This is a genomic window from Pseudoalteromonas sp. 120-MNA-CIBAN-0494 (genome assembly GCF_040308885.1).
Lineage (GTDB): Bacteria > Pseudomonadota > Gammaproteobacteria > Enterobacterales > Alteromonadaceae > Pseudoalteromonas > Pseudoalteromonas nigrifaciens.
In genome coordinates, this window is sequence record NZ_JBEOOE010000002.1 from 115,343 (window position 1) to 171,861 (window position 56,519).

General features: G+C 40.6%; 64 protein-coding genes and 1 riboswitch (2 of these 65 running past the window's edge). Of the genes, 27 read left to right on the forward strand and 37 right to left on the reverse strand.

Annotated elements, in window-relative coordinates; translation table 11 throughout:
* On the forward strand, positions 1-463 hold the 3' portion of the coding sequence (locus AAEY55_RS02215) for an SIS domain-containing protein (RefSeq protein WP_011329172.1). It extends 131 nt beyond the left edge of the window; the window shows 463 of its 594 coding nt (coding positions 132-594); its start codon lies beyond the left edge, outside the window; its stop codon occupies positions 461-463.
* A complete protein-coding gene (dolP, locus tag AAEY55_RS02220; protein WP_011329173.1) occupies positions 456-1,022 on the forward strand; it encodes a division/outer membrane stress-associated lipid-binding lipoprotein in 567 nt (188 codons plus the stop codon). The genes AAEY55_RS02215 and dolP overlap by 8 nt, the downstream gene beginning before the upstream one ends.
* Positions 1,023-1,287: 265 nt before the next feature.
* Here the strand turns inward: dolP and AAEY55_RS02225 are convergent, their stop codons facing one another.
* From AAEY55_RS02225 to zapE, 8 genes are all read right to left on the reverse strand, one after another.
* Positions 1,288-1,725, reverse strand: coding sequence for a ClpXP protease specificity-enhancing factor (locus AAEY55_RS02225; protein ID WP_011329174.1), 438 nt, complete (start codon positions 1,723-1,725; stop codon positions 1,288-1,290).
* A complete protein-coding gene (gene sspA, locus AAEY55_RS02230) occupies positions 1,725-2,351 on the reverse strand; it encodes a stringent starvation protein SspA (RefSeq protein WP_011329175.1) in 627 nt (208 codons plus the stop codon). The genes AAEY55_RS02225 and sspA overlap by 1 nt, the downstream gene beginning before the upstream one ends.
* A 79-nt stretch (positions 2,352-2,430) precedes the next feature.
* A complete protein-coding gene (locus AAEY55_RS02235; protein WP_011329176.1) occupies positions 2,431-3,174 on the reverse strand; it encodes a cytochrome c1 in 744 nt (247 codons plus the stop codon).
* Positions 3,171-4,436, reverse strand: a complete 1,266-nt coding sequence (locus AAEY55_RS02240) for a cytochrome b N-terminal domain-containing protein (protein ID WP_011329177.1) — start codon at positions 4,434-4,436, stop codon at positions 3,171-3,173. The genes AAEY55_RS02235 and AAEY55_RS02240 overlap by 4 nt, the downstream gene beginning before the upstream one ends.
* A complete protein-coding gene (gene petA, locus AAEY55_RS02245; protein ID WP_011329178.1) occupies positions 4,436-5,026 on the reverse strand; it encodes a ubiquinol-cytochrome c reductase iron-sulfur subunit in 591 nt (196 codons plus the stop codon). Before petA ends, AAEY55_RS02240 begins: the two co-directional genes overlap by 1 nt.
* A 525-nt stretch (positions 5,027-5,551) precedes the next feature.
* Positions 5,552-5,944 carry a 30S ribosomal protein S9 gene (gene rpsI / locus AAEY55_RS02250; protein ID WP_086995409.1) on the reverse strand — a complete coding sequence of 131 codons (393 nt, stop codon included), beginning with the start codon at positions 5,942-5,944 and terminating at the stop codon, positions 5,552-5,554.
* 8 nt (positions 5,945-5,952) lie between these two features.
* Positions 5,953-6,381, reverse strand: coding sequence for a 50S ribosomal protein L13 (gene rplM / locus AAEY55_RS02255; RefSeq protein WP_011329180.1), 429 nt, complete (start codon positions 6,379-6,381; stop codon positions 5,953-5,955).
* A 315-nt stretch (positions 6,382-6,696) separates the two neighbouring features.
* Positions 6,697-7,785 (reverse strand): cell division protein ZapE, encoded by a 1,089-nt coding sequence (zapE, locus tag AAEY55_RS02260; protein ID WP_011329182.1) that lies wholly within the window; start codon positions 7,783-7,785, stop codon positions 6,697-6,699.
* Positions 7,786-7,910: 125 nt separating this feature from the next.
* On the opposite strand from zapE, the gene AAEY55_RS02265 reads away from it, so the two are divergent.
* The 3 genes from AAEY55_RS02265 (at position 7,911) to AAEY55_RS02275 (ending at position 11,274) form a co-directional block, all read left to right on the forward strand.
* Complete coding sequence (locus tag AAEY55_RS02265; RefSeq protein ID WP_350549924.1) at positions 7,911-8,345, forward strand: YhcB family protein; 435 nt, start codon at positions 7,911-7,913, stop codon at positions 8,343-8,345.
* Between the two features lie 394 nt (positions 8,346-8,739).
* A complete protein-coding gene (locus AAEY55_RS02270) occupies positions 8,740-10,092 on the forward strand; it encodes a Do family serine endopeptidase (RefSeq protein WP_086995406.1) in 1,353 nt (450 codons plus the stop codon).
* 99 nt (positions 10,093-10,191) lie between these two features.
* Complete coding sequence (locus tag AAEY55_RS02275) at positions 10,192-11,274, forward strand: trypsin-like peptidase domain-containing protein (protein WP_011329185.1); 1,083 nt, start codon at positions 10,192-10,194, stop codon at positions 11,272-11,274.
* Between the two features lie 67 nt (positions 11,275-11,341).
* Here the strand turns inward: AAEY55_RS02275 and murA are convergent, their stop codons facing one another.
* The 7 genes from murA to AAEY55_RS02310 are packed head-to-tail and all read right to left on the reverse strand — an operon-like array spanning position 11,342 to position 16,006.
* Positions 11,342-12,601, reverse strand: coding sequence for a UDP-N-acetylglucosamine 1-carboxyvinyltransferase (gene murA / locus AAEY55_RS02280; RefSeq protein ID WP_011329186.1), 1,260 nt, complete (start codon positions 12,599-12,601; stop codon positions 11,342-11,344).
* 13 nt (positions 12,602-12,614) lie between these two features.
* Positions 12,615-12,872: a BolA family protein gene (locus tag AAEY55_RS02285; RefSeq protein WP_011329187.1), complete on the reverse strand. Its 258-nt coding sequence runs from the start codon at positions 12,870-12,872 to the stop codon at positions 12,615-12,617.
* A 5-nt stretch (positions 12,873-12,877) separates the two neighbouring features.
* Positions 12,878-13,171, reverse strand: coding sequence for a lipid asymmetry maintenance protein MlaB (locus AAEY55_RS02290; protein WP_011329188.1), 294 nt, complete (start codon positions 13,169-13,171; stop codon positions 12,878-12,880).
* Positions 13,164-13,844, reverse strand: a complete 681-nt coding sequence (locus AAEY55_RS02295) for a phospholipid-binding protein MlaC (RefSeq protein ID WP_011329189.1) — start codon at positions 13,842-13,844, stop codon at positions 13,164-13,166. Before AAEY55_RS02295 ends, AAEY55_RS02290 begins: the two co-directional genes overlap by 8 nt.
* Before the next feature lie 5 nt (positions 13,845-13,849).
* Positions 13,850-14,398 (reverse strand): outer membrane lipid asymmetry maintenance protein MlaD, encoded by a 549-nt coding sequence (gene mlaD, locus AAEY55_RS02300; protein ID WP_011329190.1) that lies wholly within the window; start codon positions 14,396-14,398, stop codon positions 13,850-13,852.
* A 13-nt stretch (positions 14,399-14,411) separates the two neighbouring features.
* Positions 14,412-15,191, reverse strand: a complete 780-nt coding sequence (gene mlaE / locus AAEY55_RS02305; protein ID WP_041454775.1) for a lipid asymmetry maintenance ABC transporter permease subunit MlaE — start codon at positions 15,189-15,191, stop codon at positions 14,412-14,414.
* Positions 15,191-16,006 carry an ATP-binding cassette domain-containing protein gene (locus AAEY55_RS02310; protein WP_182683953.1) on the reverse strand — a complete coding sequence of 272 codons (816 nt, stop codon included), beginning with the start codon at positions 16,004-16,006 and terminating at the stop codon, positions 15,191-15,193. The genes mlaE and AAEY55_RS02310 overlap by 1 nt, the downstream gene beginning before the upstream one ends.
* Positions 16,007-16,272: 266 nt before the next feature.
* Here AAEY55_RS02310 and AAEY55_RS02315 point away from each other — a divergent pair, with 266 nt between their 5' ends.
* The 12 genes from AAEY55_RS02315 to mgtE all read left to right on the forward strand — a co-directional run bounded on the left by AAEY55_RS02315 (position 16,273) and on the right by mgtE (position 25,608).
* Complete coding sequence (locus tag AAEY55_RS02315) at positions 16,273-17,241, forward strand: calcium/sodium antiporter (RefSeq protein WP_041454567.1); 969 nt, start codon at positions 16,273-16,275, stop codon at positions 17,239-17,241.
* 9 nt (positions 17,242-17,250) lie between these two features.
* Positions 17,251-18,222: a KpsF/GutQ family sugar-phosphate isomerase gene (locus tag AAEY55_RS02320; RefSeq protein ID WP_011329194.1), complete on the forward strand. Its 972-nt coding sequence runs from the start codon at positions 17,251-17,253 to the stop codon at positions 18,220-18,222.
* A complete protein-coding gene (gene kdsC, locus AAEY55_RS02325) occupies positions 18,223-18,774 on the forward strand; it encodes a 3-deoxy-manno-octulosonate-8-phosphatase KdsC (protein WP_011329195.1) in 552 nt (183 codons plus the stop codon).
* A complete protein-coding gene (gene lptC / locus AAEY55_RS02330) occupies positions 18,771-19,328 on the forward strand; it encodes an LPS export ABC transporter periplasmic protein LptC (RefSeq protein WP_350549928.1) in 558 nt (185 codons plus the stop codon). The genes kdsC and lptC overlap by 4 nt, the downstream gene beginning before the upstream one ends.
* Positions 19,318-19,863, forward strand: a complete 546-nt coding sequence (gene lptA / locus AAEY55_RS02335) for a lipopolysaccharide transport periplasmic protein LptA (RefSeq protein ID WP_350549931.1) — start codon at positions 19,318-19,320, stop codon at positions 19,861-19,863. The genes lptC and lptA overlap by 11 nt, the downstream gene beginning before the upstream one ends.
* Positions 19,860-20,585, forward strand: coding sequence for an LPS export ABC transporter ATP-binding protein (lptB, locus tag AAEY55_RS02340; RefSeq protein ID WP_011329198.1), 726 nt, complete (start codon positions 19,860-19,862; stop codon positions 20,583-20,585). Before lptA ends, lptB begins: the two co-directional genes overlap by 4 nt.
* A gap of 69 nt (positions 20,586-20,654) precedes the next feature.
* Positions 20,655-22,148 carry an RNA polymerase factor sigma-54 gene (locus AAEY55_RS02345; RefSeq protein WP_041454568.1) on the forward strand — a complete coding sequence of 498 codons (1,494 nt, stop codon included), beginning with the start codon at positions 20,655-20,657 and terminating at the stop codon, positions 22,146-22,148.
* 26 nt (positions 22,149-22,174) lie between these two features.
* A complete protein-coding gene (hpf, locus tag AAEY55_RS02350) occupies positions 22,175-22,462 on the forward strand; it encodes a ribosome hibernation promoting factor (RefSeq protein WP_011329200.1) in 288 nt (95 codons plus the stop codon).
* A 4-nt stretch (positions 22,463-22,466) separates the two neighbouring features.
* Positions 22,467-22,919 carry a PTS IIA-like nitrogen regulatory protein PtsN gene (gene ptsN / locus AAEY55_RS02355; RefSeq protein ID WP_041454569.1) on the forward strand — a complete coding sequence of 151 codons (453 nt, stop codon included), beginning with the start codon at positions 22,467-22,469 and terminating at the stop codon, positions 22,917-22,919.
* Between the two features lie 21 nt (positions 22,920-22,940).
* A complete protein-coding gene (gene rapZ / locus AAEY55_RS02360) occupies positions 22,941-23,786 on the forward strand; it encodes an RNase adapter RapZ (RefSeq protein ID WP_011329202.1) in 846 nt (281 codons plus the stop codon).
* Between the two features lie 43 nt (positions 23,787-23,829).
* Complete coding sequence (locus AAEY55_RS02365; protein ID WP_011329203.1) at positions 23,830-24,102, forward strand: HPr family phosphocarrier protein; 273 nt, start codon at positions 23,830-23,832, stop codon at positions 24,100-24,102.
* Positions 24,103-24,249: 147 nt separating this feature from the next.
* Positions 24,250-25,608 (forward strand): magnesium transporter, encoded by a 1,359-nt coding sequence (gene mgtE / locus AAEY55_RS02370; protein ID WP_011329204.1) that lies wholly within the window; start codon positions 24,250-24,252, stop codon positions 25,606-25,608.
* Positions 25,609-25,695: 87 nt separating this feature from the next.
* On the opposite strand, the gene AAEY55_RS02375 is transcribed toward mgtE, so the two are convergent.
* Together AAEY55_RS02375 and yaaA are read right to left on the reverse strand one after the other, a co-directional pair.
* Positions 25,696-26,652 carry a mechanosensitive ion channel family protein gene (locus tag AAEY55_RS02375; RefSeq protein ID WP_089368741.1) on the reverse strand — a complete coding sequence of 319 codons (957 nt, stop codon included), beginning with the start codon at positions 26,650-26,652 and terminating at the stop codon, positions 25,696-25,698.
* Between the two features lie 132 nt (positions 26,653-26,784).
* Positions 26,785-27,564 carry a peroxide stress protein YaaA gene (gene yaaA, locus AAEY55_RS02380; protein ID WP_089368742.1) on the reverse strand — a complete coding sequence of 260 codons (780 nt, stop codon included), beginning with the start codon at positions 27,562-27,564 and terminating at the stop codon, positions 26,785-26,787.
* A 231-nt stretch (positions 27,565-27,795) separates the two neighbouring features.
* On the opposite strand from yaaA, the gene tal reads away from it, so the two are divergent.
* Complete coding sequence (gene tal / locus AAEY55_RS02385; protein WP_089368743.1) at positions 27,796-28,746, forward strand: transaldolase; 951 nt, start codon at positions 27,796-27,798, stop codon at positions 28,744-28,746.
* Positions 28,747-29,016: 270 nt separating this feature from the next.
* Positions 29,017-29,196, forward strand: coding sequence for a DUF3545 family protein (locus tag AAEY55_RS02390; RefSeq protein WP_011329208.1), 180 nt, complete (start codon positions 29,017-29,019; stop codon positions 29,194-29,196).
* Positions 29,197-29,252: 56 nt separating this feature from the next.
* Here the strand turns inward: AAEY55_RS02390 and ung are convergent, their stop codons facing one another.
* From ung to AAEY55_RS02430, 8 genes are all read right to left on the reverse strand, one after another.
* The gene (gene ung, locus AAEY55_RS02395) at positions 29,253-29,915 is read right to left on the reverse strand and encodes a uracil-DNA glycosylase (RefSeq protein WP_089368744.1); all 663 of its coding nucleotides are present in this window, start codon (positions 29,913-29,915) and stop codon (positions 29,253-29,255) included.
* On the reverse strand, positions 29,912-30,787 hold the full coding sequence (locus AAEY55_RS02400) for a cobalamin-binding protein (protein WP_192531877.1): 876 nt from the start codon (positions 30,785-30,787) through the stop codon (positions 29,912-29,914). Before AAEY55_RS02400 ends, ung begins: the two co-directional genes overlap by 4 nt.
* Positions 30,787-31,386 (reverse strand): cob(I)yrinic acid a,c-diamide adenosyltransferase, encoded by a 600-nt coding sequence (cobO, locus tag AAEY55_RS02405; RefSeq protein WP_182683923.1) that lies wholly within the window; start codon positions 31,384-31,386, stop codon positions 30,787-30,789. The genes AAEY55_RS02400 and cobO overlap by 1 nt, the downstream gene beginning before the upstream one ends.
* Complete coding sequence (locus AAEY55_RS02410) at positions 31,370-32,860, reverse strand: cobyric acid synthase (RefSeq protein ID WP_350549937.1); 1,491 nt, start codon at positions 32,858-32,860, stop codon at positions 31,370-31,372. The genes cobO and AAEY55_RS02410 overlap by 17 nt, the downstream gene beginning before the upstream one ends.
* A gap of 9 nt (positions 32,861-32,869) precedes the next feature.
* Positions 32,870-33,871, reverse strand: a complete 1,002-nt coding sequence (locus tag AAEY55_RS02415) for an iron ABC transporter permease (RefSeq protein ID WP_350549940.1) — start codon at positions 33,869-33,871, stop codon at positions 32,870-32,872.
* 1 nt (position 33,872) lies between these two features.
* The gene (locus tag AAEY55_RS02420) at positions 33,873-34,685 is read right to left on the reverse strand and encodes an ABC transporter ATP-binding protein (protein WP_089368747.1); all 813 of its coding nucleotides are present in this window, start codon (positions 34,683-34,685) and stop codon (positions 33,873-33,875) included.
* A gap of 78 nt (positions 34,686-34,763) precedes the next feature.
* A riboswitch (cobalamin riboswitch) is annotated at positions 34,764-34,905 on the reverse strand.
* A 45-nt stretch (positions 34,906-34,950) separates the two neighbouring features.
* Positions 34,951-35,889, reverse strand: coding sequence for a porin (locus AAEY55_RS02425; RefSeq protein ID WP_350549943.1), 939 nt, complete (start codon positions 35,887-35,889; stop codon positions 34,951-34,953).
* A gap of 162 nt (positions 35,890-36,051) precedes the next feature.
* The gene (locus AAEY55_RS02430; protein WP_011329216.1) at positions 36,052-36,915 is read right to left on the reverse strand and encodes a LysR family transcriptional regulator; all 864 of its coding nucleotides are present in this window, start codon (positions 36,913-36,915) and stop codon (positions 36,052-36,054) included.
* Positions 36,916-37,005: 90 nt separating this feature from the next.
* Here AAEY55_RS02430 and AAEY55_RS02435 point away from each other — a divergent pair, with 90 nt between their 5' ends.
* Complete coding sequence (locus AAEY55_RS02435; protein WP_011329217.1) at positions 37,006-37,380, forward strand: DUF413 domain-containing protein; 375 nt, start codon at positions 37,006-37,008, stop codon at positions 37,378-37,380.
* 106 nt (positions 37,381-37,486) lie between these two features.
* Here AAEY55_RS02435 and rarD read toward each other — a convergent pair whose 3' ends face one another.
* Positions 37,487-38,407: an EamA family transporter RarD gene (gene rarD, locus AAEY55_RS02440; RefSeq protein ID WP_011329218.1), complete on the reverse strand. Its 921-nt coding sequence runs from the start codon at positions 38,405-38,407 to the stop codon at positions 37,487-37,489.
* 52 nt (positions 38,408-38,459) lie between these two features.
* The gene (locus AAEY55_RS02445) at positions 38,460-38,915 is read right to left on the reverse strand and encodes a thioesterase family protein (protein ID WP_172459223.1); all 456 of its coding nucleotides are present in this window, start codon (positions 38,913-38,915) and stop codon (positions 38,460-38,462) included.
* Between the two features lie 201 nt (positions 38,916-39,116).
* Between AAEY55_RS02445 and recQ the strand changes: the two genes are divergently transcribed.
* From recQ to AAEY55_RS02465, 4 genes are all read left to right on the forward strand, one after another.
* Positions 39,117-40,940, forward strand: coding sequence for a DNA helicase RecQ (recQ, locus tag AAEY55_RS02450; protein ID WP_011329220.1), 1,824 nt, complete (start codon positions 39,117-39,119; stop codon positions 40,938-40,940).
* Positions 40,941-40,947: 7 nt separating this feature from the next.
* The gene (locus AAEY55_RS02455; protein ID WP_011329221.1) at positions 40,948-41,232 is read left to right on the forward strand and encodes a DUF3630 family protein; all 285 of its coding nucleotides are present in this window, start codon (positions 40,948-40,950) and stop codon (positions 41,230-41,232) included.
* A gap of 107 nt (positions 41,233-41,339) precedes the next feature.
* Positions 41,340-43,049 (forward strand): ShlB/FhaC/HecB family hemolysin secretion/activation protein, encoded by a 1,710-nt coding sequence (locus tag AAEY55_RS02460; protein WP_089368749.1) that lies wholly within the window; start codon positions 41,340-41,342, stop codon positions 43,047-43,049.
* Positions 43,050-43,114: 65 nt separating this feature from the next.
* The gene (locus AAEY55_RS02465) at positions 43,115-43,684 is read left to right on the forward strand and encodes a mechanosensitive ion channel domain-containing protein (protein ID WP_011329223.1); all 570 of its coding nucleotides are present in this window, start codon (positions 43,115-43,117) and stop codon (positions 43,682-43,684) included.
* Positions 43,685-43,774: 90 nt separating this feature from the next.
* Here AAEY55_RS02465 and AAEY55_RS02470 read toward each other — a convergent pair whose 3' ends face one another.
* The 3 genes from AAEY55_RS02470 to AAEY55_RS02480 all read right to left on the reverse strand — a co-directional run bounded on the left by AAEY55_RS02470 (position 43,775) and on the right by AAEY55_RS02480 (position 46,212).
* Entirely contained in the window at positions 43,775-44,833 is a 1,059-nt protein-coding gene (locus AAEY55_RS02470) for a succinylglutamate desuccinylase/aspartoacylase family protein (protein ID WP_011329224.1), read from the reverse strand.
* Positions 44,820-45,725 (reverse strand): 30S ribosomal protein S6--L-glutamate ligase, encoded by a 906-nt coding sequence (gene rimK, locus AAEY55_RS02475; protein WP_011329225.1) that lies wholly within the window; start codon positions 45,723-45,725, stop codon positions 44,820-44,822. The genes AAEY55_RS02470 and rimK overlap by 14 nt, the downstream gene beginning before the upstream one ends.
* A 64-nt stretch (positions 45,726-45,789) precedes the next feature.
* Entirely contained in the window at positions 45,790-46,212 is a 423-nt protein-coding gene (locus AAEY55_RS02480; protein ID WP_086995212.1) for an ATP-dependent zinc protease, read from the reverse strand.
* Between the two features lie 278 nt (positions 46,213-46,490).
* Between AAEY55_RS02480 and AAEY55_RS02485 the strand changes: the two genes are divergently transcribed.
* From AAEY55_RS02485 to AAEY55_RS02495, 3 genes are all read left to right on the forward strand, one after another.
* The gene (locus tag AAEY55_RS02485) at positions 46,491-47,462 is read left to right on the forward strand and encodes a zinc transporter ZntB (protein WP_089368750.1); all 972 of its coding nucleotides are present in this window, start codon (positions 46,491-46,493) and stop codon (positions 47,460-47,462) included.
* 348 nt (positions 47,463-47,810) lie between these two features.
* A complete protein-coding gene (locus tag AAEY55_RS02490) occupies positions 47,811-48,209 on the forward strand; it encodes a hypothetical protein (protein WP_089368751.1) in 399 nt (132 codons plus the stop codon).
* Positions 48,210-48,280: 71 nt separating this feature from the next.
* Positions 48,281-48,751, forward strand: coding sequence for a hypothetical protein (locus tag AAEY55_RS02495; RefSeq protein ID WP_089368752.1), 471 nt, complete (start codon positions 48,281-48,283; stop codon positions 48,749-48,751).
* Positions 48,752-48,845: 94 nt separating this feature from the next.
* On the opposite strand, the gene rraB is transcribed toward AAEY55_RS02495, so the two are convergent.
* The 7 genes from rraB to AAEY55_RS02530 all read right to left on the reverse strand — a co-directional run.
* The gene (gene rraB / locus AAEY55_RS02500; protein ID WP_011329231.1) at positions 48,846-49,181 is read right to left on the reverse strand and encodes a ribonuclease E inhibitor RraB; all 336 of its coding nucleotides are present in this window, start codon (positions 49,179-49,181) and stop codon (positions 48,846-48,848) included.
* The gene (locus AAEY55_RS02505) at positions 49,181-49,894 is read right to left on the reverse strand and encodes a 1-acylglycerol-3-phosphate O-acyltransferase (protein ID WP_011329232.1); all 714 of its coding nucleotides are present in this window, start codon (positions 49,892-49,894) and stop codon (positions 49,181-49,183) included. Before AAEY55_RS02505 ends, rraB begins: the two co-directional genes overlap by 1 nt.
* 175 nt (positions 49,895-50,069) lie before the next feature.
* Entirely contained in the window at positions 50,070-52,364 is a 2,295-nt protein-coding gene (gene parC / locus AAEY55_RS02510) for a DNA topoisomerase IV subunit A (RefSeq protein ID WP_011329233.1), read from the reverse strand.
* Between the two features lie 10 nt (positions 52,365-52,374).
* Entirely contained in the window at positions 52,375-53,469 is a 1,095-nt protein-coding gene (locus AAEY55_RS02515; protein WP_011329234.1) for a sorbosone dehydrogenase family protein, read from the reverse strand.
* 33 nt (positions 53,470-53,502) lie between these two features.
* Positions 53,503-55,392: a DNA topoisomerase IV subunit B gene (parE, locus tag AAEY55_RS02520; RefSeq protein ID WP_011329235.1), complete on the reverse strand. Its 1,890-nt coding sequence runs from the start codon at positions 55,390-55,392 to the stop codon at positions 53,503-53,505.
* Between the two features lie 20 nt (positions 55,393-55,412).
* The gene (locus tag AAEY55_RS02525) at positions 55,413-55,982 is read right to left on the reverse strand and encodes a YqiA/YcfP family alpha/beta fold hydrolase (protein WP_011329236.1); all 570 of its coding nucleotides are present in this window, start codon (positions 55,980-55,982) and stop codon (positions 55,413-55,415) included.
* On the reverse strand, positions 55,967-56,519 hold the 3' portion of the coding sequence (locus tag AAEY55_RS02530; RefSeq protein WP_086995201.1) for a metallophosphoesterase. 269 nt of this gene lie beyond the right edge of the window; the window shows 553 of its 822 coding nt (coding positions 270-822); its start codon lies off the right edge, out of view; it ends in the stop codon at positions 55,967-55,969. Before AAEY55_RS02530 ends, AAEY55_RS02525 begins: the two co-directional genes overlap by 16 nt.

Genomic DNA, 56,519 nt, shown 5'->3' on the forward strand with positions numbered 1-56,519 from the left:
TATTTGTTGCGGTACAGCTAACTGCCATATGCTTGCTCAACACATGGCAGGTGTTTTAGTTAATCATTATGAAACCGAGCGCCCTTGCCTGCCTGCTATTGCGTTATCGCAAGAGAGTATTAACTTAGGGCAAAGTACTCAGGTTGACGATTACGACACGTTTGCTCGTCAAGTACGTGCCTTTGCTCAACAAGGTGACTTACTGCTGGCACTGGCTATTAATGGTAATGAAAAACAAATTATTTCAGCGGTAGAGGCGGCACTAACTAAGGATATGAAGGTCATAGTTATGGTTGGTGATGACGGCGGTGAGCTAGTTGGTTTACTTGGCCCTAATGATGTTGAGATTAGAACGCCTTCTAAACGCCCAAGCCGTATTATCGAGTCGCATTTAGTTAACTTACATTGTTTAAGTGAACTGGTTGATTTAACGCTTTTCCCGCAGGATGAAAATTATGTTTAAACGCTCCCTTATTATTTTAGGCACGGTTGTATTACTGCAAGGGTGTGCAGCCGCAGTGGTTGCTGGTACTGCTAGTGCAATAACAGCTGCAAACGATCGTCGTACAATTGGCTCTCAGATCGATGACAGCAATATTGAAATAAAAGCTAGCATTGCAATTAGTGAAGTAGATCGCTTGCATAAATTTGCTCATATTAGCGCTGTAAGCGTTAATGGCATTGTTTTATTAGTTGGCCAAGTTGCCAATGAAGAAATGAAAAACGAAGCTAATAGAGCCATTGAGAGTGTTGCTGGCATTCGAAAAATACATAACCAAATTCGTATTGGTTCAAATATTGGGGTGACTACCCAAACTCATGACTCTTGGTTAACCTCAAAAGTAAAAGCACAGCTATTAACCGCTAAAAATATTAGCAGTAATAATATTAAAGTAGTGACTGAAAATGCCGAAGTATTTTTGATGGGTTTAGTTTCTGACGCAGAAGCAGAGCAAGCAGTAAATATTGCGCGTAATGTATCGGGTGTTGAGCGCGTAATTAAAGTATTTGAATATTTGTAAAGATAGCTGGTTCAAGGAATATAAAAGCCTTGTAGTTAACACTGCAAGGTTTTTTATACCGGTGGGAAAACCCGCCGTTACAACAATCAACCTTAACCCACGTCTCGCAGCCCACTCCCGCAAACTTTAAGGCATAAAGCCTTAAGCGAAACTTTGTGCTTGGCTTAATCTCTACCTAATACCTAAAACCTTTTACTTTTATACAGACATAAAAAAACCGCTTATTAGCGGTTTTTCTTTTATCATTAACAGATTATAAAATGTATTATTTTATAACACGTAAATGCGAACCTTTTTTCTTTTCAGGCTTTTCTGGTGGTGTTTCGTCAACATAATTTGCTGATGAATCAACACTTTCAAAATCTGGAGCAAAATCGTCTTCGTCCTCTAAAAACTCATCTGCTGTAAAGACCGTACCCTCGCCATTTTCACGCGCGTATATTGCAAGTACAGCCCTTAAAGGCACATACACTTGCATTGGCTGACCACCAAACCGCGCGCTAAAGCTAAGCTGCTCATTATCTAACGAAAACTGCGTTACCGCTGAAGGACTTATGTTTAATACAATTTGTCCATCTTGCACAAACTGTGTTGGCACTTGTACTGCAGGGTAATCAGCGTCAACCACTAAATGTGGCGTGCATTCGTTATCAACAATCCAATCAAAAAAAGCGCGTAATAAATAAGGACGATTAGGCGTCATTATAAACGGATCTCACGCTCAGTTTCAGTTAAAGAAGCTTGGAATGATTCACGCTCAAATAAGCGGATCATATACTCTTTAAGCTCTTTAGAACCTGCACCGTTAAGCTCAATACCAAATTCAGGTAAACGCCATAATAGTGGAGCAAGGTAACAATCTACTAAGCTAAACTCTTCACTCATAAAGTAAGGTGCTTCGCTAAAGATTGCTGCAACCGCAAGCAATGCTTCTGTTAGCTCTTTACGAGCTTGAGCAGCATCTGGTGCGTTGTTAGTGATTTTGTCAGCTAGGCTGTACCAATCAGTATCAATACGGTGCATCATTAAACGGCTACGGCCACGCATTACCGGGTAAACAGGCATTAGTGGAGGATGAGGGAAACGTTCATCAAGGTATTCCATGATGATATTTGCCTGATATAAACCAAGCTCACGGTCAATCAGTGTTGGCACTGTACCGTAAGGGTTAATTTCGTGAAGTGCCTCTGGCAGGTTATCTTTTTCAGCCAAATGAATATCTACACTTACACCTTTTTCAGCAAGTACAATGCGTACTTGGTGGCTATACATACAGTTAGCACCAGAAAAAAGGGTCATTACAGGGCGCTTATTGGCAGCTACGGCCATGCCTACCTCCATTAAATAACTAAAACAGCAATAGGGGCTTAAGCCCCTATTGCAAAATTACCTTTAAACATGTTCAAACTTAATGAACATCTCTCCAGTATTCTTTCTTAAGCATAAATGCCAAGATAAATAGGATGAATAAAAATCCAATTACCTTAATACCTATTGCTTCTGACTCAAGACGTGAAGGTTCACCCACGTACTCAAGGAAGTTGGTTAAATCGCGAGCAGCTTGGTCGTATTCATCTACACTTAATTCACCTGAGCCATCAGTTTCAGTAGCAATAATTCTGGTCACAGTATGACCATTCACTTCTACTTCTTCTGTAATAGCTGTTGGTAAGCCTTGTAGTTCTTGCAGAACATGCGGCATACCTACAGATGGAAACAATGTATTGTTTACGCCAAATGGACGTGACTCATCTTTGTAGAACGATTTTAAATACGTATATATCCAATCAGAACCACGAACACGTGCAACGTTAGTTAAATCTGGTGGCGCAGCACCAAACCACTTTTCAGCATCTTCTTTCGCCATCGCATTGGTAATATGGCTACCTACTTTTGAACCGTCAAAAATTAACTGTTCTGCGCCAATTTCCGTTGGAATACCGATATCACGAAAAGTACGTTCATAACGCTGGTATTGCATTTGATGACAAGCAACACAATAGTTCATGAACAATTTAGCACCGCGTTGCAACGAAGGCTGATCTGTTAGGTCATTACCAGCATCTAATAATGCCACTGAAGGACCTGCAGCCATTGCCGGCAACACATTAATTGATAAAGCAAATAAACCAATAAGTAGCTTTTTCATCATTTCAGTAACCTCTCAGGCAATGGCTTAGTTTTTTCATTCTTACTGTATACAAATAACAGTACGAAGAACATAAAGTAAGTCACAGTACATATCTGCGAAACAATTGTTTTCATGTCAGTTTGTGGTGTTGCACCAACCCAACCTAAAAGAACAAAAGTAACAACAAAGCCTGCAATGTTCCATTTGTGGAAACCACAACGGTAACGAACTGAGCGAACTGAACCACGATCTATCCAAGGTAATAACGCAAGCACTACAATAGATGCACCCATTGCTGCAACACCCATTAACTTATCAGGGATCGCACGTAAGATTGCATAAAATGGCGTAAAGTACCAAACTGGAAAAATATGCTCTGGTGTTTTCAGCGGGTTAGCCGCTTCAAAGTTTGGCGCTTCTAAAAAGAAACCACCCATGGCTGGCATAAAGAACACCACCCAACAGAACAATATTAAGAAACCAACCACACCCACAATATCTTTTACTGTGTAATAAGGGTGGAACGGGATCGCATCAAGAATATCTTTTTTATCAGTATAATATTCATGGAACTTAAACTTAGGTTTATCTTCTTCAGCTACCGTACCTTTTTTACGCTTGTTATCTACGCCTTCAGGGTTATTTGACCCTACTTCATGTAGTGCAACTATGTGTAAAAATACTAAAATCACGATAACTAATGGTAAAGCAATAACATGCAATGCAAAGAAGCGGTTAAGCGTTGCACCCGATATTACGTAATCACCACGGATCCAAAGTGTTAAATCATCACCTATAACCGGAATTGCTCCAAATAGTGAAATGATTACCTGTGCACCCCAAAATGACATTTGCCCCCATGGTAATAAGTACCCCATGAATGCTTCGGCCATTAGCGCTAAGAAAATAAACATACCAAATACCCACAGTAATTCCCGTGGTTTTTGATAAGAGCCGTAGATCATGCCACGGAACATATGTAAATATACAACGATGAAAAACGCTGATGCACCGGTTGAGTGTAAATAACGTAATAACCAGCCATAATCAACATCACGCATGATGTATTCAACTGATGCAAACGCCCCCTCAGCAGAAGGTACATAGTTCATAGTTAACCAAATTCCTGTAAGAATTTGGTTAACTAGTACTAACATAGCTAGTGAGCCAAAGAAGTACCAAAAGTTAAAGTTTTTAGGTGCTGGGTACTGTGCAATATGCATGTTCCAGACACGTGTCAATGGTATACGGTCGTCTAGCCAACCAATAATCTTACCAAACATTAGGCCACTCCTTGTTCTTCGCCCACTAATATAGTGGTTTCATCAAGAAAAGTGTATGGTGGTATTTCTAGGTTTAATGGTGCAGGTACCGATTGGAATACACGGCCAGCCATATCAAACTTAGAACCATGACATGGACAGTAAAAACCGTCGTCAGTCCCTTCCACTTTTTCACCAAAGCCACCTTGTAAAAAGCTAGGTGAACATCCTAAATGAGTACAAATACCTACAGCCAAAAATATTTCTGGACGCAATGAACGGTAATCATTTGTTGATGATTCTAATTGTTGTGGCTCTTGCGAATGCGGGTCACGAAGTTGATCTTCATGTCCTTTCATTTGCTCAAGCATTTTTGGGGTCCGTGATACAACCCATACAGGTTTACCACGCCACTCGACACGTATTAATTGTCCTGGCTCAAGTTTGCTTATGTCTACTTCTACAGGCGCACCCGCAGATTTAGCTCGCTCACTTGGATTCCAAGACGCAATAAAAGGAACAGCAGCCCCAGCCGCACCAACACCACCAACAACAGAGGTAGCTATGGTTAAAAAGCGACGTCGGCCATTGTCTACAGGCGCATTGCTCATCCACTTATCTCCACTATGATTCTCAACACTTGCTATATTGAGAACATCAGTTACAGCAGGTTAATTTTTTTGAATTATAAAATAGAAACGATCATATTTAAATCCTTGTTTAAAACAAGGTTACTCACAGCCCCATGCTCGAATAATCCTGACTTGCTCAAAAAATAGATTAAGTTAGCTCGAGTATGAAGCCGAATGACTATCATATCGCTTCTGTAAAAATAATATACTGACTCAGGTCAACCTCACCAAAACAAGCAGTAACAACTGCATTTGCTAGGGCTAAACCTGCTCACATTATTTGCCAGCCAATTGTAGCAAAAAAATTCACCAATTAACTGATGGATTTAAACTAATTACGATAATTATTTAACTTTTTTAGTATTCACTGAGTGTTTTTTTACTTTTGCTCATTAAACACGCTGAGTTTATCAATTACCTATCGTCAAAGTTACCATTTATTATGTCGCGAAAAACAAAAAACCCAGCATAAGCTGGGTTTTTGAATTCTTGATAACGTAAATATTAACGTTTTGAGAACTGTGGACGCTTACGCGCTTTCTTAAGACCCACTTTCTTACGTTCAACTTTACGTGCATCACGAGTTACGAAACCTGCTTTACGAAGTTGTGGACGTAGTGACTCGTCAAACTCCATAAGTGCACGAGTAATACCGTGACGGATTGCACCAGCTTGACCAGTTGTACCACCACCAGAAACGGTGATGTGAAGATCAAACTTTTCAGTCATATCAACAAGCTCTAGAGCTTGATGAACAACCATACGTGCTGTTTCGCGACCAAAGTACTCTTCTAAAGAGCGCTTGTTGATTACGATGTTACCAGTACCTGGGCGTAAGAACACGCGAGCACTAGAACTTTTACGACGACCTGTACCGTAGTATTGATTTGCCATGATGGTGCTCCTTAAATGTCTAGAACCTGAGGCTGTTGTGCAGCATGGTTATGCTCAGTACCTGTGTAAACTTTAAGTTTACGGTACATAGCGCGGCCTAAAGGACCACGTGGCAACATGCCTTTAACAGCTTTTTCGATGATCATTTCAGGCTTTGCAGCTTGAAGTTTATCAAAAGTAGTAGACTTAAGACCACCTGGAAAACCAGAGTGTGAATAGTACACTTTGTTTTTGAATTTGTTACCAGTTACAGTAACTTTTTCAGCGTTGATAACGATGATATAATCACCAGTATCTACGTGCGGTGTATATTCAACTTTATGCTTACCGCGTAGGCGGAGAGCGATTTCAGTAGCGATGCGACCTAAAGTTTTACCTTCAGCGTCAACTACGTACCAGTCACGTTTTACTGTTTCTGGTTTAGCAACAAACGTTTTCATTTATAAAAATCCAATGTTTTTCAATTAAAACCACAAGTAGTTAATATTAACTACTGCTCTAAGTTTGCTATAACCCCTTCGAGTTTTAGACTTTTGCGCCGCTCACAAGTGGCTAGACTATATGAAGGCATAGAACGCAACGTGGCAGGAGCGGGAGTATATCAGCACTTTTATTGCATTACTACCGGCGGGTTGTTTTTTCCACAAATTTTTTAACTGCTAGGCACTTTATATTAAAAAGACCTTCGCTGTGTATTGGGTTCTAGCATTGAGCCCCTTCCTCAAAAGAATAAATTAGCCCTAAGGCGCTAACTTTTATGCTAAATGCTCTTTCGCTAAATACTCTAGCGACTGCATTTCTTGTAAGCGACTTATGCAGCGTTTAAACTCAAAGCTTAAATTACCTTGAGTATAGAGCTCTGTAATGGGTTTTTCTGCCGAAATTATTAAAGTCACGTGGCGTTCGTAAAATTCATCTACTAATGCAATAAAGCGTCTTGCTGCGTCGTCATTCACTTGCCCAAATTGTTTTACGTTAGACAAAATAACTGTGTTATATAAACGGCTAATTTCCATGTAATCTACTTGGCTACGCGCGGTTTCACATAATTCGCTAAACTCAAACATTACAACACAATCAGATACTTTACGGGTTTTAATCATGCGCCCTTCAATTTCAATGGCGGTATTAGATTTACCCTGTTCGTGTGATAACTTATCAAAGTATTCAAATAGATTTTTATCGGCTTGCTCATCGAGTGGGCTGTGAAATATCTCTGCCTGCTCTAAAGTTCTTAATCTGTAATCTATGCCCGAATCGACATTTACTATTTCTGTATTTGCATTAACAAGCGCAATCGCGGGCAAAAAGCGCGCGCGCTGTAAGCCATTTCGATACAACTCATCGGGAATAATATTCGACGTAGCAACTAACACTATGCCACGAGCAAACAGTGCTTCCATTAAGCCACCGAGTAACATAGCATCGGTAATGTCTTGAACGTAAAATTCATCAAAACAAATTATATCGGTTTCGGCTTTAAAAATATCAGCTACTATTTCTAGTGGGTTTTCTTTTTTATTTAATTTTTTAAGCTCGTCATGTACTCGGTGCATAAAGCGGTGAAAATGCACGCGCATTTTACGCTGCCCCGGTAGTGCTTCATAAAAGGTATCAACTAAATACGTTTTACCACGCCCTACTCCGCCCCAAAAATACAAACCTTTTATAGGTGCAGGCTCTGTTTTATTAAATAGCTTTGCAAAAAAACCGGTAGGTTGCGGTTTTGCTTGAGTTAAATCATCATATAAGCGCTGTAAATGACGTACAGCATTTTCTTGTGCTGCGTCGTATACAAAGTCATCACGCTTGAGGTCTTGCTGGTATGTTTGCCAAGGAGTCATATCTATTTACAGTTAAAACGCAGTTTAATTTACAAAGCATATTAACACGCATCATTAGTCAGGGTATATTAGACTTAGTTTGATTTAAGATATTCGTTAGTTATTTTCCCAAAGAGGTGATATTTATGGGTACATTTACATGGGTCGGTTTAGTTATTATTGTTGCTATAGCCGCATTTTTCATCGGTGCATTTGTCACTAAAAAACAGTTCAAGCATGATGAATTAGAAGAGCAGGTTGAACAAGCAAAAAATACGCTAGAGCAATATCGACAAGATGTAGCTGATCACTTAGCAAATACTGGTAAGTTAGTAACTAAAATGAAAGACAATTACGATCAGTTACTTAGCCATGTTGAAGAAACTAATCAGTTTTTACTAGAGGACAGAAATAAAGCACCTGCTGAACCTTTTTTCTCTAAAGAGATGACTGAGCAGTTACAAGCTTCACTTAAAGAGCGCCGCTCAGATCGCTCTAACGCCGATGCACAGCCGGCTGATTACGTATCGGGTGAGTCTGGTTTGTTTGCTGGCGAAGCAAAATCTTCAACAGCATCTTGATGAACTTTTTTTCAACCCCATAGTCTTTAGATATAACAGCTTTGTTGTTTTAAAGGGCCTGTTTTTCTTTCGAGGTTGAATTTGCAGCAGTATGTTTGATTTTTAGGCAAGGCAGAGCCTGTGCCATGTGGTTATTTCACATAAACAGGCGATAACGCAGCATAAATAACAAACATGCGCTGCCCTTGGGTTCGTCCTAGGGGGAATTTACTCATTGTTGCTCGGTTTTTACTTAGCCCACTAGGTTACAAATCTCGCGCCGCGATTAAACCCCCTCTAGATAGAACAAATTACAATCCTGCAAAGGTCAACAGGCCCTAAATAAACCGAAAAGGGCTGCTTTTAAAGTAGCCCTTTTTGTTTTCGCTTATCCTAAGTGGAGTAAACCCTGACTATGAAAATGAAATTATCACTTATCAGCGCAGCTATTTTGTCTACTAGCCTATTATTGAGCCCGGTTACGTCTTACGCAAAAATGCCGATTGCAGTAAATGGCCAACAATTACCAACACTTGCGCCTATGTTAGAGCAAATAACCCCTGGTGTTGTCAGTATCCAGGTTTCGGGCTCAAAAGAAATACGTCGCCGCGCCGATCCGCTGGAGTTCTTTTTTGGTAACCCACAACCTCGCAGTCAAAAACGTCAATTTAGCGGGTTAGGCTCAGGGGTTATTATTGATGCTAAGAAAGGTTATGTGGTCACTAACAACCATGTGATCCAAGACGCCGAAAAAATGATAGTCACCCTTGAAGACGGCCGAGAGTTTGAGGCAACCAAAATTGGCACTGATAAAGAGTCTGATATCGCCTTATTACAAATAGATGCAGATGATTTAACCGCAGTAAAGCTAGCTAACTCTGATAATTTACGGGTGGGCGACTTTGCTGTTGCCATTGGTAACCCATTTGGTTTAAGCCATACGGTTACATCTGGCATAGTAAGCGCACTTGGTCGCAGTGGCTTAAATATTGAAGGTTACGAAGATTTCATTCAAACCGATGCCGCTATTAACCAAGGTAACTCTGGTGGTGCATTAGTTAATTTAAATGGCGAGCTAATTGGAATTAACACCGCAATTTTAGGCGCATCTGGCGGTAACGTAGGTATTGGCTTTGCTATTCCTTCTAATATGATGAAAAACTTAGTTGATCAAATTATTGAACACGGTGAAGTTCGCCGTGGCTCGCTAGGAATATCAGGTCGCCCTCTCGATGCTGGGCTTGCCAAAGCACAGCAGCTTGACGTAAAACAGGGCGCGTATGTTATGCAAGTAATGGATAACACTGCAGCCAGCAAAGCGGGCATACAAGCAGGCGATGTTATTATTAGCATTAATGGTAGTGATATTAGCGGCTTTCATGAATTACGCAGTAAAATAGCAACCTTAGGCGAAGGCCGAGACGTTAAATTAGGTATTTACCGCGATGGTAAGATAAAAACCGTTAAAGTAACCCTAGATGGCGCATCTGGTATTACCGCAACTGGCGAAGAATTACACCCTGCATTTCAAGGTGCCACATTAGAAAACGTTAAGAAAAATAACGCTAAGGGTATTGAAGTTAGTACGGTAGATCCGCGCTCTCCTGCAGCGCGTGTTGGTCTTGAAGAAGGTGATATTATTGTGCAAGTAAATCGCCAGCGCGTAGAAAGCATAAATGATATGAACCAGATCATTGAAAACATCAAAGGCAACATTGTATTAGGGGTAAAACGCGGTCGTGAGTCTATATTTGTACTCATTCAATAATTTATAACCGTTAAAATGCAATAAAAGTAACAGCGGCACTTGCCGCTGTTATTTTTTTTGGCCATCATAAAGAGATTGCTCACTAACAATAAGAATCTTGTGCTAAAAATCTTAAAATTTATACTCCCTCCTCTATTTGCAGGCCTAGGTATTGCTTTTTTAGTGGTTTTTTTTAGTCCTAATATGCGCACTGCATTGCTGCCTAATGTGCCACTGCCCAGTGCTATGAGTAGCAACCATTTAAGCTTTTCAGATGCGGTTAAGCGTGCGGCTCCTTCGGTAGTCACCGTTTTTTCAGAAAGTATTTCTAAAGAACCACGCTATAAACGACAAAACACCGTACAAGAACTAGGTTCGGGCGTGATCATGTCGCAAGATGGCTATATTCTTACCAATTATCATGTGATTAATAATGCCGACCAAATACTGGTTATATTAACCGATGGCCGACGCTTTTTTGATGTACAGCTTATTGGTTTTGATACTATTACTGACCTTGCGCTCTTAAAAATTAATGCCGATCACTTACCTGTTATTCCTGTTAACGATGACTACTCATCAAGTGTTGGCGACATTGTACTGGCCATTGGTAACCCTTTAAATTTAGGGCAAACCATTACCCAAGGCATTATTAGCGCCACCGGCAAACAAAAAATCACCGACAGTCCTTATAATAATTTATTGCAAATGGACGCAGCCATTAATGTAGGCAATTCGGGCGGTGCATTAGTTAATTCCAATGGTGATTTAGTCGGTATTACTTCTGCGCAATTTAAAACTCGCGAAAACTTAAACATACAGGGAATATTTTTTGCGGTTCCTTACTCTTTAGTAAAAGAGGTTATGGCAAAACTAATTCGCCATGGCCGAGTGGTTCGTGGCTACTTAGGCTTTGAGGGGACAGCTGTAGATAGCACAGGCAAAGAAGTAAACGACAGCCTAACGCCCGTGGCAGGTATGCGTATTACTAACTTAGACCCACTAGGCCCAGCTTGGCAGGCCGGTATTGAAGAGCAAGATATTGTAATTGAAATAGCAGGACTTTCGGTAGCAAACCCACAAAAAGTGTTAGAAAAAATAGGCAATACCGAACCCGGTAAAGAAATAGAATTTGAGCTGTACCGCAATGGTAAAATAGAAAAAATAATGGTGACGGTTGCAGAGCTTGAAACTAAGCTTTAATAAAAAGGCCGGATAGCAAATTAGCTTATCCGGCCTTTAAAAATACCTTAACTAACTAAATAGTTATTTAACTACTTCTACGTTTAATATTAGCACCTAACGCGCTGAGCTTATCTTCAATGCGCTCATAACCTCTATCAACATGATAAATACGATCAACTATCGTTTCACCTTGCGCCACTATACCGGTTAAAATTAAACTGGCTGATGCACGTAGGTCGGTTGCCATAACTTGGGCACCGCTAAGAGTTTTTGTATCACCACAAATAGCTGTGTTGCCTTCTAAGCGAATATTTGCGCCCATACGTTGTAGCTCAGGTACATGCATAAAGCGGTTTTCAAAAATAGTTTCGGTAATGGTGGCACTACCATTAGCCACTACATTTAATGCGGTAAACTGCGCCTGCATATCGGTAGGAAAACCAGGATGCGGAGCTGTTTTAATATTAACGGCTTTTAATTCTCTGCCGCGCATATCTAAATAAATGCTGTTGTCATGTACTTCTAACAATGCATTGGTTGCACGTAGCTTTTCAATTACCGGCTCAAGTGAATGAAAATCGGTCATCTTACACAGCACTTCGCCACCGGCCATAGCAGCAGCAACTAAAAAAGTACCTGTTTCAATACGATCTGGTAAAATACGGTGCTCACAACCCGCTAAACGCTCAACGCCTTCAATTTCAATACGGTTTGTACCCGCACCCGTAATTTTAGCGCCCATAGCAATTAAGCAATTAGCCAAGTCTGTTATTTCTGGCTCACAAGCTGCATTTTCAAGCACAGTTTTGCCATCGGCTAAGGTCGCGGCCATCAATAGGTTTTCAGTAGCGCCAACGCTAACCATCTCCATAAAGATTTCAGCGCCTTTTAAGCGACCATTTACTTTGGCATTAATATAGCCGTTTTCTACGTTGATTTGTGCGCCCATGCGCTCTAAACCTTGAATATGAATATCCACAGGTCGAGCCCCAATAGCGCAGCCACCAGGGAGTGACACTTGTGCTTCACCAAAACGCGCCACTAAAGGCCCGAGTGTCAGTACCGATGCACGCATTTGCTTAACTAGGTCATACGGAGCAAGTGTTTTATCCACTGTTGCGCCGTCAATCACAAGCGTGTCGCCTTGCCAATTAACACTCGCACCTAAGGTTTTTAATAACGCTTCGGTGGTAACTATGTCACGCAAGCGCGGTACATTAGTAAACGTACTTTTACCATCGGCTAATAATGCGGCAAATAAAATAGGAAGTGCCGCATTTTTAGCGCCAGAGATAGTAACTTCACCCGCAAGCGAAGTGCCACCTTGAATTACAAATTGATCCATGTAGGGGCCTTTTTTATTGCGGTAAAATAAATTTTTGTTCGCGTTTCCACTCTACAGGAGTAAAAGCGCGAATTGATACTGCGTGAATGGTGCCATCTGAAATAGTATTCATTAATGGTCCATAAACTAGCTGTTGCTTTTTCACTCGGCTTAAACCGTCAAAGCATTCGCCAACAGCTATTACTTCATAATGGCTACCATTGGCTTTAACATGTACTTCTGCTAATTGAAGTTCATCGCGTAATAATATTTCGACTTGGCTAGTTTCCATAACTCTCACTCAAATAGGGTTGTAACTTGACCCAATTGCATTAAATTTTGCAATTGTTCAGGTGGATTTTGCAACTCAAGGCGAATGCCTTGTTGCTTGTACTGCGCAAAAGTGTGAATTAACCAAGCTAAGCCTGCTGTGTCAACCCTAGATACGTCACTAAGGTCAAAGTAGCAGATTTTATGCTTGGTTATTGCCTGACTGCCCAGGCCTTTTTCATCGCCAATTGAACTTCGAGTAAGCTCACCACTGACTCGAAAATGTTGCTCATCAACTTGGCTTATCACCAACTTAGTCATTGGTGTCGCTGCCTCTAAACTGTACTGGCAGTTGGCTCTTTTGCTCTAAAAGGTTACTTACGTGGTCAATACCTTGTTGGCGTAACATGCCTTGTAGCTCACTTTGCTTTGCATCTAGTAAGCTAATACCTTCTGCAATCATATCGTAAGCACGCCATTCACCACTTCTATCTTCACGTACTTTAAAGTCAATTTTAATATCGGGTTTACCCGCTTCAATGATCTTGGTTTTTACTACCACCACATCTTTACCTTTAAAAGGTTGTGGTGCGCCAAACTCGACTTGTTGGTTGGTGTATTGGGTAAAAACACCTGCATACGTTGCTACTAGGTACTCTCTAAATACCACAATAAAGCGCTGAATATCTTTAATTGCGCGCGCTTTTTCAGCTTCATCGGTTATTGCACGCACTTTTGATACTTCGCTGCCTAACACTCGCAGTGCCGCATATTTGTAGTCAATGTAGGGCATTAATTCTTCTTCAACAATGACACGTAAATGCTCATTATTTTTAATAATTAATGGCTGATCTTTTGTGATCCGCTCAAAGGTATTATCTGCCACTTGACGTACCATTTTGTTAGGATCTGTTAGCTTAACATCGGCAGCTTTAACTACCTGTGCAAACGTTAGGGTACTAAGCGCTGCAATAACTAAAAACTTTTTCAACATAATAATTACTCACTACCTTGGTTGAATAAAAACTGCCCAATTAACTCTTCTAGCACTAAGGCAGACTTAGTATCGGTAATAGATCCACCGTCACCTAGCGCTTTACTTTCTACGCCAAATAAATCATCAATTGCTTGATCTTGTTCGTTATGTACCACAGTTAAACCTAAACAACGCTGCTCTGCAGATTCTGGTGCAATAACAGGGTTAATCCCTAAGTACTGCTCACCTAAAATGCCTGACGTTAAAATAGAGATTGAGCTAGTGTCTGAAAAACGACATAAATACTGTGCATCAATGGTCATATTAACAACTGGTAAAAATTCTTGCGGATGAACATAAATAGATTCTACCCGGCCAATAACCACACCGCCCACTTTAATGGGTGCACGGGGCTTTAATGAGCCTATGTTTTCAAATTTAGCATTAAGTGTGTATGTGTCACCTGAGCCACTAATACCAGTGTTGGCCACTTTAAGCGCAAGCATAGCAAATGCTAAAATGCCTAATGCGACAAAAAAACCAACTAAAATCTCTAATTTCCGTGAATTCATTATCTATACCCTACTAGTTGGTAAACATTACCGCTGTCAAAAGAAAGTCAAACCCTAACACTGCTAAAGATGAGTGCACCACGGTTTCTGTGGTTGCTTTACTGATCCCCTCAGAAGTTGGTACACAATCATATCCTTTATAAAGGGCGATCCAGGTCACTACAATAGCAAATACAACGCTTTTAATTATGCCATTGAGTATGTCTTGCTGAAACGAAACTTGTGATTGCATAATTGACCAAAAGCTTCCGGTATCAACGCCTAGCCAATCAACGCCGACTAAATGGGCACCAATAATAGCCACTGCCGAAAATATTAATGCTAACAACGGCATACTTATTAAACCAGCCCAAAAACGCGGTGCAATTATACGTTTCAATGGATCAATGGCCATCATTTCGAGTGATGACAATTGCTCGGTTGCTTTCATTAAGCCAATTTCAGCGGTGAGCGCACTGCCCGCCCGCCCAGCAAATAGCAATGCAGTAACCACAGGACCTAATTCTCTGAGCAAACTCAGCGCAACTAAAGGGCCTAAGCTATCCTCTGCACCATAACCAACCAGCACTGTATAGCCTTGCAGCGCTAATACCATGCCAATAAACAACCCCGACACCACAATAATGAGCAACGATTGTGAGCCCACCATATAAAGCTGGCGAATGAGTAAGGGGGTGCCTTTTTTAAAGTTAGGTATGTGCACAAGTGCACCAAATAACATGTTCGCTGAGCGCCCTAGCGCTGCAAAACGACCTAGTGTTTTATGCCCTATTTTTTGCAGAAAATTCAACATCATTTATTCTCTCCAAGCAACTCATCTGCATATGTTTGTGCCGGGAAATGAAATGGCACAGGACCATCCGATAAGCCTTTTAAAAACTGCTGTACCAAAGGAGATTCGTGTTGACGCATTTGTTCTGGCGATCCACTGCCAATAACACCTTGATCGGCAATTATTATAACGTGATCGGCAATGCTCATGACTTCGTTCACATCATGGGTCACAATTAAAGACGATAAACCAAGCACTTCATTAAGTGATTTTATAAGCTTTACCAGTACTCCCATAGAAATAGGGTCTTGGCCTGCAAATGGTTCGTCATACATAATTAATTCAGGGTCAAGTGCTATAGAGCGGGCTAAAGCTGCACGGCGAGCCATACCACCTGACAACTCCGACGGCATTAAATCTTTAGCGCCTCGTAAACCCACAGCTTGTAACTTCATTAATACCACTAAACGAATAAGGTCTTCACTTAGCTTAGTGTGCTCTCGAATCGGAAAAGCTATATTATCGAATACCGACATGTCAGTAAATAATGCACCACTTTGAAAAAGCATACTCATTTTGGTACGCGCTTCATATAGGGCTTTACGTGACATTTTTGGAATGCTACTGCCTTCAAATAAAATATCACCAGAGTCAGGCTTTAGCTGACCGCCAATTAAACGCAACATGGTAGTTTTACCAATGCCGCTTGGCCCCATAATGGCAGTGATTTTACCTTTAGGAACACTAAAACTCATATTTTTATATATGATTCTATCGCCCCTTGAAAAGCAAACATCCTTGACTTCTACTATTGATTGCGACAAGTCGCTCTCCATAACAATATTCACTCGTATTCCTATTTTAAGGCTTTTTCGACCAAGATGGAAAAAACAATTCGTAAGATTTTGTAATGTAATTGCCAAAACAGTTATAAGGCTCGCTCAAACCACCTTAACCTTGGCTTAAACCTTTGCATAGCATACCCTAAATATTTATAAAATAAGTGATTAACCGCTCTCTTCGCCACTGTTTTATTTATACTTTCAGATTGGCTTTTGTTACTATTCGCGCAATATGTATTTTCAATAACTGGTTCAATACAATGGTTACCTCATTTGTTATTTTAATTTTTGGTCTTGCTGGCCTAGTTTGGAGCGCTGACAAGTTCGTTTATGGCGCCGCAGCACTGGCGAAAAACTTTGGTGTGCCTACTTTAATTGTAGGGTTAACTGTTGTTGCAATGGGTTCATCAGCGCCTGAAATGATGGTTTCGGCTTCTGCCGCTTTAGCCGGTAAAACCGATACTGCCATAGGCAATGCCGTTGGCTCAAACATAACCAATATTTTATTAGTACTGGGTATTACCGCTTTATTGCGCCCGTTGTCTGTTTCATCAAGCACCTTAAAACGTGAAATACCTTTGGTATTAATTATTTCGTTAGCTACTTGGTATATTTTTTCAGATAACTATTTTTCATACCCAGAAGCAATTGCCCTACTTATTGGTTTTGTTGTATTTATTTTTGGACTTATTATTATCTCCCTAAGAGCTAAAAATAATAACGATCCATTTGTAAACGAAGCCTGCGATGAAGTACCCGATAACGTTCCCACTAAAAAGGCAGTTTTTTGGCTCATTGTAGGCTTGATATTACTTCCTGTTAGTTCTCACTTTTTAGTTGGCTCAGCTGTCGACATTGCAAAATTCTTTGGCTTAAGTGACTTGGTAATTGGCTTAACTATTATTGCTATTGGCACCAGTTTACCAGAACTGGCAGCGTCTGTTGCAGGTGTGCTTAAAAATGAAGATGACCTAGCACTGGGTAATATTGTGGGCTCAAATATTTTTAATATTTTAGCCGTGTTACCACTTGCCGGTATTATCAATCCATCGATAATCGACCCTTCTATTGCTAATCGTGATGTACTGATTATGATTGCAGCAACCTTGGCACTTATTGTTATGTCATTGAACTTTAGAGGCGCACAGCGTATCAATAGAGTAGAAGGTGGTTTACTGCTAAGCGCATTTTTGATTTACCAAGGTTACATCTTTAGTCAAATAGGGTAAGAGTTGTCTATGACCAAGCTAAGTTTTATCGAGCAAGGGCTACGTGTTCTTGATATCGAGCGCCAAGCACTTTTTGATATAAAACAATATGTAGATGATAATTTTCATCAGGCATGTCAGCTTATGTATGACTGCAGCGGCCGTATTATAATTATTGGTATGGGTAAGTCGGGGCATATTGGCCATAAAATTGCGGCAACTTTAGCAAGCACTGGTAGCCCTGCTTTTTTTGTGCACCCAGGCGAAGCCAGCCACGGCGATTTGGGCATGATCACTAAAAACGATGTCGTTATGCTTATTTCTAACTCAGGCGAAACCAGTGAAGTACTTAATATTATTCCAGTGTTAAAACGCCTTGGTGCAAAAATTATTTCCATGACAGGAAATACACAATCAACCATGGCCACACTTGCTAACGTGCATGTATGCATTAAAGTAGAAAAAGAAGCCTGCTCATTAGGCTTAGCACCAACAGCCAGTACCACGGCAACACTCGCTATGGGCGATGCAATGGCGGTAGCACTGTTAGAAGCACGCGGATTTACTGCCGATGACTTTGCACTATCGCATCCCGGTGGCAGTTTAGGGAAGCGATTACTGCTCACCTTAAAAGATGTTATGCACAGCGGTGTAAATACGCCTATTATAACTACTTCGCAAACTATTAAAGATGCACTGATTGAGATGACAGCTAAAGGCTTAGGTATGACCGCCATAGTTGACGATAACCAGCAACTCGCCGGGTTATTTACCGATGGTGATTTACGCCGTATTTTAGAGCAACGCGTTGATATTCATACCACGTCAATAGATGCAGTAATGACTAAATCGTGTACCACGGCAACCCAAGATATGCTTGCTGCGCAAGCGCTTAATATTATGGAACATAAACGCATTAATGGCTTAATTATTATTAATGAGCATAATCAGCCTATTGGGGCACTCAATATGCAAGACCTACTTAAAGCAGGAGTATTATAAATGCAATTTGAAGAACTCTATCAAGCGCTAAGTGATGACGCTAAAGCGCGCGCAAAAAAAGTAAAACTACTTATATGCGACATTGATGGCGTATTTTCTGATGGCCGAATTTATCTTGGCAACCAAGGTGAAGAGCTAAAAGCATTTAATACAAAAGATGGCTTTGGTATTAAAGCACTTATTAACAGCGGCTTTGAAGTAGCGGTTATTACCGGCAGGCACTCGCAAATAGTACAACAACGTATGACCAGCTTAACCGTGCAGCATATTTATCAAGGTCAAGAAAACAAGCTTATTGCCTACCAAGAACTTAAAAACAAGCTTAATTTGAGCGATGAGCAAATTGCTTATATTGGTGATGATGGCCCTGATATGCCTGTTATGGAGTTAGTTGGCTTTGCAGTCGCAGTAAACGACGCGCACCCACTAATTAAACGCTTAGCACATTACACTACGCAAATGCCGGGTGGTTTTGGTGCAGTAAGAGAGCTAACCGACTTACTTATGCTTGAAAACAATAAACCATTAACTAGCCAAGGCACCAGTTCATGAATATAGCGCGCATAGTCTTAAGCGTTTTATTCATCACCTGTATGGTTTGGCTTTGGTACCCTTATTTTACTCAGGTAAATACGGTTGCTAAAGCCGACTCAGAAGTAATAGCTAAACCCGATTACACCGCCATTGAGCTAAAACAAACAGCTTTTGACGAAAACGGTGAAATTAGCCATAAAGTAACTGCGGTTAAAACGGAGCTTTACGAGCAGCTAGGATTTACCTTATTCGAAAAACCTACTTTCATATTGTACGACGATAGACAAAAAACGTGGCGTATCAATGCTGATGAAGCAACACTTTACGATGAAAGACAATTAATTTTAGAGGGTAATGTAACTGCCCAAAACTTAATTGATGGCGCAATGATAGACAAAATTATCGCCGACAATATTCAAGTAGATATAATGCTACTCACTATGCGCAGCGAACAGCCCGTTATTATAACTGGACCGAATTTAAAGATCACCGGTAAAGGCCTTGAAGCCAATTTAACAACCGAGGTGATAAAACTAATTAACCATACGCGAACACTATATTATGACCAATAACCTTGCAAAAATACTTATTATTCCATCGCTTATACTTGTATTTAATAGTAATGCGGCAGAGCAAAGTACTTCCCCATTAGCTAATCAAATTTCTATTAGTGCTGACCGACAAGAAGGTCAACTAAAAGAAAACGTTGGTATTTTTGATAAAAATGTCGAGATAATTCACGGCAATCGTCGTATAACCGCCGATCGTTTAGAAGTACATAAGCGCGACGAACTTGGCGATAATAAACAACTATTAATTGCCACGGGCAGCCCTGCATATTTTGAAGAAAAGCAAGCAGATGGTACTGTCATGAGCGCCAGCGCTAACGAAGTACGTTACGATGTAGCGAAACGTTTTTTAACCCTGGTAGGAGATGCAAACATTTCTCAAGCTGGGCAAAAAATTACGGCTAAAAGCATCACCTACGATATAGAGCAACAGCTTATAAGTGCTGAAAAAGATGAAAACTCAACTGATCGGGTACACACTATTTTAGTGCCTATAGACGTAAAAAAAGAACAAAAACTCAATAAAGGTCAGCCATGAGTACATTAAAAGCAGAGCTATTAGCAAAAAGCTATAAAGGCCGTGAAGTTGTTAAAAATGTAGGACTTGAAGTAAAAGCTGGCAGCATTGTTGGTTTACTTGGCCCAAATGGCGCAGGTAAAACCACTACCTTTTACATGATTGTAGGCTTAGTTCCTAGCGACAAAGGTAAAATATTAATTGATGATAACGATATTACCTTACTTCCTATGCACAGCCGTGCTCGTTTAGGTATTGGTTATTTACCACAAGAATCTTCTATTTTTAGAAAGCTCACTGTGTATCAAAATTTAATGGCTATTTTAGAAACGCGTAAGCAACTAAATAAACAAGCCAGGGAAGAAACCCTAAATAGTTTGTTGGACGAATTTAGCCTGCAACATATTCGCGACAGCTTAGGTATGGCGCTATCTGGTGGTGAACGTCGCCGCGTAGAAATAGCACGTGCTTTAGCTGCAGATCCTAAATTTATATTGCTTGATGAGCCCTTTGCTGGCGTGGATCCTATTTCAGTGCTCGATATTAAAAAAATTATAGAACACCTTAAAAATCGTGGTATTGGCGTACTAATTACCGACCACAATGTAAGGGAAACCCTTGATGTTTGTGAAAAAGCCTACATTGTTTCTCATGGGGAGCTAATTGCATCTGGTACTCCTGAATTTGTATTAAACGATAAAACAGTACGTGATGTTTATTTAGGCGAGCAGTTCAAACTGTAATATTTATGTTATTACTATAAGCATCTGCTAAGATTAATCATATCAATTTATAAGGATTGTTAGAGATAAATGAGGCAATCATTACAGCTGCGCATGGGCCAGCAACTTACAATGACTCCGCAACTGCAACAGGCTATTCGCTTATTGCAGCTTAGTACCTTGGATCTCCAGCAAGAAATACAAGAAGCACTTGATAGCAACCCATTACTTGAAGTTGATGAACAAGATTACACGGAAGAATCAGCAGGTAAAAACGAGCAAAAAGCAGATGACATTACTGTTAGCGCCTCTGCTGACGACACCCCAAGCGAGTATGAGCAAGATAGCGGTGAAGCACTAAATAAAGACACCATAAGCGACGACATGGCCATGGATGTATCATGGGATGAATATATGAGCGCAGCGCCTGCCTCTTCATCAGGGCCAATGCCTGAAGATGAATCTATTTATCAAGGTGCATCAACCGAAACCCTGCATGAATACTTAATGTGGCAATTACAGCTCACCCCTTTTAGCCCTACCGACGAAGCTATTGCCATAGCTATCGTTGAAGCCGTAGATGACTCTGGTATTTTAACCCTCAGTTGCGAAGACCTTTTAGCAAGCTTTAACCAAGAAACTGACGACGAACACGAAGTAGAACTAGATGAAATAGAAGCAGTGCTAAAGCGCATTCAATTATTTGATCCTGTTGGTATTGCAGCTCGCAGCTTGCAAGAATGCTTATGCATTCAATTAAATCAATTTGATAAAGACACCCCTTATATTAACGAAACAAAAATGGTGTTAACTGATCATATCGATTTACTCGCTGCTCGCGACTATCGTACGTTAATGAAAAAAACTAAGCTCAAAGAAGAAGAGCTTAAAGAAATAATGACACTTATTCATACGCTTAATCCTAAGCCTGCGGATACTATTGTCAGAGAAGAGTCTGAATACGTTATACCTGACGTGTCTGTTAAAAAAATAAAAGGCCGCTGGGTGGTAGAGCTAAACCCAGATAGCATGCCAAAAATACGTGTTAACAGCCAATATGCGGCTATGTCTCGTACAGTAAAATCCAGCGGTGACAGCCAATTTATTCGCTCGCACTTACAAGAAGCTAAATGGTTTATTAAAAGCCTAGAAAGTAGAAACGAAACGCTCCTGAAAGTAACTAATTGTATTGTTAAGCAGCAACAAGCGTTTTTTGAACATGGCCCAGAAGCCATGAAACCTATGGTATTAAACGATGTTGCCGAAATAGTTGAAATGCACGAGTCGACTATTTCACGGGTCACTACGCAAAAATATATGCACACTCCACGTGGCATTTTTGAGCTTAAGTACTTTTTTTCAAGCCATGTAAGCACCGAAAATGGTGGCGAATGTTCATCAACTGCCATACGTGCCCTGATTAAAAAGTTGATAGCTGCAGAAAACTTAGCCAAACCATTGAGTGATAGCAAGATTGCAGATATATTGGCTGAGCAAGGAATTAAAGTAGCTAGACGGACAATTGCAAAATATCGCGAATCTCTGGCTATTCCCCCGTCGAATCAACGTAAAAGCTTGATTTAAGACGTACAACAAAGAGGAAAATGCTGATGCAACTAAACTTAACTGGTCGTCATGTAGACATTACAGACTCATTAAGAGACTATGTAAATAATAAATTTGCAAAGCTGCAAAGACACTCAGATCACATAACTAATGTGCATGTTATTCTCGATGTAGAAAAATTAAGTCAAAAAGCTGAAGCAACAATTTTTGTAAGTGGCGCTGAGCTATTTGCATCGACCGAACACCAAGATATGTACGCTGCCATTGACTCGTTGATTGACAAACTCGATCGTCAAGTAATTAAACACAAAGAGAAGTTTGCTCGACACTAACACTATGAAATTAAGCTCACTTATATGCCAGGACTGCAGCAAAGCTGTGGTCCTTTTTAATAGTAAAAAAAGAATTTTAGAATTCATCAGTGAACTCGCGCATAAAAAAATGCCGTATTTACCTCAGCAAGATATTCTCACTGCTTTATTGGCAAGAGAAAAGCTAGGTAGTACCGGTATTGGCCGAGGAATAGCAATTCCACATGGCCGTATGAGCGGGGCACAAGAGCCTCTTGCCTTAATTTTAATAAGCGAAACCGCTATTAATTTTGATGCAATTGATAATCGTCCAGTTGATATTTTTGTTGCGCTTATAGTGCCCGATGGCGATAACCAGCAGCACTTGAAAACACTAGCCACAATAGCTGATAAACTAAACGATAAAGAGTTTTGTAAGCAATTGCGTGCGGCAAAGTCTGATGAAGCGTTATACCAAGTTATTTTGGATCAATCCTAGTTACTAATAAAGGGGTGGTAAATGGAATTAATTATTATAAGTGGCCGATCAGGTTCTGGTAAGTCAGTTGCTTTACGTGTTGTAGAAGATTTAGGTTACTATTGTGTAGATAATATTCCGGTAAATTTGCTGCCTTCATTAGTGCGCAGTGTCTCTGATAACTACGATAAAATAGCCGTTAGTATAGACGTGCGTAACCTGCCTAAAGACCAGCAGCAGTTTAACGATATTCTTGAGTACTTGCCCGACTTTGCTAAACCAACGTTATTTTATTTAGATAGCGACGATCAAACGTTAATCCGCCGTTATTCAGAAACACGTCGCTTGCACCCGCTTTCGATTGATTCGCTACCGCTAGATTTAGCAATAAAAAAGGAAAAAGAATTACTCGATGTACTCGTAACGCGGGCTGATCATGTCATTGATACAACCGATTTAAGTGTGCATCAACTTGCTGAATCTATGCGTGAAACCATACTCGGTAAAAAAGACAAACAGCTTATCATTACCTTTGAGTCGTTTGGCTTTAAGCATGGTATTCCCAAAGGTGCTGATTATGTTTTTGATGCGCGTTTTTTACCAAACCCACACTGGGAACCGGAGCTCAAGCCTTTAACTGGATTAGATCAACCAGTAAAAGATTATTTAGCTAGTCATAGTATTGTGCAAAAATTCACTTGGCAAATTCAAACCTTTGTACAAACGTGGTTACCACACCTAGAGCGTAATAATCGCAGTTATTTAACCATTGCTATTGGTTGTACTGGTGGTCAGCACCGCTCAGTTTATTTAGCGCAAACAATTGGTGAAAGCTTTGCTATGTCTCACCCTAATGTAAAAATTCGCCATCGCGAGCAAGAAAAATAATTCAATTTAAATAATCATCTGTTCAGCTTAAGTAGAGTATCTTATGCGCTTAGAAAATACATTTTTAATAAAAAACAAGCTAGGCCTGCATGCTAGAGCTGCTACCGTATTAGCACAATTAGCGGTACAATTTGACGCATCTATTACCTTATTTCAAGATGAAAAAGAAGCCGCTGGCGATAGCGTACTGGCTTTAATGTTACTAGAAAGCAGCCAAGGTAAAGAAGTAAAAGTAGTGTGCGAAGGACCCGATGCAGAGCATGCTTTACATGCCGTTGGCCAATTAATAGCGCAGCGCTTTAACGAACAAGAATAGTAGGCACTTTATTTAAACCAAGTAAACGAGCTAAAATATAGGGTTAGTGAAACCTTAAGCTAGTTTGGCTAAAAAAAGTAAGATAAACTGAACGAAGTTAATGACTAACTTCTTCCCTAACGTTATAAAAATAAATTAAGGACGCCAATGCCCGAAACTTTCGAACAAGACTACCCACTACAACAATTACAACAAGTGACCAAGTCACTCAATAGTGGTCAGTTTGTTCAAGTTAGGCGCATGCTGGCAAAAACAGCTCCTTGTGATACCGCACTTTTACTAGAATCATCACCGCATAAAGTTCGTCGCCTGCTCTGGCAATTAGTTGATCCAGATGTACAAGGTGATGTTCTTGAAGAACTCTCTGAAGATGTACGTTTAGGCATTATTGCCCAAATGGAACCTAAGCACATTGCTGCTGCCACTGAAGACATGGGCCACGATGACTTAGGTGAAGTACTGCGAAGCCTGCCTGACACGGTTTATAAAGACGTGGTTAGCGCCATGGACATTCAAGATAGAGAACGTGCTACGCAAGCACTCTCCTATCAGGAACGCTCTGCTGGCGCGCTGATGAACACAGATACAGTAACCATTCGCCCTGATGTAACCCTAGATGTGGTACTGCGTTACATTCGTCTGCGCGGCGAACTCCCTGAGGGTACCGACGACCTTTACGTTGTCGATAAGCATAACTGTTTTTTAGGCGCTTTATCGTTAAGTACCTTACTAACCAATTCGCCCGAAAAAATTGTTCACGACCTAATGGATGAAGACTGTGAGTCTATTCCTATTTCGATGGATGAAAGCGAAGTGGCGCAGTTATTTGAACGTCATAACTGGATATCAGCCCCAGTAGTTGACGACAACGCCCAGCTACTTGGCCGTGTTACTATCGATGACATTGTTGATGTAATTCGTGAAGACGCAGAGCATCACTTATTAGGTTTAGCGGGTCTTGATGATGAAGAAGATACCTTTGCACCGGTTTTAAAAAGCTCAAAAAAACGCTCTGTTTGGCTAGGTGTTAACTTATTAACGGCTCTGGCAGCTGCTTTTGTTGCCAGCTTTTTTGAAGGCACTTTAGCAATACTGCCTATTTTAGCCGTGCTTAACGGCATTGTCCCCTCAATGGGTGGGGTGGCCGGTAGCCAGTCATTAACCTTGGTTATTCGTGGTATAGCAGTGGGCCATATTAACCAAACTAACCAACGTTTTGTAATGATAAAAGAGCTCGCCATTGGTGCATTAAACGGTATTTTATGGGCTGTTTTAATTGCCAGTGTTATAGCCCTATGGCAATGGGACTTAATGCTTGGCGCGGTACTGGCGTTTGCAATGTTTATGAACTTAGTTGTTGCGGGTGTGGCGGGTGCGTGTATTCCTATAATACTTAAACGTATGAAAATAGACCCTGCACTTGCTGGCAGTGTAATACTCACTACAGTAACCGATATAGTAGGTATATTTGCCTTTTTAGGCACCGCAACTTGGTTGCTGGTTTAATAAGTAAACCAGCGCATATTACTGTGTAAATACGCGCTGGTTAAAAGTAACTTTTACGCAATATAATTTAACCAGCGTTCAAGCTATTTAACCTTCTTTATTGGCTGTAGAGCCATCGGCTCCTTCTTGATCAGCCGATGGTGTATTTACTTTATTACTTATTATTGCATCGAGGTTTTCGCCGCCTTTAACCCCAAAATCTAAACTGCGTATTGGGAATGGGATAAGAATATCAGCCTCATTTAGTGCTTGCTGTACTGCCACAACACCTTTGTGGCGTACTGTCATAAAGTCTGGCTCACCAGGGTATTTAATCCAAAACCACAATAATAAATTAATACTACTGTCGCCAAAACTCTCTGCGTATACGGCCGTTTCATCTTGGCGTATTACAAACTCAAATTGATTAATTTTATCCACAATAACGTTTGCGGCTTTTTCTATGTCTTCTGTTAATGAAATTCTTACCGGCACTTCTATGCGTCTAACGCCTAGCGTGCTGTAGTTTCGCAATACATTTCTAAATAGTATTTTATTAGGCACTAGTATTTGCTGCCCATAAAAGCTCTCTATTAGTGTATTACGCAGGTTTATTGAATGCACAGAGCCAAACACATCATCAGTTTTTATTACATCACCTGGTTTAAATGGCTTACGAATACCCATAGCAATACCTGCTATTAAGTTTTCGGTCATATCTTGAAATGCAAAACCAATCGCTAAACCAACAATACCGGCACCAGCTAGTAATGACGTTACCGTGCCTTTTAAGCCCATAAAATCCAGTGCTATAAACACTCCTACACTTAATATCAGCACTTTAAATATAGAAGCCATTAAATCAGCTATCTGTTTTGAATCGAGGGAGCGGCGTAATAAATTTTTCATTAAGTTACCGGCAAAGCGAGCCAGCATAGAAAATAGAATGACAATAATAACTGCCACAATAAAATTAGGAATATGGCTTATAACGACATCAAACCACCCTCCGAGCTTTTCTTCGATAAGTTTTTCGGCGTCGCTAATTGAGGGAATACTAAACATGTAACTTGCACCTATTGATTTATAATGTGATTAGAATCAATCTTGAATTCGCATATCAATTGCAAGTATAGCGCCAGTATTAAAAAAGCCATGCTGTGCATGGCTTTTATAGATTAGGTAAAGGTTTAAGTTTTAGCTTTGTTCATCGCGTAAAAATACTGGCTCAAGCTCTTTCACACTTGCTTCAGCGCTAAAATAATAACCCGCTACTGTAAACTCTTTAAGCTGGCTTAGCTGAGTTACTTTATTTTCGATGAGGTAACGCGCCATCATGCCTCGTGCTTTTTTAGCGTAAAAACTAATTACTTTATATTGACCATTTTTACAGTCTTTAAAGTGTGGAGTAATTATTTGTGCATTAAGGGCTTTTTTATCAACCGCTTTAAAGTACTCGTTTGAAGCAAGGTTAACTAAGTATTGGGCGTCCTCGGCTTTTAATACCTCGTTAAGTTTATTGGCAATTACACAGCCCCAAAACTCATACAGGTTTTTACCACGGCTGTTTTCAAGCTTGGTGCCCATTTCAAGGCGATACGCTTGCATTAAATCAAGCGGCTTTAAAAGCCCATATAAGCCCGATAATATGCGTAGGTGGCTTTGTGCGTAATCAAGCTGATTAGCCGTTAGCGTGCTAGCATCTAAACCACCATATACATCGCCATTAAAGGCTAGTACCGCTTGTTTAGCGTTTTCTGTGGTAAATGGCTGTGCCCACTCACTAAAGCGAGCAGCGTTAAGCCCTGAGAGCTTATCGCTAATTTTCATCAGGCTGCCAATTTGCGCAGGGGTTAGTTCACGGCATACTTGCATCAGTGCTTCGCTGTGCTCAAGTAATTCCGGTTGAGTGAACTTATCGGTTGCAGGTGGCGTGGTGTAATCAAGATTTTTTGCAGGTGAAATAACAGTGATCATAGTTAGCTATTGACTTGTAATTTATTTAATGTCAATTTCAACATTAAATGAAACGAAAAGCACGTTTTGTTTAATATTAAACAGACTGATCCTACCTTAATAATTCATACATAACCGTTTTTATATTGATAAGGACATAAGACCTATCAAGCATTACTTCGCTGTTGCAGTATGGTGTAATATTAAAGTAGTTTAGATTTTCTTTTAACTTGCTTGGAATGAGGAAAGCAAATGACTAACGCGCTACAAAGGCTAAAACAACATTCATCAATCGTGGCCGACACGGGTGATATTGAAGCAATTAAAAAGCATCAACCAGAAGACGCAACGACCAATCCGTCATTGCTATTAAAAGCGAGCGAGATTGAAGCCTATAAGCCTTATTTAAATAAAGCATGGAGCTACGCCAAAGAAACCGAGCAAGATCCAGCGAAGCAACTAGCGCTAGCATGCGACTACTTTGCGGTATTATTAGGTAAAGAAATTAGCGCTATTGTACCTGGTTATATTTCTACTGAGGTAGATGCACGTCTTTCGTTTGATACCCAAGCAACTATTGATAAAGCGCACACGCTACTTAGTCTTTACGAAAAAGAAGGCGTAAGCAAAGATAAAATCTTAATTAAAGTAGCCTCTACTTGGGAAGGCATTAAAGCCGCTGAACAACTAGAAAAAGAAGGTACTAAATGTAACCTTACTTTATTGTTTAGTGATGCCCAAGCACGTGCTTGCGCCGATGCTAACGTATTTTTAATCTCGCCATTTGTTGGTCGTATTTTAGATTGGCACGTTGCTAACGGTATGGAAAAACCGACCGACCCACTGCAAGATCCTGGGGTACAATCGGTACGCAGCATTTTTGAATTTTATAAACGCCACGACTACAAAACGGTAGTTATGGGTGCAAGTTTTCGTAATACCGGCGAAATTATTGCCCTTACTGGTTGCGATAAGCTAACTATTAGCCCCAATCTTTTAGAAGAGTTGGGTAACCTTGAAGATGCACCAGAATACTTACTAGCAAAAGATGTTGCGCAGCAGCCAAAACCGGCACCGCTTAGCGAAGCTCAATTTCGTTGGTTGCATAACCAAGATGCTATGGCGACTGAAAAGTTAGCTGAAGGTATTCGCTCTTTTGCTGATGCTCAAGAGCAATTAGAAGCACGCTTTAAAGCCATGTAATTGGCTCAAACGCTTGTATAAAAACGTCGCAGTTGCGACGTTTTTTTATGCCTGTAATTTATATGCAAAAAACTTATAAACCCATCATAAAGTAAAACTTCATCAACAAATCACACTTTAGTAACATAAATGTCACTTTTATATTCTATTTTAGCTAGGCCTATGGTATAGGTATTCGCGAAGTTAATACCTATTGCGTTAAATTAGTGAGCCGTTATAGCTTATGTTTTTAATAAGACTGGTATCAAATGCAGTCTAAAGGAGATATTCATGGATAGCCTAAGCAATATAATAGAAGGTCCTGAAACAAAAAAGGAAGCTTCTCAAAAAAATAAAAAAAGAAGATGGCGCGAAATCGAAGCAATACAAGAAAAGTATCGTTTACGCAAAGAACTACAGGAGTTGGACTACTTTACAGACAGTATAGCCGTTAATGAGCTCGACTTTTAAACGACTAACTAAAAGGCCCGCATTACTGTGCGGGCCTTTGGTTTTAAAAGTTAAAATTATACTTGCCAATTAATCGGCGTTTTACCTTGAGATTGCAATAACGCATTCGTGGCTGAAAAATGCCTACAACCAAAAAAACCTCGATGAGCAGACAGTGGCGATGGGTGCGGCCCTGCTAAAATATGCTGGCGTGCGCTATCAATTCCCTTACCTTTTTTTTGTGCATGAGCACCCCACAAAATAAATATTACGCCTTCACAATGGGTGTTTATATGCGCAATAACCTTATCGGTAAATTGCTCCCATCCTAAGTGTTTATGCGAATGGGCTTGGCCTTGCTCTACCGTAAGTACTGTATTGAGTAAAAACACTCCCTGCTCTGCCCAGCTTTGCAAGTAACCATGGGTAGGAATAACAAAATCGTTTATATCGCTAGCCAGCTCTTTATAAATATTTTTAAGCGAAGGTGGCAGCTTTTTAACCTCAGGTAATACTGAAAAACACAAACCATGCGCTTGGCCTTCACCGTGGTAAGGATCTTGCCCTAAAATAACAACGCGTATATCACTAAGCGGTGTTGCAGCAAATGCGCTAAACACTTGCTCTTTTGGAGGATAAACAGCAACACCTTCACTGCGGCGCTTAGCAACGTAGCCGAGTGTTTGCTGCATATATGCTTGCTGTAATTCTTGCTTTAAAAATGCAGTCCAATCGCTCATTGTATGCTCTTTATTTGTTGACGTGATACGTCTATTTTATCACACATATCGGCCAGCCCATCTAGCATACGTGCTGAAAAACGATGTAGTAAGTCGGCATTTACAGATAAAAACTGCTTGTTTTTTACTGCGGGTATTTCTGGCCATTGCTGCCAATTAATAGTGGGTTGCGGTGTTGCTGATTTTTCATCCGGAATAATTATAATTTGCGGTTTAGCCACAATCACATTTTCTATGCTTATTTGTGGATAGTCGGTGCGGCTATTTGCAAATACATTGGTTACTTGGCAAGTGGCTATTAACTCACTTATTCCGGTATTTTTCGACACAGTCATCATCGGCTCAGACCAGAGTTGATAAAAGCCAGTGAGTTTACTTTTACCCTGTTGCTTGGCTTTAATGGCTGCAAGTTTAGCATTAAATGCTTTTACCACTTGCTCGCTTTGTTTAATGTTACCGGTAAGTTTTCCTAGCATAAGCAACTCATCGGCAATACCTGTAATTGTCGTTGGATCAGTTAAATAAAGCTTAATACCTAAGCGCTCTATTTGTGCTAAATCATCGCTTTGATTACCACTTTTCCAAGCAATTACTATATCTGGCTTAAGGACTAAAAGCTTTTCGATTGAAATACCATAGTAACCGCCAATACGGGTAATACCTTTTGCCGCTGCAGGGTAGTCGGCGTAATCAACTGTGCCAACAATATTATCTCCCGCGCCTATTGCATACAGGTTTTCTACGATGTGCGGGGCCAGTGCCACAATACGCAGTGTTTTAGCTGACTGTATTTTATCAATTTGTACCTTGTTGGCCTGCGCATGCTGGGATAAACAGAGTAACAATAGGCCAACAACAAGCTGTTTAAACATTAGTAATCAAAACCTTGCAGAGCTTTAACACCTGCATCAAATGCATGTTTTACATTACGCACTTCGCTTACTGTGTCAGCCAGTTCTATTAATTTACGATGTGCTGCACGGCCGGTAATAATAACCGACTGCATTGGCGGTCTGTTGCCAATCGCCTCTAGCACTTCATCTACATCAATATACCCATAGGTTACCATGTAGGTTAGCTCATCGAGCAGCACTACATCTAAGCTTGCGTCACTAAGCAGTCGCTTTGACTCTTGCCAAGCAGCTTGCGCGGCTGCGGTATCGCTCTCTTTGTCTTGGGTATTCCATGTAAAGCCTGTGCCCATTACCACAAACTCCACACCCGCACCCTGTAACAAGTTACGCTCTCCGCATTCCCAAGTGCCTTTTATGTACTGACACACAGCGGCTTTTTTTCCATGGCCAACACAACGTGCTACCACACCAAATCCTGAGGTCGACTTACCTTTGCCATTACCAGTTATAACTTGAAAAATACCTTTTTCTTGTTGCGCTGCAGCTATTCGTGCATCAACTTGATCTTTTAATTTTTGTTGGCGTTGCTGATGTTTATCTTTACTTTGTTCGCTCATGATTATGCCCTTCATAAATTTTAATAATGTGTGCAATATTTAAATGCGTTTCACACATGGCAGCTAAACGCTCTAGTTGCTGCTCACGGTGCTGGTTAATATTAACCGGATTAATAACTGTATCGGCTTTGAGCCACTTTAATATTTGCAATGTGGCACTCGCTTGATCAAATAAGCCATGTAAATAAGTACCCGCTATGGCGTTATCATCACTAATAAACCCATCGGCTGTAAAGCCATTTGGGTGTTCATTAAAGCTTAAAAATGGTTTATTAAGTGCTTCACCTTGGCTAATGCCTGCATGAATTTCGTAGCCACTACAAAGTGTTTGCTGGTTATTTAATTGCATAGTCGCGGTTACATTACTCAATATTTTTTGTGCTGTAAGTGTGCTGGTAAAATCACTTAACGCTAGCCCCGGCATCTGCTGTAATGATGACTCAACACCTAGGGGATCATTAATACTATTGCCAAGCATTTGCATACCACCACAAATACCGAGCACTTTACCACCATAACGTAAATGGCGTTTTATTTGTGTATCCCAGCCTTCATTTTTTAAAAAGGCTAAATCACTTAATACGTTTTTACTCCCCGGTAAAATGATCAAATCAACATCGGGGATCGCTTGTGTATGCGCTACATAATTAATATTTATATTGGGATGTAAGCGCAGTGCATCAAAGTCAGTATGGTTGCTAATGTGCGGCACAAGCAGCACGGCAATATTAACGCTGGCATTAGTTAGCGTATTATCAATAGCAATTGCATCCTCAGCATCTAATGCAAGGTCGTGTAAATACGGCAATACGCCTAACACCGGTTTACCTGTGTACTGTTCCAGCCAATCAAGTCCACTTTGTAATAAGCTTATATCGCCTCTAAAACGATTTATTACAAAGCCTTTTACCCGCGCTTGCTCCGACTCACTCAATAATGCCAAAGTACCCACTAAATGAGCAAACACACCGCCTTTATCTATATCGGCAATTATAATTACGGGGCAGTCAACGGCTTCGGCGTAGCCCATATTAGCAATGTCGTTGGCTCTGAGGTTTATTTCGGCTGGGCTGCCCGCCCCTTCCACCAGCAATAAATCAAAACGTTTTGCTAAACGGTTATGCGACGTGAGTACTGCATCCATAGCTACTTTTTTATAATCGTGATACGCCCCAGCTTCCATATTACTTATGGCTTTACCATGAATAATAACCTGCGCGCCAGTATCGCTATTTGGCTTAAGTAATATGGGATTAAAGTCAGTTTCAGGGGCTACCTTTGCCGCTATAGCTTGCAGTGCTTGAGCACGACCTATTTCACCACCATCATCTGTAACTGCACTATTTAATGCCATATTTTGTGGCTTAAATGGCGCTACATTTAGCCCTCTATTAGCAAATACTCTACACAGCGCCGCAACCAGTGTACTTTTACCCGCATCGGATGTGGTGCCTTGCACCATTAACGTTTTCATTTTATAGCCCTACATCTGGCGCTTACGAAAATACAATAAGCTTAAAAAGAACACGCTACCAATAGCTGCAGTAATAACCCCAACCGGTAACTCTTGATTCGTTAATAACGTGCGCGCTAGCACATCAACCCAAACCATAAAAGTACCGCCCACCAAACTCGTTACCAGTAAGCCAGATAAGCTACCTTGGGAGATAAAAAAGCGCACTATATGCGGCACCATTAATCCTACAAAGCCAATTCCGCCACACATAGCCACTAACACTGCCGTTATCAGCGAACTTAAAACTAGCATCAATATTCTAAAGCGATGTACCCGCACACCCAGTGTTATAGCACTTTCATCGCCGAGCAGCATGGCATTAAGTTGGCGCCTAAAACTAAGCATTGTAAATGTACACAATACAATAACCACAAAAGGTAACCACAGCGTTGCCCACTGCGCTCGTGCAAAACTGCCGAGCGTCCAAAATAAAATAGCCGCAACTGCCTGAGGATCGCTCCAGTAAAGTAATAAACTGGTAAATGCGCTAAATAAAAATGACAAGGCCACACCTGCCAGCAGCATAGATTCTACTTGCCCACTTTGCTGCCGCCCTGCAATCAATATAAGTAAACTCATAGCCACTAAACTGCCAGCCAATGCCGCTGCCGATAATGCAAAGCCCGCACTAATGCCCACAAACGCCATGAGTATAACTACCCCCAAAGACGCCCCAGACGATATCCCAAATAAATAAGGATCTGCTAACGGATTACGCGTCACGGTTTGCAAAATAAGCCCGGCAATGGCTAAACCACTGCCAGCTAAAAATGCCAGTAATGTGCGTGGCATTCTTAATTCAACAATAATTCGAGTGTTAAAGGAGCCCTCTGTTGAGGTGAAAATACTTTTAAATACATCAGTTAATGATGTGTCGGCAGCGCCATAACTCAGCGCCGTAAATAACGTAAATAATGCAGCTAGTACTGTGACTAAAAGTGCTATTGAATGATTGTTAAGCATGCGCATATTATTCATACCCATAAAAGTAAGTAATATGTGGAATAACACCACCTAATTTAGACATTTGCGGGTGGTGGCTTACTTGTGCACATACACCAAATACATCATTGAGCATGTCCTCGCTAAGCACATCGATGGGAGAGCCTGTATTAACAATTTCGCCGTGATTTATAACCACCAGCTCATCGCACATAGCAGCGGCTAAATTTAAATCATGAAACGATGCAAACACAGTAACGCCAAGCGATTTAGCCAACTCCATTACCTGAATTTGATACTTCACATCTAAGTGGCTGGTTGGCTCATCCATAATTAATAGTTGCGGTTGCTGCACCATAGCCCGAGCAATTAATGCACGTTGTTTTTCTCCTCCCGAAAGCGACTCAAAACGTTGGCTTGCATGATCCTGCAAGCCAACTCGCGCTATAGCTTGGTTTATTTTTTGTGTGTCGGCTGTTGTGGTGGTGCTAAATAATGCTTTATGCGGGGTTAACCCAAGTGCAACCACATCTAATAAAGTTAAATTAAATTGTGATGGGGTTTCTTGTAAAACAACCGCAACCTGCTTTGCGTATTCATGGCTTTTTAACTGCCAAATATCGGTATTATTAAATTTAATTTGCCCTGCAGTGGGCTGATTAAAGCGATACAAACACCGCAGTAAACTAGATTTACCTGCGCCATTGGGGCCAATTAAGCCAACGAACTTACCTTGCTTTATTTGCAAATTAACATTGTTGAGGATAGTTTTACTGCCAATATTCCACGACACGTGATTAACGCTTAACAATGGTGTATTTAATGGCGTTTGAGTTTGCAATAGTTAGCCCTAGGCAGGAATGCGCTCACTAACAATGCAACTAACTATGGCTAGTACATAATTTGAAGATGAGTAAACCCGCTCGTTAAAATAGTTTATTTGTATCTGACTTAAAGCGTTATGCTAATTACAGTTGCGGGAACAGTTGAGGAGTTGCACCTCATTCCAAATGAATACTCTATTATGGGCGGCTAAGTAAATAATTTAAAGCAAAAAAAACCGCACTTAACAAAGTACGGCTAAAAAAGGCAGTGCTAAGCGCTGCTTAAAATTTATATTCTATACCTACACCTAAGTAGTCTTGGTCAACGTTGTTGTCCATATCGAAATTAGAATAAAAACCAAATAATTTAGTGTTTTTATTTAACTGATGATCAACACCTGCCGAAATAGCCGTTTTGTCATCACTGTCTTTAAAATCCATTGCCTGGTACTGCAATTTAAAGGTATTGCTAGCCATAGTGTAAGCCGCACTTAATAAATAACCGTCGGCCTCACTACTGCCATCAACTTTTTCTTGCGTTTGATACATAGCGCCTAATTTAAAATCGGCTACTTTACCTTGTACTGATGCGCGCACTACATCGTAGCCGTTCACTTCACTATCGGCAGCAATAGCGGCATATATTGCGCTCTTTTTAAGGGCTGCGTCACCATAAGTTACTGCCATTGAATAGCCATTTTTAGCACCTGCTGCATCGCTATCCTCTGCAACAAACGTAGCCAAAAGCTTAAAACCTTGGTAAGAATTAGAGGCATAAGAAACACTACTGCCCATTCTATTTTCACCTTTAAAGGCATTTTTAATGTCGCCTTCAAGGTCGCTAAATAAATCAACTTTACCTTGTGACTGCTTAAGCGCGGTATCGTTACGGCCAATAACAACTTGGCCAAACGCGCCTTTTAAACCTATATACTGATTACGAGCAGAGATATTGTCGTCATTATCACCTTTTGAGTCGGCGTCAGAAACATCAACTTGAAATTCAAACTTATAAACAGCTTCTAAGCCATCAGATATTTTTTCAGACCCTTTTAAGCCCAAACGTGATGAGTTACTTTTAATTTCGGTAAAAGACCCCTCACCATCATCCGACGACTGTAGTGTTACGTTCGCTTTACCGTAAAAATCCACTTCAGCAAGCGCATTAAAAGACAAACCACCTAATAAAGCTACACATAAGCTCGACTTTACAAATTTCATGTTATTTCCTCGATAATCACAACAGACTCGTTTTTAATGCAACAGGAGTTTGGCACTGTTAAATGACAAAAATATTACAGCCGTCATATTTTTACACTTTTAAATTCATAAAAACACATAATAGTTGCAATCAAACGTACATATACAGCAAATCCATTGGCCTTACTCTACGGGTAACTTAGGGGTCATTTGGGTTAATAAATTTACTAATGTTTCTATTAACTCTTTTTGCTCATTGTCTCTGTGATAGGCAACAAATATATCGCGCGAGGTGGTTTCTACGTCTTTCACATGAAATAACTCGCCTTTTTCTAAATGCGCTGCAACAAGTACTTGAGGAATGAATGCACTCCCTCCGCATTGCAATATTAAATCAAGTGCTATACGCCCAGTACTTGTTCTAAAGTAGGGTGGGGTTTTGCCAGTAAACTGGCGAGCATGCCACAGTGAGAATGTCGTGCCCCAGTCAACATATACGTACTGGTTATCAAAAAAGTTATCGTAACTGGCAGTATCAAACGCGCTTACCGGTATAATGGGTAGTTCACAAATTCGCTCAACCACCAGCTCATCAACTTTTGGTGGATCAAATAAAATAGCTAAATCTAAGGTGCGCTCTAATAACAGGCGGGTACTTTCTTGTTGTGCTTTTACCTCAGCCACCAAAGACACACCGGGCATTGCCGATACAATATTAGTAATACCAAACTGTAAAAATGCATCCCAAATGTTTGGTGTACCCGCTAGGCAAATTTGTTTATGCATATTATCGGCAAGTGCCACATCTACTTTTGCTCTTTGCATGCCAGTAATGATCATTTGTGCATGGGGTAATAAACGCTCACCTGGCGCTGTTAGTTGAATATTATTGCGCTGGCGAATAAACAAATTAACACCAAGCCCTTGCTCTAATTGACGAATTCTAAAGCTTACTGCAGACTGCGTGATATAAAGGTTTTCAGCCGCTTTGCCAAAGTGACGAGTGCGTACTACCTCAACAAATGTTTTTAATAAATCGATATCCAATCTTTTATCCTCACGATAAAAATAACTTGTTTAAAATATTTGCAAACTTGCCGCATACTCCAACAATTACCAAGGTATGAGGGTACAACAATGAGCAATGATATTTCACTACTTCGCCAAGCATTTGTTAGTCAACGTCAGTTTTTTGATGATCAAAATTTCCCACGCGGATTTGGTCGCAGCGGAAACTTTACCTTATTAGAAGCCAGTATATTAGAGCAACACGGTGTTGTTTTAAAAGGCTTACATAATAAAGCCCTAGAGCCACAAAATGAACATCAGCAACAATTTGTCGCTGTTATTAGTGGTGCTTTAGAGCCAACCAATGCAATTGAGCGCGCTTGGGTTAAATACTTAAAGTTAACAACCAGCAAAGCAAAGTTCCATACATTATTTGGCCGCTCAAAAATAGCGACCCCAGCACCAATAAGCCAAGACTATTACGCCGAGTCAGACAGTATGTAATTGCTTTAACTATTTAATTTTTACATTTTAAATAGTTAAACATACACCAAGCCTAGCGCGAGTACAAAATACATCGCGCTACGTGCTTACTTAAGTTAACTAACTTTTAAACCACGCCTGAGGCCACAATAGCGGCTTTTTTACGTTTACGAGATTGCCTAAAAGAGTCCCAACTAAAAATAGCCAATGCACTCCAAATACAAACAAATGTAACTACTCGCTCGGCATCAAACACTTCACCGTAAAGCATCACAGCTAATATAAACATCAAACTTGGCCCTATGTACTGAAAAAAGCCTAAAGTGGTGTATTGCAAACGCTTAGCAGCGCCGGTAAAGCACAGTAGTGGTAAGGTGGTAATGATCCCGGCACTAATGAGTAACACATTGGTATGCCAGTCATTAGCAGGCAAGCTTGACGTTGCTGTAGGCACCATTAAATACCAATAAATAAGCGCTACGGGCAAGAGTATAAATGCTTCTATTGAAATACCGGACAATGCTTCCACTGGCAGTTTCTTACGCAGTAAACCATATATTGCAAATGATATAGCTAACGAAAAAGCAACCACAGGAAATGAGCCAAAACTTATTAATTGCAGCAGTACACCGGTAAATGCTAAAGCAACAGCAACCATTTGAAACTTACGTAAACGTTCGCCTAAAAATAACACTCCCAGTAATACATTTAGTAACGGATTAATGTAATAACCTAAACTGGCATCAAGCATATGATTATTATTAACTGCCCATATAAACAAGCCCCAGTTAAACCCCAGTATCGACGAGGTTAAAACCAGCATTAACAATAGTTTAGGCTGTACTATAATGCGTTTAATTCTATCCCACTGGCCTAAAATACTCACAATAATAATTAAAAACATCACCGACCACACAACACGATGCGTTAAAATTTCAAATGCAGTAACATGCTGGAGTTGCTTAAAGTATATAGGTGCTAAACCCCATATAGTAAAAGCGATGCAAGCCAAAATGGCGCCCTTGCGCTTCTCGGTATCAATCGGCATAAATAAACACTTAGTTATTCAAAAGGTCGCCAGTTTACTCCGCAAACTTTTATTAGCCAACTAAATACGTGCCCGTACCAAATGCTATTTGTACTGCTTGCTCATTATGCAATTCCATCCTACAAACACATACTTTATTGCCCGAGCGAATTAAAGTGGCACTGGCTATAAATTTCTCGCCTTTGCCTGGGCGTAGGTAATCGGTGCGCATATCTATAGTGCCCAAGGTGGCTAGTTTTTGCTGCACAGATAAAATATCAACATCGTTTAGCTTATCTATTACACTTGCTGCGGCTAACATACCACCTACGTTATCGAGCACTGCCGAAATAACGCCGCCATGGAGTATTTTTTGTGCCGGATTACCTATGAGTATATCCTGCCAAGGAAACGATATTTTTGCTTGTTCTGGGCTAAGTGATTCTACCGATATTTTTAAAAACTGATTAAACGGCATATTATTTACAAACAGCGAGCCTACATGCTCTATTAACATTTCTTTATTCATTATTATTCTCTATGTTATATCTGGTAAGAGGAGTAAAGCATAACTAGGATAAAACTAGCAACACAGTTAAATTTATTAGCCGCTTAAAGTCAGCTAATATCACCCCCCTGAGCGAGTAAATTCACACGTTATAAATTTATTCAAAAAACATTCAACACTCGCTAAAGACATCCTGTACAAAAAACACTAAAATACCCCGCAATGAATACATTAACACCACCCTCTAGCTCACTTGTGCGCACCCCTGAAGCTGTACTCAAACAAGTGTTTGGTTATAGTGAATTTCGCGACGGCCAAAAAACGGTTATTGATGCAGCCATTAACGGCCAAGATTCGTTGGTATTGCTGCCAACCGGTGGCGGTAAATCTGTGTGCTATCAAATACCCGCTTTAGTGCTTGAAGGGGTAACTATTGTTATTTCTCCGCTAATATCGCTAATGCAAGATCAGGTAACTCAACTACAAGCGCTGGGCGTTAAAGCCGCATATATAAATAATAGCTTAGCCCGCGAAGAGCAGCAGCAGGTATACCAACAACTCCATCAGGGATTAATTAAACTACTGTATGTTGCCCCTGAAAAAGTGCTGCAGCGCGAGTTTTTAGAGCGCTTATCGCATTTAAAAATCAGCTTATTTGCTATTGACGAAGCGCATTGTGTATCGCATTGGGGGCACGATTTTAGACCCCATTACTTTCGTTTAAGCGAATTAAAACAACGCTTTGCTCATGTACCTATGATGGCCCTTACTGCAACTGCCGATAAAGCCACTCGTTTTGATATTGTTGAGCAATTAAAGTTACAACAACCCTATATTCATACCGGCAGCTTTGATCGCCCTAATATTCGCTACACCATAGAAGAAAAATTTAAACCTATGGTGCAACTGCTGCGCTATTTAAAAGAACAAAAAAGCCAAAGCGGCATAATTTATTGCACCAGCCGTAAGCGCGTAGACGACATAGCCGAAAAGTTAGCCGACGCGGGACTTAACGCCGCCGCCTATCATGCAGGTATGAGTAACGAGCAGCGCCAATTTGTGCAAACCGGCTTTGCCCGCGACGATATACAAATAGTGGTTGCTACAGTGGCCTTTGGTATGGGTATAAATAAACCCAATGTGCGCTTTGTATTGCATTACGATATTCCCAAAAGCATAGAGTCGTACTATCAAGAAACTGGCCGCGCTGGGCGAGATGGACTTGCCGCTGAGGCTATAATGTATTTTGATCCGGCAGATATAGGCCGCGTAAGACGCTTTTTTGAAGATATTGACGACGAGCAACGTCGCCGCGTCGAAGAGCAGCGCTTTAATGCCATGGCCAGTTTTGCCGAAGCACAAACCTGCCGTCGACAAATCCTGCTTAACTATTTTAGTGAGTATCAACGTGAGCCATGCGGTAACTGCGATATTTGCTTAAATCCGCCCAAAAGCTTTGATGGCACTTTAGTAGCGCAGCAGGCACTATCGTGTGTATACAGAGCAGAGCAACGCTTTGGCCTTGGATATATTGTTGAGTTACTACGCGGTGCAAACACCAGTCGTATTCGCGATAATAACCATCATCAACTCAGCACCTACGGCATTGGCAAAGACAAAAGCAGTGAATTTTGGCTAAGTATTTTACGCCAACTTATTCATCAAGGCTTATTAAGCCAAGATATAACCCAAGGTGCATCACTGCGTTTAACCGAAGCCGCGCGCGCTATTTTAAAAAGCGAATATGCGTTGCAACTCGCAGAGCCTCGCCTGCAAGCTAAGCATGTTTATCAAGATAAATTAGCCCAGTTTAATTACGACAAAAAGCTATTTGCTCGCTTAAGGGCGCTGCGAAAAGAGTTAGCCGATGCCGACGATGTACCGCCGTACGTGGTATTTAACGACAAAACGCTTGCAGAAATGGCGCAGCTAATGCCGACCAACGACAGCGAATTTTTAAAGGTGTCGGGTGTTGGCTTTACTAAATTAAATAAGTATGGCGGTGAGTTTTTAACTGCAATTCGCAACTACCTTGCTACTAACTAAGAGCATTATGACCATAATAGAATATCACCACACGCATCAATGCATTATTATTACGCCGGTAGAGCCGCCCCACGACGAAGACTTTGAACTGTGGAGTCGCTTGTTTTTACACCACGATGAAATAACCATTAATGAGTACTCTGCTGGTGCCGATCGCCATCAACTGCGCTTCACTTATCAGCAGCAAACATTTAATTTAAATTTTGAACACTACAGCCAAAGTATTTGGATTAACGGCGAAGGCCATGACGCTGAACATTTATTAGCCGCACTTACTTTTTACCTAAGTTAATAGCAATTAAATAACTTCAAGCTCTCTACTTTTAACTTACATTTTAGTAACAATGATGTAAGCTGATATTACGGTAGTAATTTGCTACGTAGCAGTAAAGGGTTTGAATGATTACTAAAAAATGGATTTCATCTTGTTGTTTTAGCCTCTGTATTCCAAGCTTTTTTATGTTCAGTTTAGCTGCGCAAGAAACCCCTCATGCGCAAAATGATTGCGCAAGCGAGCAACCAACGCCATCAAGTAGTAATAATTTACGCCGTCAACTAGATCAACCAACGCCACTGTTAAAGCAAAGTAGTAATGCAAAAATTGCCAATATTACTTTGCAGCAACTTAACGTATTTAATACTGAACTCGAAGCCGAAAATAACGCCCTATTTCGCTTTGCTAACCGCGCGCATATTCAAACCGAGCCTGAGGTTATTAAAAGTATTTTATTGTTTGAGAGCGGTGATAATTTTGATCCTAAAAAGCTCGCCGAATCAGAACGCTTACTGCGTAAACAAAACTATTTATACGATGCTCAAGTCATTGCCACCGAAAACTGCGAAGGGAACGTTAATGTTACCGTCGTTACGCGTGACTTATGGACACTACTACCAGAAATAAGCTTTAGCCGCAGTGGCGGAGAAAACAAGTCGAGTATTGGTTTTCGCGAATCTAACTTATTTGGCTGGGGTAAGCGTTTGTCGTTGTCGCGCACTACAGATAGCGATCGTAATGGTTATTTATTTGTATACGACGATCCTAATATTTTATCAACCCGCTATCGTGGGCGTTTAGAGTACGCCGATAATAACGATGGTAAACGCCATCTGCTAGAACTTACCTATCCGTTTTTTGCTATAGACACCCCTTTTAGCTACGGTATTTTAAGCTATTCAGAGCAACGCGAAGAAGCGCTATATCAGCGCGGTGAAAAGTTTAGCGAGTTTGATCAAACGACCGACTACAACAGTTTTTTTGTTGGTCACTCCAAAGCATTAAGCCGTAACTGGACCCAGCGCCTCAGCCTGGGCTACGTTGATGAGCAACATACTTTTGCTGCAATAGACTCTACCTTTGCACCCTTAGCCGTCGATCGCAGCTTAAGCTATCCTTATGTAAGCGGACACTGGTTTGAAGATAACTTTATAAAAGTACGCAATTTCGACAGTATTTATCGTACTGAGGACTTAAACTTAGGTTGGAACATAAAAGCCTTACTAGGCTACTCCGATGAATCTGTTAGTAACGATGATAGCCGCGCGGTTTACTCTTTTAATTTTAAAAAAGCTCACTTTAGTGGCGATAATACCTTATGGCGCTTTAGTGCAGGCATTGATGGTTACTGGAATAAAGAGCAGGACAAATTTGAAAACCTGATCTCCACCAGCCAAATACAATATTATTTAAATACCAGCATTGATCAGTCTTGGTATGTAAAAGCTCAGGTGCAGTACGCTAAAAACCTCACTAACGATAAACAACTTACACTCGGCGGCGAAACCGGCCTACGTGGCTATCCTATGGATTATCAGCATGGAGATCGCAGCTTTTTAGTGAGTTTAGAAAAGCGTTACTATTGGGAATATGATTTGCTGCAATTATTTAAAGTAGGCGGCGCGGCTTTTCTTGATGTTGGCCGAGCATGGTCTAACACCCCAAACAATGTTGAAGATAGCCGCGTTCTTAAAAATGTAGGTATAGGCCTGCGCTTAGCACCAAGCCGTGCAAATGCCGGCACCATGATCCATATAGATATAGCTGCACCGCTAGATAGTGCCGATGGCGTAGATTCGGTACAGTGGCTGGTAAATGTTAAAAATTCTTTTTAAATGGCTATTTCGTCGCACCCTAAAGCGTTAAACTGGGCATATATAATTATTGTGAGACTATAACTTTGGAATTGTTAGCTCTGCTTGGCACCCAATATAAACTGGTCGTTACCCTTATTGCGTTATTACTTTTTCCGATACTGTTAAAAGGTACTAAAAAGCTTCTCGAAAAAGCTATTAAAGGAAAAATAGACCTACACCGAAAATATCGTGCTGAGCTATTACTTAAAATTATCCTCGCATTTGTGATGTTATGTTTAGTGCTGGTATTTTGGGGTATCGAGCTACGTGGACTCCTAGTACTAGGTTCGTCGCTATTTGCTATGCTAGGTGTTGCACTGTTTGCCGCTTGGTCATTACTTAGTAATCTCACCGCTTTTTTACTGATGTTTATTCAAAATGACTGCCGCGTTGGCTATTGGGTACGTATTGTTGATGGCGCAAATAGTATTGAAGGGCGCATTATAGAAATGGGCTTAATGAATGTAGTGCTTGAGCACATTGACGGGCATAGAGTTATATACCCTAATAACTTATTTGTAACTCGTCCGGTACTGGTTTTAAACAAAGAACCTAAGCCAACAAAAGCACCGGTAATTAGGCGTATTATTGGCCCCAAAAAGCCAAATAAATAGTAATAAAAAAGCCGTTTTGTTATCCCAACTGGGTTAACTAAAACGGCTTTACAATTTATTCTATCTATATTTAGTAGCTTACTATTATAACTAGTTATTTAACTCAGCTGTTTTAAGCTCATCATCTAAATCATTTATTTCATCAATAAAAGTGCCAAGCTGTTGCTCAACCAAGCTATTTGCATGAGCAAAATACGCAATATGAAACACCGCATCACCCTCATTTACTAATGGCATAGTTTGCTGGCCAATAATAATTCCACTGCGTGGTGCTGGTAGCTCAAGTTCAGAGTCGCCAAGTGGGCTGCTAATATAAGCAAGTACTTGCCCCTTAGTAACACGCTCTCCAAGCGATACCTGCGCACGCACAATGCCATCTACATTAGCACGCACCCAACTTGTAGAGCTGGCTATAATAGGCTCAGGAAGCTTTCTAGGACGCTTACCACGGATCATTTTTAAATGGCGCATAACATAGTCAACGCCTTGTACACCTGCAGCAATCGCAAATGGGTCAAAACGCAGTGCTTCACCGGCTTCATAAGTAATAACCGGGATCCCTAAGTTAGCGGCTTCGCTGCGCAGTGAGCCATTACGTAACGAGGCATCTATCACTGCGGGTGTACCAAATGCTTTAGCCATTTGTGCGGTGGCTTCATCGGCTAAATTAGCGCGTATTTGCGGTAAGTTAGTGCGGTGAATAGCTCCCGTATGTAAATCAATAATATGGGTACAATGTACTGCCACTTGATTAAAAAACATATACGCCATACGACCAGCCAGCGAGCCACGCTCTGAACCCGGAAAACTGCGGTTCATATCGCGTCTATCAGGTAAGTAGCGCGACTTATGTATAAAGCCAAACACATTTACAATCGGCACCGCAATCAGCGTGCCGCGCAACTGGTTAGGATCTATTTTAGCAAGTAATTGCCGCACCACTTCTACGCCATTGAGCTCATCGCCATGAATAGCCGCACACACCATAAGTACCGGCCCTTCCATAACACCATTAACCACTTCAATTGGAATATTAAGTGGAGAGTGGGTATAAAGTTTTGCCGCTTCTAAGGCCAGCGTTTTACGCTCGCCTACGCCAACACTTTCACCTAATAAGGTAAAAGAACGGTTAATTTTAACCTTTGCCACGAGTTGCTGTTCCTTTACTTGATGCTGTTTTTTCAATGAAATCAATCACCATGCCTGCAATATCTTTACCTGTTGCTATTTCAATGCCCTCAAGGCCTGGTGATGAGTTAACTTCCATCACTAAAGGACCACGTGATGAGCGAAGTAAATCAACACCGGCTACATTTAAGCCCATCGCTTTAGCAGCTGCAACGGCTGTTTTACGTTCTTCTGGCGTAATACGCACTAATGTAGCGCTACCACCACGGTGAAGGTTTGAGCGGAACTCACCTTCTTGTGCTTGGCGTTTCATTGCTGCAATCACTTTGTCACCTAAAACAAAACAACGGATGTCAGCACCACCGGCTTCTTTAATGTATTCTTGCACCATAATGTTAGCTTTTAAGCCCATAAATGCTTCAATAACACTCTCAGCCGCTTTACGCGTTTCAGCCAATACCACACCAATACCTTGCGTGCCTTCTAGTAGTTTAATTACTACCGGCGCACCGCCTACCATTTCGAGCAAATCTTTTACATCATCTGGTTTACTAGCAAAACCAGTCACTGGCATACCTACACCTTTACGAGATAAAAGCTGTAATGAGCGCAACTTATCGCGAGAGCGAGAAATAGCAACCGACTCGTTTACTGGATACACGCCCATCATTTCAAATTGACGCAGCACCGAACAGCCGTAAAACGTAACTGATGCGCCAATACGCGGAATAACTGCATCAAAGCCTTTTAAGTTTTCACCACGATAGTGAATTTCTGGTAGCTCAGAGTTTATATTCATATAACAACGCAGTGCATCTACTACTTTAACTTCGTGACCACGAGCTTCAGCCGCCTCAATTAAACGACGCGTTGAATACAATTTTTTGTTGCGAGATAAAATACCAATTTTCATAATTTAAACCTTAATAAGTACGTATTATTTTAGAAGCTTAGTCCCTCTAAAAGTTAATACATCCTTATAATAAATGAGATAAAGCCGGGTCAACGACTATACGATTTTCCATGGCTGTACGCCCGAGTAACATTCTAAACTTCATTGTTGCGCGGCTAGTTAAGGTAATTTCTATAGGCCAGCTATATTTACCCGCATGCAATGTTGTTTCTATAAAGTAACGTAACTCTTTTTGCCCGCCAGAGCTGGTTACGTGCTTCTTCTTTTTAACTTTTGCATTGCAAACAACTTGTGTTTCTTCATCTTCTTGCAATGGCTGGGTAATAAATTTAACCCACTTTTCGCCATCAACTTCATACTCTTCTATATTAAGTGCATGAATACATGAGGTGCGGGCACCGGTATCAATTTTTGCTTTTACTTTCTCGATGCCTAGCTCTGGTAAACTCAACCACTCACGCCAACCAACGGTAATCTTTGCTGTCATAAATGTGCCCTTAATAAAAAAGTGTCTTATACGCTACCGGAAAAAAAACACCAACAAAATAAATTTATCAAGTCGACAAATTGATTTGATTGATCTTTATAGCCGACTAGTTTAACAATATAAGCGTAACAAACTAGTCAACTTTAAGGGCCAAAAACCCCCTTGTTCGAAGCGCTAAATAAATTTAACTTCTTAAAAAAGAAAGATAAGTTTAATTTACTAAAGTAAATACACTATAGTAAACGGTATTAAAAACACACCATCTATGAGAAATTATTATGATTAATGGCTTACTTCACGCCCTTGTACTTGATGAGCAAGGCGGTGCGCGCACTATAGAAAACAGCGCCGAACTACATAATTGGCAACCAGAGCAAGGCAAGCTTTGGGTGCACATGGATTATAGCCAAGCTGACGTTGTCACTTGGCTAAAAGGCTGTGAATTTTTAACCGACTACGAATTAGAGTCGCTAACTGCAGACGAAACTCGTCCACGTATCACCTCTGCTACAAACGGCCATATGTTATTTTTACGCGGTATTAATTTAAATCCGGCACAAAGCCCTGAAGACATGGTTTCAATTCGCCTTTTTATTAACGATGATATTGTTATTACTACCCGAAAGCGTCGCTTACTATCTATTCAAGATATTTTAGCTTCATTTAGTAACAATACCGGTCCGCGCAGTATTTCTGAACTCGTCTGCACTATCACCCAAAAACTCACTTCCCGTATGGAAAGTGTTATTGATGCTTTAGATGAAACCCTAGATGAATTTGAAGAAGAAATAGATGAGCCAAGCAAAAAGTTTGATAATCAAGGTTTGTCGCAATTACGTCGGCAAACTATTGCTTTAAAACGCTATTTAAAGCCACAAAAAGAAGCGCTTATTAGCATGGTTAATCATCACTATTCATGGCTCTTCGATGAGGATAAAGCTAAGCTTAATGAAACCACTAATTTACTAACTCGTTACCTTGAAGAATTAGACAGCTCAATAGATCGGGCGCAAATTATTCAACAAACAGTCACTAACCAAGTATCTGAGCAGCTAAATCAGCGTATGTATGTTATGTCGGTGGTGGCTGCATTATTTTTGCCACTGGGCTTTTTAACCGGCTTATTAGGCGTAAACGTAGGCGGCATACCTGGCACAGAAAGCCCTTATGCGTTCACTTTATTCGTCGTGTTTTTAGTTGTACTTACCGGCAGTATTGGCGTGTACTTTAAAAATAAAAAATGGCTGTAACAATATAAATTAATTATTTAGTGGAAGTAACGCGCTACGGGTAAAGCAATAAGCAAAGATAGCTTATAAATACGCTAGGTAATTTAAGGTGAGCCGCATCAGGTTTTTATGCAATAAAAATCTGATGCGGCTCTAAACACGCAAAAAAATTCAAATATAAAACCCTCTATATTCTCCTAAAAACAAACTACACCAAAATAAAGCAACAATTTAATTACAATAAACTAGCAAAACTCTTAACTATTTGTTACTAATATAGGAAATAATAACTAGGAAGCTCTGATAGTATTGCCTCCTAGTCTTTCTCTATAATGCCTTTAAGCAAGTGACCGCTTTAGGAGTTATTGTGTGACCAAATTAGTACTGTGGTTTATTTTTGCGTCTATGACTTTATTAGGTTGTAGCTCGGTTAAAGAGCCAACCTTTAATAACGATATTGTAGTGATTGATGTAGCTGATTTGAACCAATATTGGGTTGCTAAAACATCTAAGGTAGTTTTCTTACCTGGGCGTCCAAAGTGGATACCTAAAGGAATGGGTAAAGCATCTTTTTTTATTACTATTGATTCTAACGGAACTTTGGTTAGTAGAGAGTTAATTGACTCCATACCTAATGATTGGATGACACAAAAAATATTAGATAAAATGCCAATACAACAATATAAGCCTTCCATAACTAACCCGACTAAAATTCCGGTTAAGGTTAAAATAAACCCAGAATTAAAGGCACTTGTTGATATAACTTAATACTGATTAAACGTGAATATTTAAAACACTAAACTGCAACATCTGGTTGCTTTATATTTTAAGGAAAAATAATGAGAAAACTCGGAATTTCAATTGCTTTATTAGCTTTAGCAGGCTGTGCGTCAACAAATTATTCAGACTTTGACGTTAGTGAAGCTGTAATATCAAAGCTTAAAATTAACGAAACTCATAATTTAAATGAAAGGCAGCATAAGCTAGAAATATCTTTTGATTATGAAATATCTGAATACGTAGATACGAACAATTTATATAATTGTTCTGTACAGTTTTTAGCTTTAGATGGCACAACAATCTCAATGTCGAATGGTAAAAAATCACCTTGTGAGTTGAATAAAGCCAAAGGCAAAAAGTCTATAGTATGGCCAACCATATTAGATAAGGCGCACTCTCCTTCTGAAGAGCAGCTTTCTAAAATAAAGTACCCTATAGAATACTTTGTAGCTATTCATCAACGAACAGGTAAAAACACGAATAGAATAATCGGAAAGTCCGCCATCCAAGTTAGCACGGTAAAAATATAGCTCACTAACGATCTAATACAGTTTGTAGAGATTATACCAATATAAAAAAGGCGAACATTTTACAATGTTCGCCTTTTTTATAACAGTCAGCTAATTACTCTTGAAAGTAAGTGCCCCAACCGTCGTATTCTACTTCGCATTCAACAGCAAGTGCTGCCAGCTTATCAACGTCTTCCATTATTACGTCAACATCAAGCTCTGACTCTACAACTATGTCAAAACTCCAAATTTTTGCACCGTCTTCAAGCTCAAGCTCTGCTGGCTCTTCTACATCGTAGCCTAATTTAAAAGCGGCTAATGCGGCCTGCTCTAACTTAGGGAAGTCTTCACATACAAAGTGATGTTCTACTTCGTAAAGTATTTCAGGGTCTGAACCATCTTCGAGTAATGAAGATACGATGTCTTCACTTATTTCACGCCAGTTTTCCATTAATTTTCTCTCACTTGAGCATCTAATTCAGTTATTTTAGCAGCCATAATACTGTGCACACTTTTAGCGTGCTCGCGCGCGCTGATGTTTTTATCAAGCGATATGGGGGCTAACATTTCAATATAAATTGTACCATTATCCCAACGATTTAGTTTAATGGTTTTATGCGTTGTGCTCATACATACGGGCACTATGGGTACTTGCGCACTTAAAGCGGTATGAAATGCGCCTGTTTTTAAAGGTAATAAACCGCGTCCGTAACTGCGTGTACCTTCTGCAAACATCCATACTGATAAGCCATTTTTCTTTATTTTTTCAGCGGCTTTAGAAATAGTTCCCGCAGCTTTTGAGCGGTTTGTACGATCAATTAAAATATTCCCCGAAAGCCAATACAACTGACCAAAAAATGGCACCCACTTTAAGCTTTTTTTACCTACGCTCACGCAGTTTTTAGGCACCATTGCAGGAATAGTAAATAAGTCATAACTATTTTGATGATTTGCCACATAAACCGCAGGACCAAGATTTACGCTATCCGGATGGTACTTTCGTACAACTTTAACGCCCAGCATTTTTGCTACTGAGCCAAACCAGCTCGCTATAATATGCACATTATTAGGATGAAATGGCCTCACTATTGATAACAGTAACCCAAAAATACAACTTAATAATATAAACAACAGCATAATAAAAATACGTATAACAGCAAGCAACAGAGCGTCTCCAAATATAATCGCGTTAAGCCAGCGGCTATTATAACGTTATTTTATGATCTACACGAGAAAATAGCGCACAAGTGTACGCTCAATTTTATAACAAACTAAATTTATAACAAAAAAATGGCCTGCATAAGCAAGCCGTTTAATATGAGCGAATGTGAATTAATCGCTACTCATCAATAGCATTTTCAATTGGCTCGTCGTTTTGCGGGCTAAACTCTACAACAGCTTCGTCTACTCTTTGTAGGCCTCGTGGTAGTTTATTACCCCTACGCCCTCGCTCGCCATAATAATGCTCTAAATCACTTGGTTTAAGCGTTAGTTTTCGCTTACCTGCATGCAGCGTTACACTACTGCCCTCAGGCACTACTGCTAATACTTTTACAAACTCTTCGCGGGCTTGTACTTTAGCCCCCGGAATAGAAATTATTTTATTACCTTTACCTTTACCTAGTTTTGGTAAGTCGCGCAGCGGAAATAACAACATCCGCCCTTCGTTGGAAATGGCCATACAATAATCACTAGCGACCTCGTTAACCCTAATTGGCGACAGTAATAAACCGCCTTTAGGTACGCTCACCAATGCTTTGCCGTTTTTGTTTTTACTCACTAAGTCTTTAAAGTCAGTAATAAAGCCATAACCTGCGTCTGATGCCATAAGTAATACTTGGTTATCTTCACCCATTACTACATGCTCAAAGTTAGCGCCTGCACTAAGGTTAAAACGCCCTGTCATGGGCTCACCTTGGCTACGTGCTGAGGGCAGGCTATGCGCATCGGTTGCAAACGCTCGTCCTGCTGAATCTAAAAACACGGCGGGCTGGTTACTCTTACCCCGAGCTGAGGCTCTATAAGCATCACCGGCTCGATAACTTAACCCTTGCACATCTAAATCATGTCCTTTGCCAACGCGTGCCCAGCCCTTGTCTGAAAGCACCACAGTGACCGACTCTGATGGGATTAAATCTTTTTCATTTAACGCTTTTGCTTCTAGGCGTTCAACAACTGGCGAGCGACGGTCGTCGCCATATATTTCAGCCGCTTCTTGAATTTCTTTTTTAAGCAACGTTGACATACGACGATCTGAGCCTAGCGTTTGCTGCAATTTATCACGCTCTTTAGCGAGTTCATCTTGCTCACCACGTATTTTAAATTCTTCTAACTTAGCTAAATGACGAAGTTTTAGCTCTAAAATAGCTTCTGCTTGTATGTCTGTTAAATCAAAGCGCTCCATTAATACTGGCTTTGGTTTATCTTCGCTGCGAATAATTTCAATCACTTCGTCAATATTTAAAAAGGCTGCTAATAAGCCTTCTAAAATATGTAAACGCGCTAACACTTTATCTAAACGATATTGTAGACGTCGACGTACTGTTTCGCGTCTAAACACTAACCACTCGGTTAAAATAGTCAGTAAATTTTTAACTTGCGGACGCCCATCTAGGCCAAGCATATTTAAGTTTACACGATAGCTTTTTTCTAGATCTGTGGTGGCAAATAAGTGCGCCATTAACGGCTCAGCTTTAATGCGATTTGAACGCGGAATAATGACGATTCGAGTCGGGTTTTCGTGATCTGACTCATCGCGTAAATCGGCTACCATTGGCAGCTTTTTAGCGTTCATTTGCGCTGCAATTTGCTCCAGTACTTTACCACCAGAGCACTGATGTGGCAGTGCGGTAATAACTATATCACCCTGTTCTTGTGTATAAACAGCACGCATTTTGATTGAACCACGCCCAGTTTTATATATTTTGTGAATATCGGCTTTTGGGGTAATTATTTCTGCGTCTGTAGGGTAATCTGGCGCATGTACTAAAGTAAGTAATTCTTCAAGCTCAGTTTTTGGTTTATCAAGTAATAAGCAACAGGCACTGGCTACTTCACGCACATTATGAGGCGGAATATCGGTTGCCATACCAACTGCAATACCCGTTATACCATTGAGTAATATATGCGGTAAACGCGATGGCAGTACCACAGGCTCATCCATGGTGCCGTCAAAGTTTGGCGTCCAATCTACCGTCCCTTGGCCTAGCTCTTTGAGGAGTATTTCAGAGAACTTAGATAAACGTGCTTCGGTATAACGCATTGCCGCAAACGATTTAGGATCGTCGGCCGCGCCCCAGTTTCCTTGCCCGTCAACCAATGGATAACGATAAGAAAACGGCTGCGCCATTAATACCATGGCTTCATAACAGGCACTATCACCATGGGGATGGTATTTACCTAGTACGTCACCTACGGTACGGGCTGATTTTTTATACTTGGCATTAGCCGATAACCCCAGCTCGCTCATAGCATAAATAATACGTCGCTGTACTGGTTTTAAGCCATCGCCCACATGGGGTAATGCCCTATCCATAATTACGTACATAGAATAGTTTAAGTAGGCGTCTTCGGTAAAACGACCCATTGTTTGTTGCTCAATTCCTTGCATTAGCAAGGTATCTGTATCACTCATTAAAGCTTACCTAGTTTTTCTTATAGCTTACACGGTAGATCACATTGGCGTAATCATCGCTTACCAATAGACTGCCGTCACCTAATTCTGCAAATGCAACAGGGCGTCCATATGTTGTTTCGTCTTGCATAAAGCCTGTAATAAATGGCGTATATTTAGTTACACGGCCTTGCTCAATGCTCGCTAATGCCACTTTATAACCTGACTTTTTAGAACGGTTCCACGAGCCATGTTCAGCAACAAATAACTGCTGCTTATAGCTTGCTGGAAATTGCTTACCGTTATAAAAATGAATACCCAAAGGCGCTACATGCGCCGGTAAGGCTAGTGCAGGTGAAGTATAGTCGGCAATTTTTTTACCTTTTCCAAATTCAGGGTCAATAATCGCGCCTGCGTGAACATACGGAAAACCAAAATGCTCGCCCTCTTTAGTGACTCTATTTAACTCATCTGGCGGAATGTCATCCCCCATCATGTCGCGACCATTGTCGCTAAACCATAACGCTTGTGTGCTAGGGTGAAAGTCAAACCCTACTGAGTTACGTACGCCTTGCGCCAGTGTAGTAATTTGCTTGGTTTCTACGTTTAACGCAAAAATACGGCCAAAACGCTCGTCTTCAGCGCAAATATTACAAGGTACACCAACCGGAATTATTAGCTCGCCAGTTGGGGCAAAGCGTAAAAATTTCCAACCATGATGTCGCTCTGATGGCAGCGCATCGTAAAGCACCTCAAACTGTGGGTTTTTTAGTTGCGTATCAATATTTTTAAAACGAATGATGCGGTGTACTTCACCAACATATAAATCGCCATCTTTCATTGCTAAACCTGAAGGCATATTTAAGCCTTCTGCAACCAGCATTTTTTTATCTGCTACGCCATCGCTGTTATGATCAATAAGTGCATATACATTGCCTGCTTTGCGCGAGCCAACATATACTATGCCTTTTTTTGATACTACAACTTGCCGTGCATTTTCAACATCACTGGCAAATAAGCTAAGCTCAAACCCCGGGGCTACCGTGAGTTTATCTAATATATTTTTAGCCATTACGGTATTGCTAGTTAAACCTAGTAATAGCACTATTTTTAGTACCGTATTCATATATTCTCCTTGTTTTTTAAACGCAGACGCTAATTAAACTTGTGCCTTGTTACCGTGATCCTCTAGCCATTGACGCCTATCTGCAGAGCGCTTTTTAGCCAGTAACATATCCATCATTTCCATGGTTAATTCTTCTTCATCCAAGGTGAGTTGCACTAAACGCCGGGTATTTGGATCCATAGTAGTTTCACGCAGTTGCAACGGGTTCATTTCACCCAAGCCTTTAAATCGCTGTACGTTTACTTTACCGCGTTTTTTCTCAGCTTCAATGCGCGCTAAAATACCGGTTTTTTCGTCTTCATCTAGTGCGTAATAAACATCTTTACCAATATCGATTCTAAAAAGTGGTGGCATAGCAACATACACATGCCCTGCTTTTACTAGTGGCTTAAAGTGGCGCACAAATAAGGCGCACAATAGGGTAGCTATGTGTAACCCATCCGAGTCAGCATCGGCTAATATACATATTTTATTATAGCGCAGCGCTGTTAAATCGTCTGAATCTGGGTCTATACCTAATGCCACCGAAATATCGTGCACCTCTTGCGATGCTAATATTTGCCCCGAATCAACTTCCCAGGTATTTAATATTTTACCACGCAGCGGCATTATTGCTTGAAACTCACGATCTCGCGCTTGCTTAGCCGAGCCACCTGCCGAGTCACCTTCCACTAAAAATAGCTCGGTGCGATCGTTATCTGCGGCACTACAATCGGTTAATTTGCCCGGAAGTGCAGGCCCTGCGGTTACGCGTTTACGGATCACTTTTTTAGCAGCACGTAAACGTCGCTGCGCATTAGAAATACACAATTCAGAGAGTTGCTCTGCAATATCGGTATGCTCGTTTAGCCATAAACTAAAGGAGTCTTTTACTACGCCCGATACAAATGCCGCACATGAGCGCGACGATAACTTTTCTTTAGTTTGACCGGCAAACTGCGGATCTTGCATTTTAACTGAAAGCACATAACTACAACGCTCCCAAATATCATCTGGGGTGAGTTTTACACCTCGTGGTAATAAATTTCTAAACTCACAAAACTCACGCATTGCCTCAAGTAAACCTTGGCGTAAACCGTTTACATGAGTACCGCCTTGTGCGGTAGGTATTAAATTTACGTAACTTTCAGCTATTGACTCGCCCCCTTCAGGTAGCCAAATCAATGCCCAGTCAGCACCTTCAATTGAGCTTGAAAACTCACCTACAAAGGGCACATCTGGTAATGTTTCGTAGCCTTTAATGGCTTCAATTAAGTAATCTTTTAAACCCGTTTCGTAAAACCATTCTTGGGTTTCTTTAGTTTGCTTATTAACAAACTTAATGCGTAAGCCTGGGCATAACACGGCTTTAGCTTTTAATAAGTGATTTAGTTTAGTGATTGAATAGTTAGGCGAATCAAAGTAACTAACGTCTGGCCAAAAACGTACTGTGGTACCGGTATTGCGCTTACCCACCACGCCAATTACGCTTAAGTCTTCAACTTTTTCGCCATTTTCAAATGCCATTCTGTATTGCTGGGCATCTCGTCTAACGGTCACTTCTACGCGGGTTGATAGCGCATTTACAACCGAAATACCAACGCCGTGTAAACCACCCGAAAACTGATAGTTTTTGTTAGAAAACTTACCACCAGCATGCAGTTTGGTAAATATTAGCTCAACCCCGGGAATACCTTCCTCTGGGTGAATATCAATAGGCATACCACGGCCATCGTCACTCACTTCGAGCGAGTTATCTTCGTGTAAGATCACATCTATTCGAGTGGCATGGCCGGCCATTGCTTCATCGACACTATTATCGATAACTTCTTGGCCTAAATGATTTGGCCGCGAGGTATCTGTATACATACCGGGGCGGCGTTTTACCGGATCTAACCCATTGAGTACTTCAATAGCTTCGGCGTTATAATTTTGCTGACTCATAATTTTTATCTTTATATGCGCTAACTAGTTTTATTTAATTTAAGAAAATCGACAATGCTTGCAATAGTGCGCTCAAAGCCAATAAAGCTGTGATCACCACCAAATTCTATTAATTGCTTACAGTGTGAATAATAATTTACTGCGTGTTGAAAATTTAACACTTCATCACCCGTTTGTTGCAACAAGTACAACAACTCAGGGTGCTTTAACTCGCTCAATGTTAATACTTTTAAAGCATCTATATGACGGTTATTTAGTTCATAATTATAATCTTGATACGGATTATAATTTGCCCCAAGTAAAGGCTGTAATAAATTGCCCGGTGCTACCGCTGGGTTAATAACCACCGCAGGAATATGATAACGCTGCGATAAATAGGTGGCAAAAAAACCGCCTAATGAACTACCTAATAACGCGGTATTAGGTGTGATTAACTGCTCTAACTCGATAATAGCTTGCAGAGGTTCGTGGTTTAAACGTGGTACATAATAGTCAACATCATAGTGTGCCATAAGCTCACCAAAGCGCACAGCTTTATATGATTTTTCAGAACTATTAAAACCGTGAATATAAATTACGCGCTTAACCATATCACGTCCGTATTTATATGCACTTGCCCTTGCGATGAGTTTATATAAAGCATTCTATAAGCTGGGCCATTATTTTGCTGTTGCCACGCTTTACTGTGCTTAGTAAATTGCACTGAGCTTGCCGGCGTAGCGTAAATATCAAGCTCTCTAAAACATTGCGTATAATCATTATGCACATGACCATGAATAAGCGCAGCAACATTGCCATTATTAACCAAAGTATTTAATAGTTGTGGGCCATTTTCAAGCATATGTTTATCTAAATAACCGTTTATTGGCAACGGATTATGATGGCAAAATACCAGTTGCTTACTAACTGGCTGCGCTAAACAATCGGATATTTCATTTAAATGCTCACTTGTCACCCAACCGGCTGGAGTGAGCCCTTTGGAGTTAATAAGTAATAGCTCAATATCAGTGCTTGCGTTATTAGTTAGGCTATTAGTTAGGTTATTAGCCACTAAGCGTTTTGCCGCTTTTATTTGTCCACCACTGATTTGCTCAAGCAAGGCAATTTCGTCATGATTACCTGGTAGC

Excerpts from the sequence above, each read along its gene's own strand:
- dolP (WP_011329173.1), top strand. The coding sequence starts at position 456 with ATGTTTAAACGCTCCCTTATTATTTTAGGCACGGTTGTATTACTGCAA.
- AAEY55_RS02225 (WP_011329174.1), bottom strand. The coding sequence starts at position 1,725 with ATGACGCCTAATCGTCCTTATTTATTACGCGCTTTTTTTGATTGGATT.
- sspA (WP_011329175.1), bottom strand. The coding sequence starts at position 2,351 with ATGGCCGTAGCTGCCAATAAGCGCCCTGTAATGACCCTTTTTTCTGGT.
- AAEY55_RS02235 (WP_011329176.1), bottom strand. The coding sequence starts at position 3,174 with ATGATGAAAAAGCTACTTATTGGTTTATTTGCTTTATCAATTAATGTG.
- AAEY55_RS02240 (WP_011329177.1), bottom strand. The coding sequence starts at position 4,436 with ATGTTTGGTAAGATTATTGGTTGGCTAGACGACCGTATACCATTGACA.
- petA (WP_011329178.1), bottom strand. The coding sequence starts at position 5,026 with ATGAGCAATGCGCCTGTAGACAATGGCCGACGTCGCTTTTTAACCATA.
- rplM (WP_011329180.1), bottom strand. The coding sequence starts at position 6,381 with ATGAAAACGTTTGTTGCTAAACCAGAAACAGTAAAACGTGACTGGTAC.
- zapE (WP_011329182.1), bottom strand. The coding sequence starts at position 7,785 with ATGACTCCTTGGCAAACATACCAGCAAGACCTCAAGCGTGATGACTTT.
- AAEY55_RS02265 (WP_350549924.1), top strand. The coding sequence starts at position 7,911 with ATGGGTACATTTACATGGGTCGGTTTAGTTATTATTGTTGCTATAGCC.
- AAEY55_RS02270 (WP_086995406.1), top strand. The coding sequence starts at position 8,740 with ATGAAAATGAAATTATCACTTATCAGCGCAGCTATTTTGTCTACTAGC.
- murA (WP_011329186.1), bottom strand. The coding sequence starts at position 12,601 with ATGGATCAATTTGTAATTCAAGGTGGCACTTCGCTTGCGGGTGAAGTT.
- AAEY55_RS02285 (WP_011329187.1), bottom strand. The coding sequence starts at position 12,872 with ATGGAAACTAGCCAAGTCGAAATATTATTACGCGATGAACTTCAATTA.
- AAEY55_RS02290 (WP_011329188.1), bottom strand. The coding sequence starts at position 13,171 with ATGACTAAGTTGGTGATAAGCCAAGTTGATGAGCAACATTTTCGAGTC.
- AAEY55_RS02295 (WP_011329189.1), bottom strand. The coding sequence starts at position 13,844 with ATGTTGAAAAAGTTTTTAGTTATTGCAGCGCTTAGTACCCTAACGTTT.
- mlaD (WP_011329190.1), bottom strand. The coding sequence starts at position 14,398 with ATGAATTCACGGAAATTAGAGATTTTAGTTGGTTTTTTTGTCGCATTA.
- mlaE (WP_041454775.1), bottom strand. The coding sequence starts at position 15,191 with ATGTTGAATTTTCTGCAAAAAATAGGGCATAAAACACTAGGTCGTTTT.
- AAEY55_RS02310 (WP_182683953.1), bottom strand. The coding sequence starts at position 16,006 with ATGGAGAGCGACTTGTCGCAATCAATAGTAGAAGTCAAGGATGTTTGC.
- AAEY55_RS02315 (WP_041454567.1), top strand. The coding sequence starts at position 16,273 with ATGGTTACCTCATTTGTTATTTTAATTTTTGGTCTTGCTGGCCTAGTT.
- AAEY55_RS02320 (WP_011329194.1), top strand. The coding sequence starts at position 17,251 with ATGACCAAGCTAAGTTTTATCGAGCAAGGGCTACGTGTTCTTGATATC.
- kdsC (WP_011329195.1), top strand. The coding sequence starts at position 18,223 with ATGCAATTTGAAGAACTCTATCAAGCGCTAAGTGATGACGCTAAAGCG.
- lptC (WP_350549928.1), top strand. The coding sequence starts at position 18,771 with ATGAATATAGCGCGCATAGTCTTAAGCGTTTTATTCATCACCTGTATG.
- lptA (WP_350549931.1), top strand. The coding sequence starts at position 19,318 with ATGACCAATAACCTTGCAAAAATACTTATTATTCCATCGCTTATACTT.
- lptB (WP_011329198.1), top strand. The coding sequence starts at position 19,860 with ATGAGTACATTAAAAGCAGAGCTATTAGCAAAAAGCTATAAAGGCCGT.
- AAEY55_RS02345 (WP_041454568.1), top strand. The coding sequence starts at position 20,655 with ATGAGGCAATCATTACAGCTGCGCATGGGCCAGCAACTTACAATGACT.
- hpf (WP_011329200.1), top strand. The coding sequence starts at position 22,175 with ATGCAACTAAACTTAACTGGTCGTCATGTAGACATTACAGACTCATTA.
- ptsN (WP_041454569.1), top strand. The coding sequence starts at position 22,467 with ATGAAATTAAGCTCACTTATATGCCAGGACTGCAGCAAAGCTGTGGTC.
- rapZ (WP_011329202.1), top strand. The coding sequence starts at position 22,941 with ATGGAATTAATTATTATAAGTGGCCGATCAGGTTCTGGTAAGTCAGTT.
- AAEY55_RS02365 (WP_011329203.1), top strand. The coding sequence starts at position 23,830 with ATGCGCTTAGAAAATACATTTTTAATAAAAAACAAGCTAGGCCTGCAT.
- mgtE (WP_011329204.1), top strand. The coding sequence starts at position 24,250 with ATGCCCGAAACTTTCGAACAAGACTACCCACTACAACAATTACAACAA.
- AAEY55_RS02375 (WP_089368741.1), bottom strand. The coding sequence starts at position 26,652 with ATGTTTAGTATTCCCTCAATTAGCGACGCCGAAAAACTTATCGAAGAA.
- yaaA (WP_089368742.1), bottom strand. The coding sequence starts at position 27,564 with ATGATCACTGTTATTTCACCTGCAAAAAATCTTGATTACACCACGCCA.
- tal (WP_089368743.1), top strand. The coding sequence starts at position 27,796 with ATGACTAACGCGCTACAAAGGCTAAAACAACATTCATCAATCGTGGCC.
- AAEY55_RS02390 (WP_011329208.1), top strand. The coding sequence starts at position 29,017 with ATGGATAGCCTAAGCAATATAATAGAAGGTCCTGAAACAAAAAAGGAA.
- ung (WP_089368744.1), bottom strand. The coding sequence starts at position 29,915 with ATGAGCGATTGGACTGCATTTTTAAAGCAAGAATTACAGCAAGCATAT.
- AAEY55_RS02400 (WP_192531877.1), bottom strand. The coding sequence starts at position 30,787 with ATGTTTAAACAGCTTGTTGTTGGCCTATTGTTACTCTGTTTATCCCAG.
- cobO (WP_182683923.1), bottom strand. The coding sequence starts at position 31,386 with ATGAGCGAACAAAGTAAAGATAAACATCAGCAACGCCAACAAAAATTA.
- AAEY55_RS02410 (WP_350549937.1), bottom strand. The coding sequence starts at position 32,860 with ATGAAAACGTTAATGGTGCAAGGCACCACATCCGATGCGGGTAAAAGT.
- AAEY55_RS02415 (WP_350549940.1), bottom strand. The coding sequence starts at position 33,871 with ATGCGCATGCTTAACAATCATTCAATAGCACTTTTAGTCACAGTACTA.
- AAEY55_RS02425 (WP_350549943.1), bottom strand. The coding sequence starts at position 35,889 with ATGAAATTTGTAAAGTCGAGCTTATGTGTAGCTTTATTAGGTGGTTTG.
- AAEY55_RS02435 (WP_011329217.1), top strand. The coding sequence starts at position 37,006 with ATGAGCAATGATATTTCACTACTTCGCCAAGCATTTGTTAGTCAACGT.
- rarD (WP_011329218.1), bottom strand. The coding sequence starts at position 38,407 with ATGCCGATTGATACCGAGAAGCGCAAGGGCGCCATTTTGGCTTGCATC.
- AAEY55_RS02445 (WP_172459223.1), bottom strand. The coding sequence starts at position 38,915 with ATGAATAAAGAAATGTTAATAGAGCATGTAGGCTCGCTGTTTGTAAAT.
- recQ (WP_011329220.1), top strand. The coding sequence starts at position 39,117 with ATGAATACATTAACACCACCCTCTAGCTCACTTGTGCGCACCCCTGAA.
- AAEY55_RS02455 (WP_011329221.1), top strand. The coding sequence starts at position 40,948 with ATGACCATAATAGAATATCACCACACGCATCAATGCATTATTATTACG.
- AAEY55_RS02460 (WP_089368749.1), top strand. The coding sequence starts at position 41,340 with ATGATTACTAAAAAATGGATTTCATCTTGTTGTTTTAGCCTCTGTATT.
- rimK (WP_011329225.1), bottom strand. The coding sequence starts at position 45,725 with ATGAAAATTGGTATTTTATCTCGCAACAAAAAATTGTATTCAACGCGT.
- AAEY55_RS02480 (WP_086995212.1), bottom strand. The coding sequence starts at position 46,212 with ATGACAGCAAAGATTACCGTTGGTTGGCGTGAGTGGTTGAGTTTACCA.
- AAEY55_RS02485 (WP_089368750.1), top strand. The coding sequence starts at position 46,491 with ATGATTAATGGCTTACTTCACGCCCTTGTACTTGATGAGCAAGGCGGT.
- AAEY55_RS02495 (WP_089368752.1), top strand. The coding sequence starts at position 48,281 with ATGAGAAAACTCGGAATTTCAATTGCTTTATTAGCTTTAGCAGGCTGT.
- rraB (WP_011329231.1), bottom strand. The coding sequence starts at position 49,181 with ATGGAAAACTGGCGTGAAATAAGTGAAGACATCGTATCTTCATTACTC.
- parC (WP_011329233.1), bottom strand. The coding sequence starts at position 52,364 with ATGAGTGATACAGATACCTTGCTAATGCAAGGAATTGAGCAACAAACA.
- AAEY55_RS02515 (WP_011329234.1), bottom strand. The coding sequence starts at position 53,469 with ATGAATACGGTACTAAAAATAGTGCTATTACTAGGTTTAACTAGCAAT.
- parE (WP_011329235.1), bottom strand. The coding sequence starts at position 55,392 with ATGAGTCAGCAAAATTATAACGCCGAAGCTATTGAAGTACTCAATGGG.
- AAEY55_RS02525 (WP_011329236.1), bottom strand. The coding sequence starts at position 55,982 with ATGGTTAAGCGCGTAATTTATATTCACGGTTTTAATAGTTCTGAAAAA.